Here is a 40,418-nt window from a genome sequence, read left to right as displayed (position 1 = left end):
AAAGCCGGCATACGAGATTTGTTCCGTGGTCTGTTGGGCTCGGAGATGTGTATAAGAACCAGAAGTCGACCTCCCGCCGCCGGTCGCCCGCCGCCGGTCGCCCGCCGCCGGTCGCCCGCCGCCGGTCGCCCGCCGCCGGTCGCCCAAAGCCGGTTCCACGGCCTTGCGCGGTTACTGGACGGGGCGGTTCAACGGATGCGCGATGCCTCCGTCGCCATAGCTTGTGATGACTTCAGCGATGACCACCTGATAACCGCGTAGCCACTTGGCCTGCTGTCGTTTGGCCTTGAGGTGGTCCTTGTGGTCGATCAGCTGCTGCAGGGCTTCGCGGTTGCTCCAGTAATACACGTTGGATACCAGGCCCGTCGCCGGATTTTCCCAGGCTTCCTCGCCCAGATAGCCGGGAATGGACCGCGCGATGGCCGCGATGGCATCGTCCATTTCGTGGAAGGCGCTGTCGTACTCGCCGGGCATGAATGTGAAGGTTGCGGTGTACATAAAGGAAAAAGGCAGGGGAAAAAACCAAGCAGAAGCCAAGCGGAAATCAAGCGCAAAGCCGCGCAGACACGGATAAGAAAAAACGAGACTATGACGCACCTCTGGCACAATGAAAACGTCCAGTCCGATTGATTTTTTTCAAGCCAGTTAAGCCGCTCATGCCTACGTCCCCGGCCAAGCCCCCAGCCGACACCAGCCGCCGCATCTATGAACGCATCAGGGCGCAGATCCTTGATGGCACCTTGCGCGCGGGCATGCCCTTGCCTTCGACGCGGGCGATGGCGCTGGACCTGGCGGTGTCCCGCACCACGATCACGACGGTCTACGAACAGCTGGCCGCCGAAGGCTACGTTGAGACCAGCCTGGGCCGCCGCGCGCGCGTGGCGGCCGGCGCCGCCCACGCCGATGTGAATCCACGGCCGGCCATGGCAGCGCCGGATGCGGTGCTGCGCTTGTCGGCGTACGGCAAGAAAGTGCGCGGCTTTCTCGACAAAGATGGGCCGCAGGTTTTTGGCGCCGATCCGCGCGTTATTGACTTTCTATATGGCGCCTTGGCCTTTGACGACTTCCCGGTGCTGGCGTGGCGCAAAGCCTATAACCGAGCCTTGGTACAACGCCAGCCTAGTCTTTATTACCAGGCTCCCCAGGGTGAACTTGCGCTGCGTGTGGCGCTGCAAGGCTATTTGCGCCGGGCACGGGGGCTGGCCTGTCACGCCGACCAGATCCTTATCGTGCATGGCTCGCAACAGGCAATCGATCTATGCGCGCGCGTACTGGTGGACGCTGACGATACGGTGCTGGTCGAAGACCCTTGCTACGTGATGGCCCGCCGCCTGTTCGAGGCCGTGGGGGCGGATGTGCGCGAAGTGCCTGTGGACGAACAAGGGCTGCTGTCCGAGGCCCTGCCCGAAGAACGCACGCGCCTGGTCTACGTGACGCCGTCGCACCAGTTTCCCTTGGGCGGCGTGATGCCCATCGCCCGCCGCAGGGCGCTGCTGGCGTGGGCGGCCAGGCAGCGGGCATGGATCGTCGAAGACGACTACGACGGTGAATTCCGCTATGGAATGCGTCCCGTCGATACGCTGCAATCCATCGACGATTCAGGCGCCGTCATCTATGTCGGCACGTTTTCCAAAGCCCTGTCCCCGCAGATGCGAATGGGCTATCTGGTGCTGCCACCCAGCCTGGTCAGCGTGTTTCGAGAGGCCAAGCGGCTGATGGACCGGCACGCACCCCGGCTGGAACAGGCGGCGCTGGCTTCGTTAATTGAAGACGGGTCGTATGAACGCCACGTGCGACGTTGCCGGCGGCAAAACGAAGCGCGCCGCGTCGCCCTGCTGCGCGCCCTGGAACGCCACCTGCCCGACGCCGTCCAGGTGGCGGGTTCGGCCTCCGGCTTGCACGTGGTGGTGTGGGTGCCCGGGGTGGCAGAGGCTGACGAGCCTGAGCTGGTCAGCCTGGCCCGGCAGCACGGCGTGGGCGTTCGACCCATCTCACCCCTGTATTTCAAGGGCGAGGCGCACCGCTCGCATTGCTGCGCCGGCCTTGTTCTGGGCTACGCCAGTCTGGCGCCCGCGGCCATTGACGAGGGCGTGCTGCGGCTGGCTCGCGCCATCCAGACATTACGCGCGGGCAGCACCGCTGCCGGCATCAGCATCGACTCCTCGGAAACGCGCCGTGCCTAAATTGAACCTTCCGCCTGTCGATGCCGACGTTGACAAGGGCACCGGCGATTCCGATCGCCGGCTGCGGTATTTTCTGACGATTGCCGCGTGCGGGTCCATGTCCCGCGCCGCCGACGAACTGGGCATTTCGCAACCCAGTCTTAGCCGGCAGATATCCGCCTTGGAAGCCTATTTGGGCCGCCCGGTTTTTGATCGCAACGGGCGGGGCATGGTGCTTAGCGACGTTGGGCGCACGTTGCACCGCGCGGTGGCACCCGCGTTTCAATTGATCGATGACACCGTTGCCAAGACGCGGGATTCCAGTTCGGCCGGTTCTTCGTCGCTGCGCATCGCGGCGGTGCACACGCTGACTTATTACTTCCTGGGCGATCTGGTGTCGGCGGTGGCTCACGAAGGGGGTGATGCCAATCTGCACTTGATGGCGCGCAGTTCGCCGGAAGTGGTCGACCTGGTGGCCTCGGGCAAGGCGGAATTGGGTTTCGTGTACGACTCGGCCGTCGCCAGCCCCGGCCTGGTGTCCGTCCCATTGTTTGAAGACCAGATGTGCCTGATCGCCCGGATCGACGATGACGCCTACGACGAGACGACCGATATCTGGTCGCGGCCGTTGCGGCTGGTGGCCTTTCCCGAGCACTACGCACTGCGAAAAATGCTGCACCATTCGCGGCTGAACTATGTGGTGTCGGCCGAGACCGACACGGTGGATTCTGCGCTGGAACTCGTGTCGGCGGGCATCGGCAACTGCCTGTTGCCGACCCGCATGCCCGACCGCCTGTTGCAGGACCACCGGCTGAAGAAAATTACCATCACCGGGGGACGGCTGGCGCGTAAGGTAGTGGCGATCCACCGCGACGGCTACGCACTGTTTCCGCTGGCGGCGCTGACGTTGCAGATCGCGCAGCGTCTTTGCAAGCGTATGACCGAATAACTGAATGACTGAATGACTGAATAGCTGATATAGCCTCAGACGCATCGACGTCGCTTTGCGCACTTCTCATACTCGGCCCACCGACTCCGTGTCGACTTCACAAAGGGTAAGAGATGAGCGACGAGCTCCGCAGCAAAGCGTATTTCGACGAGCGCGCCACGCAAGAGATGGCGCAACACCTCAAAGGCCAGGATCGGTCCTTGAATGAAACCCTGGCCTACGCCTGTCGCATCCTGGCGATGACGGGGCAAGAAGCGGGCTTGGCGGGGCAGATCAGCGCGCGATCGGACACGCCAAATGCCTATTGGACACTACGCTTCGGCCTGGGCTTTGACGAAGCCACGCCTGACGACTTTATCGAGGTCGACCAGGACCTGAATACGATTTCCGGCACCGGCATGGCCAACCCGGCCACCCGTTTTCACCTGTGGGTGTACCGCAATCGGCCCGACGTCCAATCGATCATCCACACGCATTCGCCTTGGGCGACCACGCTGGCCACCGCGCGCCAGCCTTTGGTGGTGGCGCAGATGGACATGGCGCCTCTGTTCGACGATTGCGCCTTTCTTGGCGAATGGCCGGGCGTGCCGATTGCAGACGAAGAGGGCGTGATCATTTCGGCGGCATTGGGCCAAAAGAAGTCTATTTTGTTGGCCCATCACGGCTATCTGACCGCCGGCGTTTCGGTCGAGGAAGCCACCTATCTGTCCGTTTACCTGGAACGCGCCGCGCGCTTGCAGGTGCGCGCCCAGGCGTTCGGCCCATTGACGCCGGTGGACGCGAGGCTGGCGAAGGAAGCGCACGACTACCTGCTCAAGCGCTCCATTGTCCAAGCCACTTTCAATTACTGGTCCCGTCAGACGGACCGGCTTGCCGGCCCGAAATAAGCCGCGCCTACCTCCGCAAGGAACACCAAATGAACGACAAGAACACCCAATCCAATCAGGGTGGCAAGGGGAAGTCGCGCCAGCACGTTACGGCGGGCATTGCCAGCTTCATGGGCACCACGATCGAGTGGTATGACTACTTTTTGTACGGCACCGCCGCGGCGCTGATTTTCAACAAGATTTTCTTTCCCGCTTTCGATCCCATCACCGGGACGCTGGCCGCCTTCGCCACTTATTCGGTGGGCTTTTTTGCCCGGCCACTGGGCGGCGTCATCTTCGGGCATTTCGGCGACCGGGTCGGTCGCAAGTCCATGCTGTTGATTACGCTGTTTTTGATGGGCATACCGACCATCCTCATCGGGCTGATCCCGTCTTACGACAGCATCGGCTATTGGGCGGCCGTGTTGCTGGTCTGCATGCGATTTTTGCAGGGCATTGCCGTGGGCGGCGAATGGGGTGGGGCCGTGTTGATGGCCGTGGAACATGCGCCCGAAGGCAAGAAAGGGTTCTTTGGCAGCTTGCCGCAAGTGGGTGTGGCGCCGGGCCTGATCCTGTCGTCGCTGGCGATGGCGGCGGTAGCGCAGCTGCCCGAAGAAGACATGTTGTCCTGGGGATGGCGCGTGCCCTTCGTGGCCAGCGTCGTGCTGTTGTTGGTCGGCTGGTTCATCCGGGTCAAGGTGGTGGAATCGCCCGACTTTCAGAACATGGAAAACAAGGGAGAAAAAGTCGATGTGCCCGCCAAGGTCGTGCTGAAGAAGTATCCCCGTGAAGTGTTGGCCGTTATCGGCGGGCGCCTGGCCGAAGTGACCTGGTTCTATACGGTGGTGACCTTTGCCTTGGCGTATGCGACGGGAAGCCTGGGCGTGCCCCGTGCCGTGATGCTGGACGCGACCATCTGGGGTGCGGCAGCGGCGCTGTTCACCATGCCGTTGTTCGGCATTCTTGGCGACCGCGTCGGCTATCGCTCGGTGTTCATCCTGGGGTCACTGGCCATCATCTTCTATGCGCCCACCTTTTTCACGCTGCTGCAGACCGGCCAGCCTGGCAGCATCAATTGGGCGATGATCATTGCGGTGGGCTTGATCTATGGTTGCTTGTATGGGCCGCAGGGCAGCTTGTTTTCATCGCAGTTCCCGCCGGAAGTGCGCTACAGCGGAATATCGCTTGCCGTGCAGGTGTCGGGCGCCATCGGCGGCGGCCTGGCGCCGTTGATCGCTACGTCGCTGCTGGCTTACGCCGACGGCAATCCCAAGTACATCGTCTGGTACCTGAGCATTCTTGGCGTTATCGCAGCGGCCAGCGCGCTGTTCATGCACGGACCCGAACGGTTCAACGCCCGTCAACCCATCACGACGCGCTAAGCCATGGACAAGAACATCGACTATTACTTCTGGATCAACTCCGACTGGGCCTATCTAGGCGCGCAGCGGCTGGACGCGCTGGCCGCGCGGCATGGCGTCGGCATCAACTATCGGCTTGTCGATCTGCCCGACGTCTATCGACGTACCGGCGGCGTGCTACTCGGCCAGCGGTCGCCCGAGCGGCAGGCCTATCGCATTGCCGAACTGAAGCGCTGGTGCCGGCTGTTGGAGACGCCGGTCAACCCGCAGCCGGCGTTCATGTGTCCCAACGGGGACCTGGCGTCGCGACTGGTGATCGCGGCCCTGGAAGTGCCCCAGCCCATCACACCGCTGTACACGCGGATACTGCAAGCCGAGTGGTGTGACGACGAGGACATTTCCGACCCCACGGTGTTGCGCCGCATTCTGGCCGAGCAGGGATACGCGGCGCAGGCGATCTTTGACCGGGCGGCGCAGCCGGACATCGAAGCCCGTTATAGAAAGAACACCGACGACGCGGTCGCGGCGGGCGTGTTCGGGTCGCCCAGTTATGTCTATGACGGTGAGGTCTTCTGGGGGCAGGATCGCCTGGATATGCTGGACCGCGCGATCACGCTTGAACGCGCGGGCTGACCCCGACACCGGGGCGGTCGCCTGGCAGGCCGCCGGGGGCCGCCCGCGGCCCCGGCGCGTTGCTGGCGAAGGATCAAGCCAGCGCTTGTCTCAGATCGTCCAGCAGATCGTCGATGTCTTCCAGGCCAACCGACAGCCGAACCAGCCCAGGGCTCACGCCCGGGCTCAGGCGCAGATTCGGATTGATCTTCTTGCGCGCGTCGACCATGCCCGCCGTGTGATAGATCAGCGAATCCGTGTCGCCCAGGCTGATGCCGCGCGCAATGATGTTGAGCTTGTCAATCATCGGCGCCACGCCGTCAAAGCCGGCTTTCAGTTCGAACGACACCATGCCGCTGCCGGCCGACATCTGCCGGCGGGCGATATCGCGGTCGGCAAAGTCGGGCAGGAAGGGGTAGATAACGCGGGCCACGGCCGGGTGCGCGGACAGCATCTGGGCCACCGCCAAGGCGTTTTTGCTATGGCGCTCCATGCGGATATCCAGCGTCTTCAGCCCGCGCAGCACCAGAAAGCAGGACATCGGTGACGGCGTGGCGCCGGTCAGGTACTTGGCCCCGGCCGCGCGTATGGCCTCAATGGTGTCGCGACGGCCGATCGCCACCCCGCCCAGAATATCGCCATGCCCGTTGAGGTACTTGGTCAAGGAATGGATAACCAAGTCGGCCCCGTGTTCGATGGGGCGTTGAAGCGCGGGCGATGCAAACGTTGAATCCACGATCACCATGGCGCCAACGCGCTTTGCCGCCCGAGCAATACGCTGGATGTCCAGCACTTCGCAAGACGGATTGATGGGCGTCTCGAAATAGACCAGCTTGGTGGCCGGCGTGATCGCTGCCTGGGTGCCGGCCGCTGTGCTCAGATCGGCGCGCACCACTTTTACGCCGAACTTGGGCAGCCCCTCATCCATCAAGGCGCCGGCGGTGTTGTAGATGGTGTGGTGCACGACGATTTCATCACCGGCCGCAAGCAAGGTCAGCAACGTGGAGGCAATGGCACCCATGCCCGAGGCCGTCACAATGGCGGCTTCGGCGCCCTCCAGCGCCGCCAGCCGATCTTCCAGCAGCTTTTGCGTGGGATTTTGTTGGCGACCGTATACGCAGCGGTCGCTGTCGCCCGAGAACACCGCCTGAAATTGCTCGGTGGATTCAAATGCGTAGGTCGATGTTAGGAAGATGGGGGGCGACACGGCGCCTTCAAAGGCCACAGGGTCGTAGCCGTGGTGGATCGCCTTGGTGGCAAAGCCCGGCGGGCGAGTGTCTTTGGCGTGGTCTTTCATCATTGCGTCCTTGGAGATGTCCTGTCGGTTCGGTGGTTTGGTTCGATTCGATTGGATTCGGGAGCCGCCAGGCCTACCGGATCGGCCAGCCATACATGATTCCGCCCTTGCTGTAGAGCGCGTTCATGCCACGCTCCAGTTTCAGGGCGCTTGTCATTCCCAGCGTACGCTCGTAGATCTCGCCGTAGTTGCCGACCCGTTTGACGATGTTGTAGGCCCATTTGTCCTCCAGTCCCAGGTTCTTGCCCATGCCGGGAACGACGCCAAGGATTCGTTGCACGTTGGGGTTTGCGCTTTTCAGCATGTCGTCCACATTGGCCTGCGTGATGCCGTATTCCTCTGCTTCCAGCAAGGCGTTCAACGTCCAGCGCACCGTGTTGAACCACTGCTCGTCGCCTTGGCGCACCATCGGCCCAAGCGGTTCCTTGGACAGCGATTCCGGAAAGATGATGTACTCGGCATCGCTGCCCAAGTTGCGGCGCGTGGCGGCAAGCATGGATTTGTCGGCAGTGATCGCATCGCATCGGCCTGCCGAGAAGGCACGCAGGATCTCATCGAACTTGTCCAGCACCACCGGTTTGAAGGTAATCGCATTGCCTCGGAACCAGTCGGCCAGGTTCAGCTCGGTTGTCGTGCCGGGCAGAACGCAGATCGTCGCGCCATCCAGCGCTTTCGCGCTCTTGATGCCGATCGCGGTCTTGGCCATCAGCCCCTGGCTGTCGTAGTAATTGACCCCGGCGCCAATTAGCCCCAACGACGTGTCTCGCGTCATGGTCTGCGTCGTGTTGCGGGTCAGCACATCAACCTCGCCCGACTGCAACGCGGTAAAGCGGGCTTGTGTGGTCAACGGAACGATCTTGGATTTTCCTGGGTCGGCAAACATTGCCGCTGCAATCGCGCGGCAGGTGTCCACATCGATGCCTTGCCACACGCCGCGGCTGTCGGTGTAGGCGAAGCCGGGCAGATCCGTCGTGACGCCACATTGGACAAAGCCGCGCTTCTTGATGTTCTCGAACGTGGCGCCGGCGTGGGCGGCTTGCGTGCAGAGCGCGGCAAGGCTCAAGGCGCTAAGGATCGGCAGGATTCTCAAGGCAGGGCTCCCGGAGGGGGTAGGCGAGACGTCTGATCGGCGCTCCGCAGGACGCTTGTAATGTGTCGTTAATGACTCAAAGTGTCCATGCGGGTATACGCTAGCGGTTCCTCCACTGCCGAATCCGGGGCTATTCCCGGGCGCGGGAACAGCCGCTTTGCTCCTATGAAAAGCGATAGCGGCCGCGCGTCCCGGTAATTGTCGGGCGCATTCTGGTACGGAAGAATTCGCGCAAACTGGCCCAGTTCAAACGCCTACGCGTCAGGCGTTGACGTCCACTACGACGCGCCCCTGCACCTTGCCTGCCATCAGGTCGTGCGCGGTGGCGACGGCTTCGCGCAGGGGGATGTCGCGGCTGATGCGGTCGATGATGTCGGCGGGCAAGTCCGTGGCAAGCCGGCTCCATGCCTGGATGCGTTCGGCGCGCGGGCGCGTCACGCTATTGACCCCTAACAGGCTGACGCCGCGAAGAATGAACGGTGCGACCGACGCCGGAAAGTCCAGGCCTTGCGCCATGCCGCAGGCAGCCACGGCGCCGTCTGCCTTTACGCTGGCGCACAAGTTGGCCAGTGTGTGGCTGCCGACGGAATCGACCCCTGCGGCCCAACGCTCTTTTTGCAGCGGCTTGCCGGGCGCGGAAAGGGTCGACCGGTCGATGATGTCCGCCGCGCCCAAAGCGGTCAGGTAATCGCGTTCATTGGGTCGGCCGGTAGCGGCCACGACGCGGTATCCCAGCTTGTGCAGGATGGCAATGGCGTAGCCGCCGACACCGCCATTGGCGCCGGTCACGAGGATGTCGCCGGCGTCCGGCCGGATGCCGGCCTTTTCCAGCGCGATGACGCACAGCATCGCCGTATAACCGGCGGTGCCGATGGCCATTGCCTGCCGGCTCGATATGCTGTCGGGCGCCGGTATCAGCCACTGCGCATCCACCCGCGCGAACTGGGCCAGGCCGCCCCAGTGCTGCTCTCCCACGCCCCAACCATTCAGGATGACGCGTTGTCCGGGTTTGAAATCCGCGTGGTCGCTGTGTTCAACCACCCCGGCCAAGTCGATGCCCGGCACCATCGGGAAGCTGCGTACGATCGGGCCCTGTCCCGTGATGGCCAGCGCGTCCTTGTAGTTCAAGGTGCTGTAGTCCACTTTGACCAGCACGTCCGCCTGCGGCAGGCGGCTTTGTTCCATCTGTTGAATCGACGCGCGGTAACCGCTGTCGTCTTTCTCGATCAAGATGCCATTAAACATGGAAGCTCCGTAAGAGGGGCCGGGCCGGTCGGCCGGCGTAAGCGGGATCAGCCTGGCAGACCCGCAAGAAAACCATCAAGAAAGATGTCCATGGGCGCGGCGCTGCGCATCATCTTGGCGCGCAGAACCGCGCCTTCCCAGCCAATCCAGAAGAACCGGGCAAGCGACTCGCAATCCGCTTGCGCGCCGAGGGCGCCTTGCTCTTGGGCGGCTATCAGGCAGGCCGCCACGCGCGCTTCCCACTCCTGAAGAATCCCGTTCATGGCCTGGCGGTACGGCTCCGGCAGCGCGCCCACTTCCTGGCCGAAGTTTCCAATCAGGCAGCCGCGAGCGTAGTCATGCCGCGCCATCCCTTGCTTGGCGTCGTCAACGAAATTACGCAGGCGTTGCAAGGGCGGGGTGGATGCGTCAAGCAGCCAGCGGTCAAGCTTCCTGCCGAAGTAGTCGTCGTAAGCCTGCATCACTTGAAGGCCGAAGTCTTCCTTGTTCTTGAAGTAGTGATAGAAGGAGCCTTTCGGGACGGTGGCGCGCTTGAGGATGGCGTCCAGTCCCGTGGAGGTGAATCCCCGTTCGGTCAACAACTGCATGCCGACCCGGATTAGCAGGTCGCGGGTTTCGACCAGCGCCAAGGACGCCTGGGCACGCGTTCTGCGGCCGGTTCGTGCAGGGGGTGTCGTGTTCATTGGCGAAGTATAGACCGATCGTTTCTTATTTCAAGTGCGCCGTTTGCCGCGCTATGACTCCTTGCTTGGGGGCCTGAAAATTTGCATAAATCCCTGTTTTATCGGGGAATATAGGAATTTTTTCGTTATCGTTACCACGGTCTGTGGCGGCCTTTGGACCAAATATCTTCGACGCCCCGGTAGTTTCCCTAATGACACAAAGTGTACATACGTCGATACTTTCCCCACGGTCGGTGCGTTGACGCCAAGGCCAACAAAAGGGGAAGTTCATGAAATTTGGATTGTCACGACTGTTGGCGGCGAGCTTTTGTGTGGTGGCGATGGGCTCCAGTTCCCATGTGTTGGCCGACGCGTATCCCGGCAAGCCCATTCGCCTGCTTGTCGGTTTTCCGCCCGGCGGGCCGACGGACATCATCGCGCGGTTGATCGGCAAGGGCCTGTCGGAACAACTGGGCCAGCCCGTCGTGGTCGAGAATCGCGGCGGGGCCGGTGGGGTGATCGCTGCACGGGCAGTGGCCGCGGCCGCGCCTGATGGCTACACCTTGCTGGTCAGCGTGGAATCGTCGCAGACGCGTGGGGTAGCGTTGAACAAGACGTTGCCGTACGACGCCGCCAAGGACTTCACTTACATCGGAAAAATAGCCAAACAGCGCAACCTGGTCGTCATCGATCCCAAGCTGCCGATACCCGATGTCAAGGGCTTGATCGCCTACGCCAGGAAACACCCCGGCGAGCTGAATTACAGCGGAACCTACGGCGCAACGTCGCACATTGGCGGCGCCTTGTTCGATATGGACAACGGCGTAAAGATGACCTTCGTGAGCTATCCCGGGGGCGCGCAGCCAATCACTGACCTGATTGCGGGCGTCGTGCAGGTGGGTTTCTTCACCGAAGCCACGATTGCCGCGCACGTGAAGTCGGGAAGGCTGAAGGCGTTGGCCATCGCGGCGCCCGAGCGGTCGCCGGATTTCCCGGACGTGCCCACGTTGGCCGAGGCGGGCGCCCGCCCCATGGAACTGTCGCCCTGGTTCGGCCTGACCGGCCCGGCCGGCATGGACGCGGGCGTGGTTCAGCGCTTGAGCCAGGCCGTGTCGACGCTGGTGCGCAGCCCGACCTTTCAGGCGCAACTGGCAACGATCGGCGCGGTGCCGATCCCGGGCTCAACACCGCAGGCATTCCAGAAAGACGTGAACCAGGAAATCGCGTACTGGAAGACCTTCGTGGTCGACGCCAACATTCCCGTCAACTGAGCACCCTGAACGAGCACGATGATGACTGCCTCTTCCTCGACCGGCGCCAGTCTGGCCGGAAAATTAGGGTTCTTTGCCCCATTGGACGCATTGCTCAATGACGCCGAACAACGTGCCATTCAACAAGCCCGGGCCTTTTGCCACCAGCACGTAGCCGCAGCCGCCCATGCCGCCTTTACATTGGGCGAGCCGTATCCGATCACGATCCTGCATGACTGGGCCGCGCAACGCTTTCTGGCCTTGCAGGCGCCCGAATCGGCGGGGGGGCTCGGCGCGTCATTTCTGTGCAAGATCCGCTTGGCCCAAGAGGTCGCGCGACACAGCTTTGCCACGGCCTTTTCGCTGAACAACCTTCAGGGCTCCGTCACGCGGGTCGCGCGCGGGGGCAGCGCCAGGCAACAGCAGGCTTACCTTGCCGGGCTGGCAAGCGGGCAGTTGCTGGGCGCGCCGGCCTTGTCCGAACCCCAGGCGGGCAGCGATCTTTCCGCCTTGTCGATGCGCGCCGAGCGCTCTGGCCAGCGTTGGCTGCTGTCGGGCACCAAGCGTTGGGTGACCAATGGGCAGATCGTGAACCTGCCGCTGGTGATGGCCAAAGCAGTGCCGCCTGGGCAGGACGAGGGGCCGATCGCAAGCTTCCTCGTGGACCTTGGCGCGCCCGCGCCGACGTGGTCGCGCCGGGAAATCAGCACGGTGGGCGGAGCGTCGTTTCGGCTTGCGGAGATCGAACTGCGGGAACACCCCGTGCCCGACTGGGCCATGCTGGGCGCGCCTGGCGATGCGTTCAAGGCGTCGATGGCCACGATCAACGCCGCGCGCGTCCATGTGGCGGCGATGTGCACCGCAACGCTGTACTCGGCGCTGGCCGAAACCGTTGCCTATTGCGCCGACCGAACCACCTTCGGCCAGCCGCTGATCGGCCACCAGGGCTTGCGCTGGGAATTGGCCGAGGTCGCCACGCGTCTGGAAGCGGCCAACGCGCTAATGGTGCAGGCGGCCCGCCATCTCAACGACGGCAACGACGCCGTGACGGTGGCGGCCCAGGCCAAGAAGTTTGCCGTGGATACCGCCATCTGGGGAGTGGACCAGTGCCTGCGCTGCGTGGGCGCGATCGGCACCACGCCCGCGTTGCGCTTGTCGATGCATCAGGCGGAACTGCGCTTTGCCGCCTACACGGACGGCACTGGCCAGCTGTTGCTGGACCGGGTCGGAAAGAACCTGACCAAAGATTATTGCGTGACGACGGAAGGGGAATAGACGTGAGAAACATCGTTGTGGACGGGGCCGGCGCGGCCCTATCTGGATTGCAGGACGGACACACTGTGATGGTGGGCGGCTTTGGCGGGGCGGGCCTGCCCCGGCGCCTGATCGAAGCCGTCTTGGCCGCTGGCGTGCGCGACCTGACGGTGATTTCAAACAATGCCGGCTCCGGCGCGGGCGACCTGTCGGCGTGGTTCGAGGCGAAGATCGTTCGCAAGATCATCTGCTCTTACCCCAGAAGCGCCGCGGCGTTTGCTGAGCAGTATCGAGCAGGCACGGTTGAACTGGAGTTGGTGCCGCAAGGCACGCTGGTTGAGCGGATTCGCGCGGCCGGGGCCGGGCTGGGCGGATTCCTGAGCCCCGTCGGCGTGGGTACGCTGTTCGAGCATGGCAAGCAACAGCTGGAAGTCGGCGGCAAGACCTACTTGCTGGAGCTGCCGCTGAAAGCGGATTTTGCGCTGCTGCGAGGCCGCGCCGCCGACACCATGGGCAATGTGGTCTACAACAAGACGGGCCGCAATCACCAGGCGGTCATGGCCACCGCTGCCGACACCGTCGTGGTGGAGGTGGCTGAAATTTTGGCTCCCGGCAACCTGGACCCCGAAGCCATCATCACGCCCTGCATCTTTGTAGACAGGGTTTTTCTAGCGGAGCGCGCATGAACCCCTTGACCCGAGACAGCATGGCCAGAATGGTCGCGCACAGCCTGCCGCGCAATGCCTTCGTGAATCTGGGCATCGGCGCGCCGACCCTGATTGCCGATCATCTGCCCGACGAACTGGGTGTGATTCTGCATAGCGAGAACGGCATGCTCAACCTGGGCCCCAAACCGGCCCCGGGTGAGGAAGACTTCGACCTGATCAATGCGGGAAAAAGCCCCGTCACGATCAAGACCGGCGGAGCCTTCTTTGACTCCAGCATGGCATTCGCGATGATGCGGGGCGGGCACATCGACGTGGCGGTGCTGGGCGCCTTTCAGGTGTCCGCATCTGGCGACCTGGCCAATTGGAATACCGGGAATGTTGACGGCGCGCCGCCCGCGATCGGCGGCGCCGTTGACCTGGCCGTGGGCGCCAAGCAGATCTGGGTCATGATGGATCACGTGACCAAGGACAACGTGCCCCGCCTGGTAAGGCGCTGCACCTTGCCATTGACGGCGGTGGGCGTGGTCAAGCGCGTATTCACCAACTATTGCGTCATGGCCGTGGAGCCAGATGGCCTGCGCGTCGAGGCGGTACGGCAAGGGCTGACGCCGGAGGCACTGCAAGCCATGACTGAGGCGCCGCTTCAGTTTGGCTGCCGCCTTGGGGTTATCCGCGAAGACGGCACTATGGAGCCGGCGGGCGCGTGATGCAACACAGCGCCCTTTGAGGAAGCCGGCGGCCGTTCGCCTGGAACGAATGAGCGCCTGAACGCATGAACGCAGGCGGGCGCGATCGGCCGCACGAATCTGCATACAATCCCCAGGATATCAACCCGGCCGCCCACCGCGCGGTGCCGATACCCATCCTGAAGGATTTCTACGTGGCGCTAAAACTGAAGCTTCTTCGCGTGCAGGCAGGCCTGACCTTGGAGCAGTTGGCACAGTCCTGTGGGCTGACGCGTAGCTACATATCCAAAGTCGAGCGGGGAATTTCCACGCCGTCGATCGAAACCGCGTTCAAGCTCGCCCATGCATTGGGCGTGAACGTGGATCGCTTGTTCGGCAAGTCGGAACAGCGCGACGAATTTTCCATCGTGCGCGCCAAGGATGCCGGACCCGACGAAGCCAGCGAATACCTGTCGCTGGTGGCCGGTGCCAACGGCAACCGGCTGATGCGTGCCTTTGTCATCCGGCCTGGCCAGTTCAACGGCGGGCGGGCCAAAAAGCGGATTCTGAGCCATCACGACGGCGAGGAGATCCTGTACGTGCTGGCGGGCAAGCTGGAACTGACGGTGGGCGACAGAAAGGAAATCCTGGATGTGGGCGATTGCGTCCAGTTCAATTCATCAATGCCGCACAAGCTGGTTTCCGTAGGAAAAAAAGAAGGGGTGGGGCTGATCGTGGTGACCAGCCGCGACCCCATGCTGCTTTAGCGGCACCCCTTCTGTATCAATGCATCTGCCCGTAGCGCCCGGCGTTGAAGTCCTGGATGGCTTCGACGATCTGTGCTTGCGTGTTCATCACGAAGGGGCCATAGCCCACCACGGGTTCATCGATGGGCTCGCCGCTCAGGACCAGGAACACCGCGTCGTTGTTGGCTTCAACGGTGATGTCTTCGCCGTCTTGTGAAAACAACGCCAGCTGCGCGTCGCGCGCCACGGATTCGCCGTTGATGAGCAGCGTGCCGCGCAGCACCACCAGCATGCTGTTGCGGCCCGCGGCGACCGGGAAGGTCGCGGACTTGCCCGCCTTCAGGCGCACGTCCCACACGTCCATCGGCGTGAAGGTGCGGGCCGGGCCGGCGTGGCCGTCGAAGTTGCCCGCGATGACGCGGACGCTGCCCGCCTCGTCCGGCAATGCCGCCACCGGAATGTCCGCGTTCAAGATGCCTTGATAGCCCGCCGCCGCGCCCTTGTCCTTGGCCGGCAGGTTGACCCACAGCTGCACCATTTCCAGCTCGCCACCGGTGCGCGTGAACGCCGGGGAATGGAATTCCTCATGCAGGATGCCCGAGGCGGCCGTCATCCATTGCACGTCGCCCGGGCCGATGACGCCGCCGTTGCCGGTGGAGTCCCGATGCTCGACCTCGCCGCTGTAGACGATGGTGACGGTTTCAAAACCGCGATGGGGATGCTGGCCCACGCCGCGCGGGTGGTCGGCCGGCTCGAACTTCGCCGGGCCGGCGTAATCCAGCAGCAAGAAGGGGCTGACATTCTTGCCCTTGTCGTTGTACGAGAACATCGAGCGCACGGGGAACCCGTCGCCGACCCAGTGGGGGCGGGGGGCGGCGTGCAGGCCGAGGATCTTTTTCATGGCGTCTATTCCTATTGCGCGGCCCCTTTGGAGCCGTTCGTCATGGGGATAAAGGTTAGGGCGGAACAGGGCTTTCAGTAGTTCGGATTTTGATAAGGACTGTTCCATGAATCGGACGACCCTCGGCCTTGTCTTGTGCGGATCCTGAAGAACGGCGGCTCATTCTTAGGGCTATCAGCCAGAAGGACGAGGCGCCATTTTTTAAGAATAATCCGATTTTTCGCACGGGCTTGTCTCCCTATCGTGAAGCCCTTGCCGCCGGACGCACGACGTTGCCCGGCCCGGCTTTTCTTCTTGCCACCCGATATCCGACACCCAATACCTGGCGCCCAGATCCATGACCACCCCTCTGCTTTCCCGCCTCCGTTCCCACGCCGCGCACCTGTCCGTGGCCGCCGTCGCCCTGGCCGTCGGGTTGCTGACCGGCAAGATCTGGATGCTGTGGCAGGCGCTGTCCTGAAGCGGCATTGCGCCCGCCTGCGGTATCCCGCCTTGAGCCCGCCGGCGGTATCCCGCTTTCATCCGGCCGGCGTATCGCCGCTTCGGCCAGCTGGCGTATCCTGCCGCCATGAAACCTGACGAGACTCTCGCGCCCGACGGCCCCACCGACCATGTCCGGGGCTTTGCGCCGGTTGCCGCGCCCGATGCGCGGGTGTTGGTGCTGGGGTCCATGCCGGGGGTGGCTTCGTTACGCCAGGCGCGCTATTACGGCCACCCACGCAACGCGTTCTGGCCCATTGCGGCCCAGGTGCTGGGCTTTGATGCGGCGCTGGAATACCCGCAGCGGCTGCAAGCGCTGCGCGCTGCGGGGGTCGCGCTGTGGGACGTGCTGGATGCCTGCGAGCGGCCGGGCAGCCTGGATGCCGACATCCGCCACGACACCCTGGTGCCCAATGATTTCGCGGCCTTTTTCAACGCCCACCCGGCCGTCGCGCGCGTGTGTTTCAACGGGGCCAAGGCCGGGGCGCTGTATCGCCGGTACGTGCTGCCGACGTTGCCGCCGCAGGCACGCGCGCTGGACTACGTGGATCTGCCATCGACCAGCCCGGCCCATGCCGCCGCGTCCTTCGACATGAAGCTGGCAGCCTGGCGCGCCGCGCTGACTTTGTAATGCCGGCCATCGGTTACGGGGGAAAGGGCGCATGGATCTCTGTCCCCGATTTGATTCAGATCAACGGCCTATATAACTTCCGGTGATAAGGTAATAACAACAAGAAGTTACCTGTCCGGAGTTATCCGCAATGCCCCCATCCCCCGTCTCTTCCGACCCCCCTTTGCGGGGTAAACGCGGCTTCCTCAAAGGGCTGCTCGGCCTTGGCGCCGCTGCCACCGTCATCCCCATCCACGCCGAAGCCACGGGCCTGAACGGCCAGCCGCCGCGCCGCCCCGGCATGGCGGGCAAGCGCTACGGCATGGTTGTCGACATGCGCAAGTGCATTGGCTGCCAGTCCTGCACGGTCAGCTGTTCACTGGAAAATCTGCCGCCCATCGGCCAGTTCCGCACCACCGTCCTGCAATACGAAGTGACTCCCGACGATGGCGGCCCCTGCGCCATGGTGATGCTGCCGCGCCTGTGCAACCACTGCGACAACCCGCCCTGTGTGCCGGTCTGCCCGGTGCAGGCCACGTTTCAGCGCGAAGACGGCATCGTCTTGGTGGACAACGAACGCTGCGTGGGCTGTGCCTATTGCGTGCAGGCCTGTCCGTACGACGCCCGCTTTATCAACCACGACACGCAAACCGCCGACAAGTGCACGTTCTGCGAACACCGGCTGGAAGCCGGGCTGCTGCCGGCCTGCGTGGAAAGCTGCGTGGGCGGCGCGCGCGTCATCGGCGACATGAACGACCCGGACAGCGCCATCTCGAAGCTGCTGGTGGAGCACAAGGCCGACATCAAGGTGCTGAAACCTGAAATGAAGACCGACCCCCACGTCTACTACATCGGCTTGCCCGATGCGTTCGTCCACCAGGTCGACGGCCAGGCCGGCGTGCGCCTGGCCGGCGGACATTGAGCCATCAAAGGGGACTTTCATGCAGATCTCGGAATTGCTCACGCCGGTTTACGACGCCGCCTGGCTGCCTTGGGCCGTGCAGTATTTCTTTCTAATCGGCATCGCGGCCACCACGGCGCTGACCGCCGCCTTCGCCGCTTTCGGCCAGGCGGGTTCGCCGTTGCGCCGCCTGTTGCCAGCCGCCGTGGCCGTGCTGCTGGTCAGCGCCATCGCCGCGCCAGTTTCTTTACTGGCCGACTTGCATCAGCCCGGTCGATTCTGGCACTTCTATGCGCACCTGACGCCCTGGTCGTGGATGTGGCTGGGCGCCTTGTTGCTGCCTGTATTCGTCGGCCTGTCGGTGCTGTTTTGCGCGGCGTGGTGGTGGGGGCGCATCGGTTGGCTGCGCGTGTTGGCGGTCGGACTGGCGCTGTCTGCCGCGTCCATCCTGGTCTACACCGGCGCCGAAGTCATGGTGCTGCGGTCGCGGCCCCTGTGGCACACGGCGTTCCTGCCCGTGAACTTCGCGTTGACGGCCTGGCTGGGCGCGTTGGGCGCCATGTTCCTGGTGGGCCGCTGGTTGCCCGGCGGCATGAAGGCCTTGCCGGTGGAGACGTTGCGCGGGCTGAGCTTGTCCGCCGTGATTTTGATGGCGGTGGGCGCGGGCGCCTGGGCGGGCTTGGGCCTGTTGGGCGCGGACCCGTCGTTTGACGCGGCGTTGCGGCTGTTCGCCGACTTTCCCATCTGGCGCATCAGCCTGGCGGGCGCGGTCATCACGGGCCTTTGCATGATTGCGTTGTTGCAACGGCCAGCCCAAGCGCTTGCCGCACCGCTGCCCTCGGCCACGTTGGCGCTGATGATGCTGGGCGCCGCCTGGATCTTCCGCTGGGTGGTCTTCATGAGCGTGCAGGGCGTGCCCAAGTATGGCGCGGGCCTGTATCTGTACGACATGCCGTGGGGCAGCGATGGGCTGCTGGGCATGGTTGGGGTTCTGGGGCTGTGCGTGGCGCTGATCACGGCGGTGACCTGGGCCCTGGAAAGCTACCCGGCGCGCAAGCGCGGCTTGGCGGGCTGACCGCAATGGAACACGAAGCAATGAGCAAACAACACGAAGACGACAAGCCCGGCGTGGACACGCCGGATGACGCCGCCCGGCGCAAGCTGATGGTGCGCGGCGGCATGGTCGCCGGTGGCATGGCGGCCTTTGCGGCCGGCTACGGCGAAACGGTGGCGCGGGCCGTCAAGGGCCTGGCGCAGGGCACGGCCGGCGTGCCGACCGCGCACGCGGTGCGCGGCAACTCGTTGACGCCCGAATTTCGCATCGACCCGCTGACCGGCGTCTTGAGCGCCCAGCCGGGCCAGACAGTCAGCCCGTCGAGCTGCCTGGGCTGCTGGACGCAGTGCGGCGTGCGCCTGCGCGTGGACACCGCGCAAAACCGCATTCTGCGTGTGGCCGGCAACCCATACCACCCCTTGGCCACGACGCGGCCGGCGGCCATGGAAGCGCCCGTGCGCGAGGTCTACGCGCAGCTGGGCGGCGACAACGGCCTGGAAGGGCGCGCCACATCCTGCGCGCGCGGCTCGGCCATGCTTGAACAGATGCACAGCCCGTACCGCGTGCTGCAACCGCTAAAGCGCGTGGGTGCGCGCGGGGAAGGAAAGTGGCAAAGCATTTCGTTCGAGCAGCTGGTGCAGGAAGTGTGCGAAGGCGGCGACCTGTTCGGCGAAGGCCACGTTGACGGGCTGCGCGCCATCTATGACCGCGACACGCTGCTGGACCCGGAAAACCCCGAGTACGGCGCGCGCGTCAACCAATTCCTGTTCACGGATGCGTCCAACGAAGGCCGCACGCCGCTGATCCAGCGCTTTGCCGCGCAGTCTTTCGGCACCGTCAATTTCAGTAATCACGGGTCGTATTGCGGACAGAGCTTTCGGGTGGGCGCGGGCGCCGCATTGGGCGACCTGAAGGGCATGCCGCACGGCAAGCCGGACTGGGACAACGCGCGTTTCGGCCTCTTCATCGGGGCGGCGCCCGCGCAGGCCGGCAATCCGTTCCAGCGCCAGGCCCGGCAGTTGGCCGAGGCGCGCGTGCGCCCTCAGGCCGACAGCTTCACCTACGTGGTCGTGTCGCCGGTATTGCCGGCCTCGTCCAGCTTGTCGGCCGGTTCCGGCAACGAATGGGTGCCCGTGAATCCCGCCAGCGACCTGGCGTTGGCCATGGGCCTGATCCGCTGGATTCTGGACAACGAACGCTTTGACGCCAAGGCGCTGGCGCAGCCCGGGCCGCAGGCCATGAAGGCGGCGGGCGAGGCCGCCTGGACCAACGCCACGCATCTGGTCGTGGCCGAACCCGGCCACCCGCGCCTGGGCACTTTTTTGCGAGGCGCGGACATGGGCTGGCCGCGCCCCACGGACGCCGGCGACAAGTGGGAAGACGTGTACGTGGTGCGCCGTGATGATGGCACGCTGGCCCCGCACACGGACGCATCGCCCGCGACGCTGTTCGTGGACGAACGCATCGCTGCACCGGGCCTGGCGGGCGCGCCGGATGCGCTGCGCGTCTGTTCGTCGCTGACCCTGCTGCGCGAGGAATCGCATCGCAAATCGCTGGATGAATACGCCGACCTGTGCGGCGTGCCGGCGGAAAAGATCGCCCAGCTGGCGCAGCGCTTCACCAGCTACGGCAAGCGCGCCGTGGCCGACGCGCATGGCGGCACGATGAGCGGCGCCGGCTTCTACACCGCCTACGCCATCGCCATGCTCAACACGCTGGTGGGCAACCTGAACGTGGACGGTGGCCTGGTGCTGGACGCCGGCCCGTTCCCGCCTTACGGCCCGGGCCCGCGCTACAACATCGCCGGCTTTGCCAACCGCGCCACGCCCAAGGGCGTTGCCTTGTCGCGCAACCGTTTTCCCTACGAGAAATCCAGCGAATTCTCGCGCAAGAAGGCGGCGGGCCAGCCTGCCTATCCCGCATCGGCGCCGTGGTATCCGGCCACCGGCGGGCTAAGTTCCGAGATGCTGGCCTCCGCGCTGGCGGGGTACCCGTATCGCGCCAAGGTGTGGTTCAACCACATGAGCAACCCGGTCTACGGCATCGCGGGCTTCAAGTCCCTGCTGGCCGACAAGATGAAGGACCCCCGCATTCTGCCGCTGTCGGTGTCGATCAACCCGTTCATCAACGAGACCAACGCGCTGGCCGACTACATCGTGCCCGACACCGTTACCTATGAAAGCTGGGGCGTGTCGGCGCCGTGGGCCGACGTGGTAGCCAAGGCGTCCACCGTGCGCTGGCCGGCCGTGCAGCCGTTGGTGGCGCGCACCGCTACCAATGAACCGGTCTGCCTGGAAACGTTCCTGATCGCCTGCGCCAAACGCCTGGGCATGCCGGGCTTTGGCGCCAACGCCATCACGGACAAGGACGGCGGCAAGCATGCGCTGGACACGCCCGAGGACTTCTTTTTGCGCGGCATGGCCAACATCGCGTTCGCGGGCGGACGCGCCGTGCCCGAGGCCACCGACGAAGACATGGCCTTGACCGGGGTGGAACGCTATCGCGACCTGCTGCAACGCAAGCTGAAACCGGGCGAGTGGCGGCAGGTGGCGATGCTGATGAGCCGGGGCGGGCGTTTCGACAAGATGGACGACGCCTGGGTGCAAAGCGGTTCGGGCCGGCAGACGCGCGCCGCGTACGCCAAGCCGCTGCACGTATGGAGCGAAGACCTTGCCGGGTTCCGCCACGCCATGACGGGCGAGCGCTATAGCGGCTGTCCCACGTGGTATCCGCCGCGCCTGGCGGATGGCCGCGACGTGCGCGCCGAGTATCCCGCGCAGGATTGGCCGTTCTTGCTGACTTCGTTCAAGTCGAATCTGATGAGCTCGATGTCGATCGGCGTGAACCGGCTTCGGCAGGTGCATCCGCATAACCCCGTGTCGATCAACCGCCAGGACGGCGAACGGCTGGGCATCCGCAACGGCGATGCGGTGCGCATCGTGACGCCGGGCGGCGCGGTGAGCGGGCTGGCGCTGTTGCGTGATGGCATCCAGCCGGGCGCCGTCGGCATCGAACACGGATACGGCCATACCGAGCTGGGCGCGCGGGCGCACCTCATTGACGGCAAACCCATGCCGCACGACGCGACGCTGGCGGCGGGGGTGAACCTGAACGACCTGGGCTTTGGCGACGCCACGCGTGGCGCGCACGCCAACGTGTGGATCGACTGGGTATCCGGCGCCGCCGTGCGCCAAGGCTTGCCGGCGCGGATCGAGCGGGTCTGAGGCGCGCGTTAGCGCACCACGGTGTCTGCCACCAGCTCCAGGTCGCTGGCCCGGATGTCCACGTCGGGCAGCACGCCCGACAGGTCGCCGGGTTGGGCCGCCGCCGTGCCCGAGCGGCTGACGCGGATCTCGACGCGGACGCGGCTGGCCTTGGACAGCGTTGCGTCCGGCGACATGGCGCTGCCGTCATCCAGCACAAAGACGCGCGGCAGATCAGAGACGCGCCACTGCGTGATGGCCAGCGGCATGCGCGAGCCCGTGACGGGGCGCGCCAGGATGAAGACGGTATCGCCAGGCTGCACCTGATCGCGAAGCGCGTCGGCGATGCGCGCCGTGCCGGATAGACGGGCGGGGGTAGCCGTGGCGTTGCCAATAGCGCTTGCGTTGTTGGCCGACGGTGCGCCGGCCTGAAGGCCGCTGGCCGGCATGACGGGTTCGCCGCCTGGGGCGCCACGGGTCGGCATGCTCGGTTCGTTGTCTTTGGCGTCAGTTGCCGGCATGACCGGTGCTCCGTCTTTGACGCCAGTCGTCGGCAAGACCGATGCGCCGGCCGTCATGGCGCGTGCCTGCGCGATGTTCGACTGGATCTGGCGCGCGGCGTCGGAGTCCGCCGGCAGCAACGCTTGCAGCCGCTGCCAATGGCCCTTCGCCTCGGCGGCGTCGCCCCGACGCAACGCCATCATGCCGGCCAGCGCCAGCGCCTTGGGCTGGTCCGGGTCATTGGCCAGCGCCTCGGCCACCGCCGCGATGGCGTTGGCGTCGGGCTTGCCCTGGTTGGCGGACAACAACGCGTCGGCCAGGTCCGCCAAGACGACGGGTTGGCCCGGCACCAGGCGCAACACCTGCCGATACGCGGCCACGGCGTCCGTATAGCGCCCCAGCGTTTCGTAGGACCGCGCCAGCATGTACCAGCCGTCGGCATCGTCCGGGGCGGCGCGCAGCCGCCGGGCCAAGGCGTTGATGGCCATGGCCATGTCGTTGGCGCTGTCACTGTCGTTGTCATTGGCTGCCGGATTATTCGGCGCCGCACCGATTGCCGGGTCGCTCGCAGCACCGTTCTGCAAACCAATCGACGGGTCGATCCCCACACCGTTCTGTACACCGTTCGCCGCGTTGCCGCGCGCCATGTTGGCATGCGCGGGCGCTGCGCGCGTGGCCGTCATGTCCGCCACCGCGCGCGGATTGCCCAGCTTGCCGTATAGCAACACGGCAGCCACGGGCACCAGCACGCTCAACAGGCAGGCGGCGGCCAAGGCGGCGCGCTGGCCGCCCGCCGGTCCCACGCGGGGCTGCCTGGCCGCCAGGTCTTGCAGCAGTTCTCGCTGCAATTCTTCTTCCGCGCGCAGCCTGGCCTGGGGCGTCAGGCTGCCGCTGCGCACGTCGCGCTGCAATTGCTCGCGCTGCGCCAGATAGAAAGCGCGCAGGCTTTCGTCAGCGGCGGGCGCGGTGGACGGCGCGCGGCGCAGCAGAGGTGGGATGAGGCATAGCAAGGTCGCCAGCAACAGCAGCACGACGACGATCCAGAGCGTGGTCATGGGCCGGTGTCCAGAAAGTTCGCGGCGCGTGCGCGCTCGTCGGCCGTCAGCGGCGCGCGCGCCACGGCGCGCCGCTTCAGGGTGCGCAGCAACACCCAGAAGCCCAACGCCAGCAGGGCGAACGGCCCCAGCCACAGCAACCACGTTATGGGTTTGAAGGGCGGGTCGTAGCGCACGAAGTCGCCATAGCGGTCTTCAAAGAAACGCATGATTTGCGCGTCGCTGCGGCCGTCGGCCAGTTGTGCGTGGATCAGCTTGCGCATGTCATGCGCCAGCGGCGCGTTGGAGTCAGCCAGGCTCTGGTTCTGGCAGACCAGGCAGCGCAACCCGTGCGCCAGCTTGTCGGCGCGTTGCTGGTCGGCGGGCGATAGCGCGGGCAGGGCGGCAGGGGCGGGCGGCGAAGCGGCCTGCACAGCTGATGCGCCGAATGACAACGCGAATGACATCACGAGCGACATCAAGACTGGCATCACGAGTGACATCACGAGTGGCATCACGAACGACACCAAGAACGGCGGCAAGAACGGCGGCAAGAAGGCCAAGACGGCCGTCGATGTTCGCGCCGGTTCCGACGGCAGCGTTGGCCTTAGCTCCGTCAATCCTGCTATCCCGGGTTTATGCCGCCGTCTCATTTCAGCGCCTCGATGATCGGCAATATCCGCGACCGAAAGATGTCGGGTGTGATCAAGCCCAGATGCTTGTGGCGGATGCGGCCCGCGCCGTCGATCACGAAGGTCTCCGGCACGCCGTACACGCCATATTCAATGCCCACGCGCCCGTCCGTGTCGCTGGCCGACGCGACGTACGGGTTGCCGTTGCGTGCCAGCCAGGCGGCGGCGTCGTCCGGCTGATCTTTGTAGTTCAGCCCGTACAGCGGAATGGCATATTGCCGGGCGGCCTCGCGCAGCACGGGCACTTCTTCCTGGCACGGCGCGCACCAGGATGCCCACACGTTCAGCAGCCACACCTGCCCGCGCAGCGCTTGCACGTCCAGCCGTTCGCCGGGCGATTGCAGCACGGGCAGGTTGATGGCGGGGGCGGGCTTGTCGATCATCGCCGATGGCACGGCGCGCGGGTCTCGCGACAGCCCCATCGCCAGGAACACGGCCATTGCCATGAAGACAGCCAGCGGCAGCGCGTAGCGCATCAATAGCCCTCCCGGGCTTGACGCCGGGCCGGTGCCACGGCGGGCGGGTTCTGGCGTGCGACGGCTTCCTGCTGCCGGCGATAGCGCTTGTCGCCCGCCGCCAGCAAGCCGCCCAGCGCCATCAACAGGCACCCGGCCCAGATCCACGTCATGAAGGGCTTGACCTGGATGCGCACCGTCCAGGCCGTGTTGCCGCCGGCATCGTCCACCGGTTCGCCCAGCGCCACGAACAGGTCGCGCGTGGGGCCGGTGTCGATGTCGGCCTGGCTTAGCGCCATGTCCTGCACGGTGTACAGGCGTTTTTCGGGATACAGCGTCACCACGGGTTTGCCATCGCGCGTGACGATGAATTCGGCGCGCTGGGCGGTGTAGTTGGGGCCGGTGGCGGGCGCGATGCCGGCAAACTTGAATGCGTAGCCGCCCGCTTCCTGGGTGGCGCCGACGTCCATGCGGATCTCGTGTTTGACTTCATAGCCGTTGGCCAACGTGACGCCCGCGATGAAGACGCCGATGCCCGCGTGCGCCAGCAGCATGCCGTACCAGGATCGCGGCTGCCGAGCCAGGCGGCGCAGCCATTGTCCGTGGGCGCCGTCGTTCAAGCGTTGCCACGCGTGCGCGCCGCAGGAGGCTACTGACCAGGCGGCCAGCCACAGCCCAAGCATGACCAGCGGCGAGCCCAGCCGCGCCGGCCCGGGCATGGCCAGCGGCAGAACCACGGCGGTTGCGACGCTGACGGCGAAGGCCGCTCGCAGGCGGCGCGCCAGGTCGGGCACTTCGGCCTGTTTCCAGCGCGCGACCGGGCCCACGCCCATCAAGAAGATCGCCGGCGTCATCAGCGGCACGAACACCGCTTCGAAGTAGGGCGGGCCGATGGATATCTTGCCCCAGTCCAATACGTCCAGCACCACGGGGTACAGCGTGCCCAACAGCACCGCGCCCGCCGCCACCGTCAGCACCACATTGTTGGACAGCAACAGGGATTCGCGCGAGAGCAACGAAAACCCGCCGCCCAGGCCCACCGACGGCGCGCGCCACGCGTACAGCGCCAGCGAGCCGCCGACGATCACCGTCATGAAGGCCAGGATGTACAGGCCGCGTCCCGGGTCCACGGCAAACGCATGCACGGATGTCAGCACGCCCGACCGGACCAGGAACGTGCCCAGGATGCTGAGTGAAAACGTGCAGATGGCCAGCAGCACCGTCCAGCTGCGAAATGCGCCCCGGCGCTCGGTGACGATCAGCGAATGGATCAGCGCAGTGCCAGCCAGCCAGGGCATGAACGACGCGTTTTCGACGGGGTCCCAGAACCACCAGCCCCCCCAGCCCAGCACGTAGTAGGCCCATGCGCTGCCCAGCAGGATGCCCACGGTCAGGAACGTCCACGCGGCCAAGGTCCATGGCCGCACCCAGCGCGCCCATAGCGCGTCCAGCTCACCGGACAATAGCGCCGCGATGGCAAAGGCGAAGGCCACGGAAAAACCCACGTAGCCCATGTACAGCATCGGCGGGTGCACGATCATGCCGGGGTCTTGCAGCAGCGGGTTCAGGTCGCGGCCGGCCATGGCGGGCGGCATTAACCGTTCGAACGGGTTGGACAGGAACAGCATGAACAGCAGAAAGCCCACGCTGATCCAGCCCATGACCGCCAGCACGCGGCCGGTAAAGGGCAGGGGCAGGCGGTGGCTGAAGACGGCAACCGCCAGCGTCCAGGCAGACAACAGATACAGCCACAGCAGGAGCGAGCCCTCGTGCCCGCCCCACACGGCGGCAAAGCGATAGGCCGCGGGCAGGTCGGCATGCGAATTGCCCGCCACATACAACACCGAAAAATCGTTATCGACGAACGACCACGCCAGGCTGCCGAAGGCCAGCGTTGTCAGGCAGAACTGGCCCACGGCGGCGGGGCGTGCCACGCGCAACCCCGCCTGCCAGCCGGTGGCCGCGCCGATCAGTGGCAGCGTCGCCTGCGCCAACGCCACCAGCAGGGCAAGGATCAGGCTGAACAGGCCGATCTCGGGAATCATCGGGCCTCCGGGCGCAAGGGGCCGGCAGCGGCAAGGTTGTTGGCCGCGCTGCCCGGCGTGCCGCCGGCCTTGCCATCGGCGCCATCGACGCCACTGGGGGCGTTGCGCGCGCGCTTGAGCGCGTCGGCGGCTTCCGGCGGCATGTAGTTTTCGTCGTGCTTGGCCAGTACCTGCGTGGCGCGGAACACGCCGTCGGCATCCAGCTTGCCGGCAACCACCACGCCTTTGCCTTCGCGGAACAAGTCGGGTAGCAGGCCCTGGTAGGTGACGGGCACGGTGTGTGCGGTGTCGGTCACGATGAAGCGTAAGGTGACGCCGTCCGGTTCCCGCCGCACCGAGCCTTGTTCGACTAAACCCCCCACGCGAAAGCTGCCGCTGCGTGGCGCCTCGTTGGCCACGACCTGGCTGGGGCTGAAGAAGAACACCAGGTTCGATTGCAGCGCGTTCAACACTAGCGCCGTGGCCATCGCCAACAACGCCAGGCCGCCCGCGATGGCCCATGCGCGGCGCTTACGCGGGGTCATGGACGGGCTTCATGGACGGCCTCATGGACGGGCGCATGTGCGGGACTCATGGACCGGGGCTTCGACGGACTCATGGGCGCCCCGACGAAGCGGGTGGGTCGGACAAACCGCGCGATGGGGGCGGGCTGAACTGTTGGCGCGGCGTGCGCATGCCGGACCGCTTGCGCGCGCGGCGCCATAGCGAAAATACCTCCAGCGCCATCAACGCCGCCGTCACGCCGTAGGCGCCCAGCAGATAAGGGCCATGGCCTTGCAGCGAGAACAACGCGTCCCAGCTCATGGCGCCTCCGGTCGGCTGGGGCGCACGGCGCCCGGTTCGCGTTGCGCGATCAGGCCACGCACGCGTGCCAGCGCCACCGCCGCGCTGTACAGCCAGAACGCCGCCACCATCAGCAGCATGGCGGCCACCATGATGCGCGCCATGCTGGGCGCGGTGGTCAGGCTGATAGATGCGCCCTGATGCAAGGTGCTCCACCATTGCACCGAAAAATAGATGATCGGCACGTTGACCACGCCGGCCAGCAGCAGGATGGCGCCGCCGCGGTCGGCCCGGCGCACATCGTCGGTGGCCGCTTGCAGCGCGATGAAGCCCAGGTACAGAAATAGCAGAATCAGCTCGGAGGTCAGCCGCGCGTCCCAGACCCACCACGCGCCCCAGGTGGGCTTGCCCCAGAGCGCGCCGGTCCACAAGGTCAGGAACGTGAACAGCGCGCCGGTGGGCGCCAGCGCGCGCATCATCATGAAGGACAGGCGCGTGTTGTAGACCAGGCCCAGCGTGGCATATGCCGCCATCACCAGGTACAGGAACATCGACATCCAGGCGGCCGCCACGTGTATGAACAGAATGCGGTAGACCTCGCCCTGTTGGCTGTCCGGCGGCGCGATGACCAGCCCCACGACCAAGCCCGCCGCGCCGAACAATGCGGCGGCCAGCGCCAGCCAGGGAATCAGCCGACCGGCCAGTGGGTAAAACAGCGCGGCAGAGGCATAGCGCATCCAGCCATAGCCGGCGCTTGCGTCCGCCCTTGCAATGGAACCGGAATCGAAGACAGGTGGCTTCTGCATGGGGTCCCTCATTCCAACGCCACGCGCAGCGCGGCGGACGCGCTCCAGGGGCAAAGCAGAATCGCCAGGCACAGGCATGCGCCCAGCAGCGATAGCTGCGGCCCCGCGCCCAACCCGGCATGCGTGGCAGACACCGCGCCCGCGCCGAATATCAGCACCGGCACATACAGCGGCAACACCAGCAGGGGCAACAGCGCAGCGCCGCGCAGGCCCAGCGTCAGCGCCGCGCCCAGGCCGCCCACCAACGCCAGCGTGGGCGTGCCCAGCAGCAGGGACAACACCAGCACGCCGATGGCTTGCGGCGGCAGATCGAATTGCAATGCCAGGATGGGGCTGGCCAGTATCAACGGCACGCAGCCGCTAAACCAGTGCGCCGCCAGCTTCACGCCCACCAGCAGCGGCAACGGATGCGGCGAGACCAGCAGCTGCTCCAGCGCGCCGGTGTCGTGGTCTTGCGAAAACGGGCGATGCAGGCTTAGCAGGATGCCTAGCAGCGCGCACACCCACAGCACCCCCGGCCCGATGGCGCGCAGCAGCGCCGGGTCGGGGCCGACCGCCAGCGGAAACAGCGATCCGGCAACCACGAAAAACAACGTCGCGCCCAGCGTGTCGGCGGGTCGCCGCCAGGCCAGCTGGATGTCACGCAACACCAACTGAGACAGCGTAGCCAGCATCCGCGTAGTCATCCATGTTCAGGGTTTGCAAGCGATTGGAAGCGGTGGTGGGCTGCCGATGGCAGGCCACCACCGCCGCGCCGCCATCGTCCAGGTGCGCATTCAGTTCGGTCCACAGTTGTTCGAGGCTGGCCGCGTCCAGCCCCGCATCGGGCTCGTCCAGCAGCCACAACGGCTTGCCGCCCAGCATGACGCCGGCCAGCGCCACCCGGCGCGCCTGGCCTTGCGACAAACGGGCCGCCAGTGTGTGCAGGCAGGCGTTCAGGCGCCAGGCCGTCAGCCCTGCCGCGATGGCGTCATCGCTTTGCGGCACGCCCGCCACATGCAGGCAGTAGCGCAGATTTTCCAGTGCGGTCAGGTCGCCGCACAGCGCGTTGGCGTGGCCCAGATACGCCACGCGCGCGTGGTACGACGACGGGTCGCGGAACACATCCCGCCCCAGCGCCTGCAACGAGCCGGCCATGGGCCGCAGCAAACCGGCCAGCATGCGCAGCACGCTGCTTTTGCCGCTGCCGTTGGCGCCGCGCAGATGCAGTAACTGCCCGGCATGCACATCAAAGTGCAACGGGCCCACGCCTTGCCCCGGCACACCGCCGCGCGGGCAGCATAGGCCGTTGGCGGCCAGCAGGGGCGCGGGCGCGTCAGCGGGCCGCATTGGCGGGCTCCACCTTGGCTGGCCCGGCCTTGGCGATTTCCTTCGTTGCGCCGGCCGCCGGCGCTGCGTTCGATGTTTGTGCCGGCGGGATATGCGGCAACGTGTGCGCGATGCCCTTGTGGCAGTCGATACAGGTCTTGGACTTGTCCGCCAGATACGTGGAATGCATATTCTGCGCACGTACGCTCTGGCGCGTGAAGTCCATGTATTCGTAGTTGTGGCAGTTGCGGCATTCCAGCGAATCGTTCGCCTTGAAGCGTGCCCATTCGTGCTGCGCCAGTTCCAGCCGCTTGTCCACGAATTTTTCGCGCGTGTCGATGGTGCCGAAGATCTTGCCCCACACTTCCTTGGACGCCTGCATCTTGCGCGCGATCTTGTCCGTCCAGTTGTGCGGCACGTGGCAATCGGAACACAGCGCGCGCACGCCGGAGCGGTTGGTGAAGTGGATGGTGCCCTTCAATTCCGCGTAGACGTTGTCGCGCATTTCATGGCAGCCGGTGCAGAATTTTTCGGTGTTGGTCAGCTCCATCGCGGTGTTGAAGGCGCCCCAGAACAGGATGCCGCCGATGAAACCGCCTATCGTCAGAAAGCCCAGGCTGAAATGCACGCTGGGGCGGCGGATGATGTTCCAGTAGCGCTTCAGAAGCTTGACCATGGCGGCATCCTGTCCGTTACTTCTTGCCTGTGGCGGGGGCGGTCAGGCGCTTGAGGATCACGTCGATGTCCTCATAGGTGTTGGACACCAGCGGCTTGGCCTCGGCCTGCGGCACGTGGCATTGCACACAGAAATACCGGCGCGGCGACACCTCGGCCAGCACGTTGCTGTCGCGGTCCATGTAATGCGTGACGCTGAGCGGCGGCGCCTGGGTTTCCTCGGTGTTCACGCGAGCATGGCAGGACAGGCAGCGGTTGTAGTTTTTGTCGATCTGATAGCCATCGATCTTGTGCGGAATGGTGGGCGGCTGCATCGAATACGTCCGCATCCGCTTGATGTCCTTGTTCTCGATGGGGCTGATCAAGGGCGGGTCGGTCTCGTCGGCAATGGGCGTGGGGCCCCGCATGGGGTCTTCGACCTCCAGCGGCGGGGCAGCGCGGGCGGCGCAAGTCAACAGCACACCCGCAACTAGGGCGATGGCGATGGCGATGGCGGCGGCGCGGTGGTTCATGGCTGTCTCCCCGTGGCCGTCAAACCTTGACGATCCGGACCGCGCACTTCTTGAAGTCGGTCTGGAACGAGATCGGGTCGGTGGCGTCCAGCGTCACCTTGTTGATCAGCTGGCCGGCGTCGAACCAGGGCACGAACACCAGGCCGCGCGGCGGCTTGTTGCGTCCGCGCGTTTCCAGCCGGGTGCGCATCTTGCCGCGGCGCGATTCGATTTCGACTTCCACGCCCCGCCGTAATCCCATGGCCTGCGCGTCGTCCGGGTGCATGAAACAGACCGCGTTTGGAAAGGCACGGTACAGCTCGGGCACGCGCCGCGTCATGGACCCCGAATGCCAGTGTTCCAGGATGCGGCCGGTAGACAGCCAGAACGGGTATTCCTTGTCCGGCGATTCAGGCGGCGGCTCGTAAGGCAGGGCATAGATGATGGCGCGGCCGTCCGGGTGGCCGTAGAACTCAAAGCCCGCGCCCGCCTTCACGTAGGGGTCGCTGCCTTCGCGGTAGCGCCACAGCGTCTCTTTGCCGTTGACCACCGGCCAGCGCAAACCGCGCACCTCGTGGTAGGTGTCGAAGGGTGCCAGGTCGTGGCCATGGCCACGGCCGAACTCGGCATATTCCTCGAACAAGCCCTTTTGCGTATAGAAGCCGAATGCCCGGGCTTCCTGGTTTTCATATTCCGCATTCAATTCGCTATTGGGAAATTTGTTGACTTTGCCGTTGGCGTACAGCACGTCAAACAGCGTCTTGCCGCGATACTCCGGCTTCTTGGCCAGCAGGTCAGCCGGCCAGACTTCTTCCACCTTGAAGCGCTTGGAAAACTCCATCAGCTGCCACAGGTCGGAACGCGCATCGCCGGGCGCGTTCACCAGTTGATGCCAGAACTGCGTGCGCCGTTCGGCGTTGCCGTAGGCGCCTTCTTTTTCCACCCACATGGCGGTGGGCAGGATCAGGTCGGCCGAAATGGTCGTGACCGTGGGGTAGGCGTCCGACACCACGATGAAGTTGGCCGGGTTGCGGTAGCCGGGCAGCCCTTCGTTCATCAGGTTGGCGGCGGCCTGCATGTTGTTGTTCACCATCACCCAGTAGGCGTTGATGGTGCCGTCCTTCAGCATGCGGTTCTGCAACACCGCGTGCGCGCCGACCTTGTCGGGGATGGTGCCGTCCGGCAACTGCCAGATTTCTTCCGCGTGGGCGCGATGCTTGGGGTTGGTCACCACCAGGTCGGCCGGCAGCCGATGCGAAAACGTGCCCACTTCGCGCGCCGTGCCACAGGCCGACGGCTGGCCCGTCAGCGAGAACGGGCTGTTGCCGGGCGTCGAGATCTTACCCGTCAACAGGTGGATGTTGTAGGCCATGTTGTTGGCCCAGACGCCGCGCGTGTGCTGGTTGAAACCCATCGTCCAGAACGAGGTCACGCGGATTTTCGGGTCGGCGTACAGTTCGGCCAGATCCTGCAATTGCTTTTGCGGGACGCCGGTCAGCTTGGACGTATATTCCAAGTCGTATTTCGAGACGAACTTGGCGAATTCATCGAAGGTGATGGGCTTGGATCCCCCCGCCTTGTCCGCGTTCTTGGCCGCCTTTTGCAAGGGATGGTCGGGGCGCAGGCCATAGCCGATGTCGGTATTGCCTTCGTGAAATACGGTGTGCTTGTCGACGAAATCGCGGTTCACCCGCTTGGTCTGGATGATGTAGTTGGCGATGTAATTCAGGATGGCCAGGTCGGTCTGCGGCGTGAAGGTCAGCGTCAGGTCGGCCAGTTCGTACGAGCGATGCTCGAAGGTGGACAGCACCACCACGCGCGTCTTGGGCGCGGACAGCCGGCGGTCGGTCACGCGGGTCCACAAGATGGGGTGCATCTCGGCCATGTTCGAGCCCCACAGCACGAAGGCGTCGGCGTTCTCGATGTCGTCATAACAGCCCATGGGTTCGTCGGCGCCGAAGGTGCGCATGAAACCCACCGCCGCCGACGCCATGCAGTGGCGCGCGTTCGGGTCCAGGTTGTTGGACCGGAACCCCGCCTTCATGAGCTTGAGTGCCGCATAGCCTTCCCAGATGGTCCATTGGCCCGAGCCGAACATGCCAACCGCAGTCGGTCCCTTGTCTTTCAGGACGCGCTTGAACTGTTCGGCCATCACGTCAAAGGCCTGGTCCCAGGACACGGGGGCAAACTCGCCGTCCTTGGCGTACTTGCCGTCTTTCATGCGCAACAGCGGCGTGGTCAGCCGGTCGTTGCCGTACATGATCTTCGACAGAAAATAGCCCTTGACGCAATTCAGCCCCTTGTTCACGTCGGCATTGAAATCGCCGTGCGTGGCCACGACCTGGTTGTCCTTGACCGCGACGTTCACGCCGCAGCCGGTCCCGCAGAACCTACAGGGCGCCTTCGACCATTTCAGCTTGGCCGCTTCGGATTCGGTCACGATGTTTTGCGTCATGCCGACGATGGGAATGCCCGCCACGGTGGCCGCGGCTGCGGCGGCGGATTGCTTGATGAAATCTCTACGAGCCATGGACATCGCCAATCTCCTCGTTCATCGCGGCCAGCGTGTCGGCATGCTGGTAGACCAGCGCCGAAGCCAGTACGCCATCCAGGCGCTGGATCTCGGAGATCCGCGCCATCATGTCGTCGGTGGTGGGCGCTTCCAGCGTGACGACCAGCTTGCCGGTGTCGGACGCGCCGTGGATGTCCGAGCCCGCTATCGCCAGGATGGCGGCGCGCACGTCGGGCAAGCGGTGGGGCAGGGCATGCACAACCAGACTGGCGATGTGCAGCTCGGGCGGCGCCGGGGGCGGCGCATTGGGGGGGAACGCGGACATGGAGGGGTTTCCGTCGCGTGGCATCAGCTGCCCGGGGGGCCGGCGATCAGCTGATAGAACCAGACGATGAACCCGTAGCCCGCCACGATGATGACCGTAAGGACGGGGGCCATGACAGCCGTCAGGAACAGAAAACTTCGCAGCTCCTGAGGCTTGGTGTAGCCATAAGACTCGTTTTGCACACACCACCTCACTTGAAAAGTTGGGGTATTGCATTGAACGTGCGGATGTCGAAGTTTTTAGCAGTGCTTTTACATTGCGTCAATGTTGCATGACGGCGAAACACTTTTGCGGCGCTGCAATAAGCAAGCCCGGCGCGGCGCTATCGCGGCGGGGGCAGGCGAGAACGCGGCAATGGCGCGGCGACGCACGCGCGATTGCCGGGCGATAAAAAAAGCGTGCCGGACGCGCTGGCCGGATTGATCCGGCGAGGCATCAGGCACGCGATCCGCCATCCACAATCCGGCAGCGGCGGGGATACGTCTACGGGTTCAGGCAATGGCCCCGTAGATGCGGCGCGCGTCGGCGGCGGTGGCGATCGGGCGGCCCAGCGCGCGTGCGCCGTCTGCTGCCTGACGCACCAGCGCGGCGTTGTCCGGCGCGATGCCGCCGTCGCGCAGCTTCAAATTGTTTTCAAAGCCCACGCGCATGTGGCCGCCAAACGCCGCCGCCGTTGTGACGCAGGCATTTTCCTCGGGGCCAAACGCGCACACCGCCCAGGGCAAGGACTGATCGTACGTGCCCAGAAATGGCAGCAGGTCATACGCCGACGAGGTCTGCCCGGCGCTGTAGCGGCCCAGCACAAACAGCACCGACCACGCGCCGGGCGGCACCAACCCGCGCGCGCGCAACGACAACCAGCGCCGCACGTCGCCTTCGTCGTACAGGATGATCTGCGTCATGATGCGGCGCTCGGCCAGCCACGCCAGAAACGCCGCAAGCTCGGCTTCGGGAATGTCCGGCACGGCGATTTCGCGCAGCCCGATCGATACGGCTTCGGGTTGCAGTTCGCGCACCAACGCAATCTGCTCGGCCGCCTTGTACACGCCGGCGGCTTCACTGGTGACCTGCACCAGCAACTCGCGACCCACCGCGCGTTCCACGGCGGCCAGGGCGTCGCGATAGGCGGTGGCGTCCAGCAGATGGCTGCCGTCCGGCTTGCGGACGTGCATGTGCATCATGCCCGCGCCGGCATCCAGGCAGGCGCGTGCTTCGCGCGCCAGGTCGTCGGCGGTCAGCGGCACGGCCGGATGGTCGGCGGCTTTCTTGTAGGCGCCGTTGGGCGCCACGGTGATGATGACGGGGGATTCGGCCAGCGCGGCGCGCGGCAAGGCAGGGGTGTTCAAGGCTGGATCTCCGGCAGTTCCGGGTTGATGAGGTCTAGGCCGGCGCGCAGCAAACGGTCGTAGCGGGCACGCTCGGCGGCAATGGTTTCGGGCGTCCAGGCGTAGAAGCCTTCGCCCGCCTTCATGCCGTGGCGGCCATCGGCGGCGCGTTCGGTCAGGCAGCGCGCGGGGTGGTCGGCGTTGCAGAACGTGGGGTACATCGTGGCGCCGGCGGCTGCGTGTACGTCGATGCCGGCGTGATCGCGCTGCATGACGGGGCCGGCCGCCAGGAAGCGAAAGCCGAAACCGAAGCGCACGGCGGCGTCCACATCTTCCGGCGACGCGATGCCGCGGTCGATCAGGTCAAACGCCTCGCGCGACAGCGCGTGCTGCAAGCGGTTGGCCAGAAAGCCGGGCAGGTCTTGCTTGACCTTGACCGGCACGCTGCCGCAACGGCGCATGAACGCAATCAACGAATCGGCGCAGGCGTTATCGCTGGCCTCGCCCAGCACCACTTCCACCAGCGGCACCAGGTGCGCGGGCATGAAGAAATGCAGGCCCAACATGCGGCCACGCGTGTCCAGGCCTTGGCTGATGGCGCTGATCGGAAAGCTGGAGCTGTTGCTGGCCAGGATGGCGTCCGGGCGCGCGCGCCGCGCCAGGTCGGCAAACAGCGCCTGCTTGATGTCCAGCCGTTCGGGTATGCACTCGATCACCAGGTCCACGGTGGACCAGTCCACGTCATCCAGGCTGGCAGCCGTGGCCAGCAGCGGGGCGTTGGCCTCGCGCCCGATCGTTTTCAGGTTTTCGGCCACGCGCGCGGGCAGGCCCGCCGCGCGTTCGGCGTTCGATTCGATCACGGTGGTGCGGCAGGCGGCGCGCGTCAGCACCACCGCCACGTCCGCGCCCATCGTGCCGCCACCCACCACCACTGCATGCGCCGCGCCCGGGTTGGGCAGCGCAGTTGCGTCCGTCTGCATGGTTTGCTCCTGTTATTGCATCGTCGTTGGGGGCGAGTGTAGAGAAGCCGGTTTGATAGATGAATCAGATTTTTTGGATAGAATGATCGATAAACCAGATCAATACAAACCGAGGTTTTGGGGACATGCAGATCAATCTTTCGATGCGCGACATCGATACCACGCTAGTGCTGGGCCGCACGCTGAACTTCCGGCAGGCGGCGGCGCAACTGCATCTGTCGCAGTCGGCGCTGTCCACGCAGATACAACGCATTGAAGAAGCGCTGGGCGTAAGGCTGTTCGACCGCACGACGCGCACGGTGCGGCTGACGGCGGCGGGCGAGGTCTTCATGCAGCAGGCCGCCACCTTGCAGGTTGCGTTCCGCGACGCCATTGCCGCCGTCAGCGGCGTCACCAGCGCCGAGCAGGGCCAGGTGTCGGTCGCCGCCTTGCCGTCGCTGGCCGCGCGCCTGCTGCCGCGCGTGCTGATGGCGTATCGACAGGAACACCCCAACGTCGCCCTGAAGGTGCGCGACACCTTGTCCGGCCCCGCGTTCGACCTTGTGCGCGCAGGCGAGGTGGACTTCGCGCTGACCGCCGCCGACCCCCAGCACGCCGACCTGCACTACGTGCCGCTGATGTCCGACAGCTTTTTGCTGCTGATTCCCGAGTCGCACGCCTTGGCAAGATCAAGTGGCCCGCTGCGCTGGGCCGACACCGCCATCGCCGCGCACGTATCGATGGTGCAGCCCAGCAGCGTGCGGCAATACACGGAATGGGCCTTCCTGCAAAACCGCATCCGCTTCACGCCGGCGTTCGAAGCCGAACACCTGACGACCATCGTGGCGATGGTGGAATGCGGTTTCGGCGTGGCGGCCCTGCCCGAGATCGCCGCCGGCGCGGTGTCGCAGACAGGGATCGTGCAACGCCCGCTGATCGGGCCGGTGGCGGAAAGGTCGATTGGCCTGGTCACGTCACGCAACCGCAGTCTGTCGCCAGCGGCGGCGGCGTTGGTGGGGACGTTGAAGGAATATTTGGCGTTGCAGGGGAGGTGATGGGGCGTTGCTCAGTCGTTGCTCAGTCGTTGCTCAGTCGTTGCTCAGTCGTTGATCTGGCGTTGATGGGGCGTTGACGGGGCGTTGATAGGGGCGTTTATGGGCACTCATGGGGCCGCGTCAACGTCGGCTGCTGGTCGTTAGCGGCAAGCGACTGGCAGTCAGCGCTTGCGGTTCTCCCAGCTTCCCTTGAAGGAAAATCGCTTGGGTCGTGGTGGCGGCGAACCCGGTCGCACGACCCATCGATGTGCGTTTTCCAGCAGCGCCGCACGAACCTTCGGCGGGTAGTCGTCGATGGTGGTCAACGGCGGGGTCGGCTTGCCGGGCAAGCCGGCTTCCCGAATGATCTTTGGCCAACGCGGACGCCAGCACAATATGAGCGACACCCAATGCCCGAGGCCGATAACCAGCAGGGCCGGAGATATCAATAGCATTCCAAGCCACGTCAGTGGGCCGCTGTGACGCAGGTACGGACCCAACGCCTCAAACTGCGCCGCGAAGGCGGGCCAAGGCAAAGGCAGGTGCGAACTCAGGCGCGGCGGGGATACCGCATCCAGACCGCCTTCATCCATGTAGCGGCGGATGTACTCCCATTCGGCTTTCATATCGAATTCGCTGACGCTTTTCTTGCCGACGAAAACCATGTTGGGAAAAGGCAGCGGGGAATAGGGCGGGTACCAGCCAACGACAAGGTTCACGCCGGGGACTGCATCGTGATGGATGTCGTCCCAAGGCAGTACGGCGATACCGCCGCAACTGGGTGGGCGGTGCAGGTAGACCTGGCGGGTGATGCGGTTGAATCGGATGAGCAGGTGGCGGGACGTAAGGGATTCCAGGCGGGTGAAGCGGAAGAGGTATTTGAAGTAGACGTAGGGTGCACCGAGGCTACCGATCAATAAAATGATCAGAAGAATCGTGTCGTCGAAATCCCAGGTTTCCCATGTCGATAGCGAAAATGACAAGCACATGAGGTCGATGCCCGCGATCGTCGGCAGCGAGAAGAATGCTGATATTAATGTGATGAATCCCCGCTTTTCTTCCATAGCGCCGCAACGCATCTCGAGGATGGTATTGTCGCAGGCATATACCGGGCTTCTGGATTCGGCGTGGTCAGATCGCGCGGCACGCAATCGTGCATATTCCGCGACGAGTAGATCCTCATAAACCGGTTCCAAAGGCCTGCTGGCAAGGTCGTTCGGATTCTCATCCGCCTGTTCCTGCAGCCAGGCATCGGATTTGATGACGGAAAGCCACAAAATCCATTCCATCAGGTACATCAGATTATCTCCAGCAAGGCGCTGTACAAATCGGCTAACTCATTCTCTAGTGCGTTGTGCGGGCTGTTGCCTTGGTACTCGACGCCGCGATAGGTAGAGCGCTTGCACCATTTTTCTAGCGCGTCGTCATCAAAAACGGCTATAGCCAAGGTGGCGGCAATCCCAATCAGCGTGCTGCGCAGAAGCAGACTACGCAATAGTGCGAGCATGGCGGGCCTTCCCAGGAATGAGGAAGCCCTTGCCGCCACGAGAAGGAGCGAGGTCAACGCGTATGATTTTCCTCCTCGCTCTGCCAGGGTCTTCAGCATCGGACCGGCGGCGGCGAAGGCAATGCTGGATTGGCTGCCCACCATCGCAAAGGCCGCGGCAAATCTGAGGTAGTACGCAGACGTCAACCTTTTTTTTGCTTCTTGCCGTGATTTGTCTGCGTCCTTCCAGTCATACCCCATCAACACCACCCCACCCACCGCCGCCAACGCGCCACCGACCAGCTTCAGCTGCCCCAAAAAGACCGTCGCTCCCGTTCCGGTGACGCTGGCGGCGCTGTAATGCTGCAATACCAACTCCGTTCCGGCCGCCAGTATTTCCGTACCCGCAGCACCCGCAAGCAGCCCATGGGCGATCAACTCCCCCGCGCCGCGTTCATCGTCCGGCATATCCCGCACCCGCATTGCAATCAACGCCGCTTCAAAGAACAGCAACCAACTGCTGGCGCGCAGCTTGTAAAAGTCGCTGCGATGGGCGTCCACAAGTTCGGTGGCAAATGCGAATCTGGTGTTCCGGCCAATCTGTGCGCGCAACTGCTTGGGATCCGCGCTACGCCCTAGTTTGGTCAGTTCGTCGATACGCAAGTTCGTGGCCCGCTTGCTGACGCTGGCCGCCAGCCAGCTTCGGGTGATGCCATGGAAGGCCCATTCCTTGCCGGTCGAGCCGTAGCGCAGGGATTGGCGGCCCAGGCTGGAGTACCAGGCCAGGGCGCCACCCGCCAGGTTTGTTTCGCCAGCCGCCGACAAGGCTTCGAACAATCCGTTCGCCTTGTCGAATAGATCAGCCAGATGTTGAACGGCGACGAACCCGGCCTGAACCTGCTGGATCATCCTGTCGTTAGACAGAATAGGATCACGCGCCTGGGTTTGCGCTTGAAGGCGTGCTGCGTCCAGCGTGCGTTGCAATTCCGCCTGAATCTCTGTTTGGTTCAGCGCAAAGCCGCGCATCGCCAGGTTGGCGCGGTCGGTCGGGTTTCCCGTCCACCATTGTTCGATCAGATCCGCCGTGCTCGCGCACCCGTCCGCGCCCAGCACGCACAAGCCCGTCTGGCCCGCGAAGCGCCAGCCGCTTGTCAGATCCCGGTCGTCGTAGACGTCCAGCGCGCTCAGCAGTTGTTCGCTGGTGAGCCAGCGTTCGTGATCCTTGGCGCGCTTGGCACCGACGTTTTCGGCGGCCGCCGACACGGCGTCGAACGTCGTTAACTCCACGTCCATGTCTGCCACGCGCACCGCCTGCCCCGGTTTTGCCGGAGACAGATATTTGCTGTCGAACCTGCGCCGGTACTCACCGCTGTCCAGCTTCGCCTGGACCTTGGCGCGCATCGTGTCTTCGAACTGGGTGATGTATTGGTCTGCCTCGCTGTCCCAGCGTTCACGCTCGTCGTCGTTCAAGACCCAGTTGCGGCCCACCGCCATGCCGGGGTCGTAAACCCTGGCTCGCTCAATGTCGATGAAATGTTGGGCTTCCAGCGCCGCCGAGCGGGTTTCGAACTGCTGCTTGACGTCGAGAAATGCCTGGGCCACCAAGACCTTGCGCTGGTTCTCGACGCCTTTGCCGTCCTTCTTGTCCAAGTGCCGCTGCACGGCTTCATAGGCGTCGTTGCGCCAGCTATTGAGCTGCTGCGTGATCCCGATGGCGTCGTGCAGCACGATGCCAAAGCCGCGAGCACGGCGTGCGCTTTCCTTCAGATCCATGGCGACGATTTGGCGCGCGTAGCGGTTCTCGGGATCGGAATAAAGCTGGCCTGCCAGGACGGACGCGGTGTCAGGCTGATCTTGCGCGATGGCGTCCGCCAGCGTGTCGTCGATGATGCTGGGGTCCAGCACGTCCGGCGTACGCGAGCACGACATCAGCAGCTTGCGGATATCGAAGTTCTGTAGTTGATTGCGTAGCGGGCTGCTGGATATCAAGTCCAGCATGCGCTTGGTCAAG

40 protein-coding genes (1 of these 40 only partly in view) are annotated in these 40,418 nt (G+C 64.7%); 16 read left to right on the top strand and 24 right to left on the bottom strand.

Features of this window, described 5'->3' with window-relative positions; genetic code table 11:
* Positions 1–171 precede the first annotated feature (171 nt).
* Entirely contained in the window at positions 172–498 is a 327-nt protein-coding gene (locus AC6LJY_RS16975) for an antibiotic biosynthesis monooxygenase family protein (RefSeq protein WP_104145351.1), read from the bottom strand.
* A 158-nt stretch (positions 499–656) separates the two neighbouring features.
* On the opposite strand from AC6LJY_RS16975, the gene pdxR reads away from it, so the two are divergent.
* From pdxR to AC6LJY_RS16950, 5 genes are all read left to right on the top strand, one after another.
* On the top strand, positions 657–2,183 hold the full coding sequence (gene pdxR, locus AC6LJY_RS16970) for a MocR-like pyridoxine biosynthesis transcription factor PdxR (RefSeq protein ID WP_219992181.1): 1,527 nt from the start codon (positions 657–659) through the stop codon (positions 2,181–2,183).
* Positions 2,176–3,111 (top strand): LysR family transcriptional regulator, encoded by a 936-nt coding sequence (locus AC6LJY_RS16965; protein WP_219992182.1) that lies wholly within the window; start codon positions 2,176–2,178, stop codon positions 3,109–3,111. The genes pdxR and AC6LJY_RS16965 overlap by 8 nt, the downstream gene beginning before the upstream one ends.
* A 113-nt stretch (positions 3,112–3,224) precedes the next feature.
* Positions 3,225–3,998, top strand: a complete 774-nt coding sequence (locus AC6LJY_RS16960) for an aldolase (RefSeq protein WP_046804558.1) — start codon at positions 3,225–3,227, stop codon at positions 3,996–3,998.
* A 29-nt stretch (positions 3,999–4,027) separates the two neighbouring features.
* On the top strand, positions 4,028–5,359 hold the full coding sequence (locus AC6LJY_RS16955; RefSeq protein ID WP_498136399.1) for an MFS transporter: 1,332 nt from the start codon (positions 4,028–4,030) through the stop codon (positions 5,357–5,359).
* Positions 5,360–5,362: 3 nt separating this feature from the next.
* Entirely contained in the window at positions 5,363–5,971 is a 609-nt protein-coding gene (locus AC6LJY_RS16950) for a 2-hydroxychromene-2-carboxylate isomerase (RefSeq protein ID WP_046804560.1), read from the top strand.
* 73 nt (positions 5,972–6,044) lie between these two features.
* Here AC6LJY_RS16950 and AC6LJY_RS16945 read toward each other — a convergent pair whose 3' ends face one another.
* The 4 genes from AC6LJY_RS16945 to acuR all read right to left on the bottom strand — a co-directional run bounded on the left by AC6LJY_RS16945 (position 6,045) and on the right by acuR (position 10,265).
* A complete protein-coding gene (locus AC6LJY_RS16945) occupies positions 6,045–7,250 on the bottom strand; it encodes a trans-sulfuration enzyme family protein (protein WP_498136398.1) in 1,206 nt (401 codons plus the stop codon).
* A gap of 70 nt (positions 7,251–7,320) precedes the next feature.
* Positions 7,321–8,328: an amino acid ABC transporter substrate-binding protein gene (locus AC6LJY_RS16940; RefSeq protein WP_370512741.1), complete on the bottom strand. Its 1,008-nt coding sequence runs from the start codon at positions 8,326–8,328 to the stop codon at positions 7,321–7,323.
* Between the two features lie 270 nt (positions 8,329–8,598).
* Positions 8,599–9,522 (bottom strand): acrylyl-CoA reductase (NADPH), encoded by a 924-nt coding sequence (gene acuI, locus AC6LJY_RS16935; protein WP_370512742.1) that lies wholly within the window; start codon positions 9,520–9,522, stop codon positions 8,599–8,601.
* A gap of 107 nt (positions 9,523–9,629) precedes the next feature.
* Positions 9,630–10,265 (bottom strand): acrylate utilization transcriptional regulator AcuR, encoded by a 636-nt coding sequence (acuR, locus tag AC6LJY_RS16930; protein ID WP_082134455.1) that lies wholly within the window; start codon positions 10,263–10,265, stop codon positions 9,630–9,632.
* 269 nt (positions 10,266–10,534) lie between these two features.
* Between acuR and AC6LJY_RS16925 the strand changes: the two genes are divergently transcribed.
* From AC6LJY_RS16925 to AC6LJY_RS16905, 5 genes are all read left to right on the top strand, one after another.
* Positions 10,535–11,515 (top strand): Bug family tripartite tricarboxylate transporter substrate binding protein, encoded by a 981-nt coding sequence (locus AC6LJY_RS16925; RefSeq protein WP_219992186.1) that lies wholly within the window; start codon positions 10,535–10,537, stop codon positions 11,513–11,515.
* Positions 11,516–11,536: 21 nt separating this feature from the next.
* Complete coding sequence (locus AC6LJY_RS16920; RefSeq protein ID WP_498136397.1) at positions 11,537–12,769, top strand: acyl-CoA dehydrogenase family protein; 1,233 nt, start codon at positions 11,537–11,539, stop codon at positions 12,767–12,769.
* A 2-nt stretch (positions 12,770–12,771) separates the two neighbouring features.
* Positions 12,772–13,434, top strand: coding sequence for a CoA transferase subunit A (locus AC6LJY_RS16915; protein WP_219992188.1), 663 nt, complete (start codon positions 12,772–12,774; stop codon positions 13,432–13,434).
* Complete coding sequence (locus tag AC6LJY_RS16910) at positions 13,431–14,123, top strand: 3-oxoacid CoA-transferase subunit B (RefSeq protein WP_046804565.1); 693 nt, start codon at positions 13,431–13,433, stop codon at positions 14,121–14,123. Before AC6LJY_RS16915 ends, AC6LJY_RS16910 begins: the two co-directional genes overlap by 4 nt.
* 173 nt (positions 14,124–14,296) lie before the next feature.
* The gene (locus AC6LJY_RS16905) at positions 14,297–14,848 is read left to right on the top strand and encodes a helix-turn-helix domain-containing protein (protein WP_046804642.1); all 552 of its coding nucleotides are present in this window, start codon (positions 14,297–14,299) and stop codon (positions 14,846–14,848) included.
* Positions 14,849–14,864: 16 nt separating this feature from the next.
* Here the strand turns inward: AC6LJY_RS16905 and AC6LJY_RS16900 are convergent, their stop codons facing one another.
* Entirely contained in the window at positions 14,865–15,728 is an 864-nt protein-coding gene (locus AC6LJY_RS16900) for a pirin family protein (RefSeq protein WP_046804566.1), read from the bottom strand.
* A 337-nt stretch (positions 15,729–16,065) separates the two neighbouring features.
* On the opposite strand from AC6LJY_RS16900, the gene AC6LJY_RS16895 reads away from it, so the two are divergent.
* From AC6LJY_RS16895 to AC6LJY_RS16875, 5 genes are all read left to right on the top strand, one after another.
* Complete coding sequence (locus AC6LJY_RS16895; protein ID WP_262984235.1) at positions 16,066–16,188, top strand: hypothetical protein; 123 nt, start codon at positions 16,066–16,068, stop codon at positions 16,186–16,188.
* 108 nt (positions 16,189–16,296) lie between these two features.
* Positions 16,297–16,839 carry a DNA-deoxyinosine glycosylase gene (locus tag AC6LJY_RS16890; protein WP_498136396.1) on the top strand — a complete coding sequence of 181 codons (543 nt, stop codon included), beginning with the start codon at positions 16,297–16,299 and terminating at the stop codon, positions 16,837–16,839.
* Positions 16,840–16,969: 130 nt separating this feature from the next.
* On the top strand, positions 16,970–17,740 hold the full coding sequence (dsrO, locus tag AC6LJY_RS16885; RefSeq protein WP_046804567.1) for a sulfate reduction electron transfer complex DsrMKJOP subunit DsrO: 771 nt from the start codon (positions 16,970–16,972) through the stop codon (positions 17,738–17,740).
* 19 nt (positions 17,741–17,759) lie between these two features.
* Positions 17,760–18,794, top strand: a complete 1,035-nt coding sequence (gene nrfD, locus AC6LJY_RS16880; protein ID WP_046804568.1) for an NrfD/PsrC family molybdoenzyme membrane anchor subunit — start codon at positions 17,760–17,762, stop codon at positions 18,792–18,794.
* A gap of 20 nt (positions 18,795–18,814) precedes the next feature.
* Positions 18,815–21,997 carry a tetrathionate reductase subunit A gene (locus AC6LJY_RS16875; RefSeq protein WP_498136395.1) on the top strand — a complete coding sequence of 1,061 codons (3,183 nt, stop codon included), beginning with the start codon at positions 18,815–18,817 and terminating at the stop codon, positions 21,995–21,997.
* Positions 21,998–22,005: 8 nt separating this feature from the next.
* Here the strand turns inward: AC6LJY_RS16875 and ccmI are convergent, their stop codons facing one another.
* The 16 genes from ccmI to AC6LJY_RS16795 form a co-directional block, all read right to left on the bottom strand.
* The gene (ccmI, locus tag AC6LJY_RS16870; protein ID WP_498136394.1) at positions 22,006–23,532 is read right to left on the bottom strand and encodes a c-type cytochrome biogenesis protein CcmI; all 1,527 of its coding nucleotides are present in this window, start codon (positions 23,530–23,532) and stop codon (positions 22,006–22,008) included.
* Positions 23,529–23,978 carry a cytochrome c-type biogenesis protein gene (locus AC6LJY_RS16865; protein ID WP_370512743.1) on the bottom strand — a complete coding sequence of 150 codons (450 nt, stop codon included), beginning with the start codon at positions 23,976–23,978 and terminating at the stop codon, positions 23,529–23,531. Before AC6LJY_RS16865 ends, ccmI begins: the two co-directional genes overlap by 4 nt.
* A gap of 182 nt (positions 23,979–24,160) precedes the next feature.
* Positions 24,161–24,682, bottom strand: a complete 522-nt coding sequence (locus AC6LJY_RS16860) for a DsbE family thiol:disulfide interchange protein (protein ID WP_082134458.1) — start codon at positions 24,680–24,682, stop codon at positions 24,161–24,163.
* Entirely contained in the window at positions 24,679–26,703 is a 2,025-nt protein-coding gene (locus AC6LJY_RS16855; protein ID WP_104145346.1) for a heme lyase CcmF/NrfE family subunit, read from the bottom strand. The genes AC6LJY_RS16860 and AC6LJY_RS16855 overlap by 4 nt, the downstream gene beginning before the upstream one ends.
* Positions 26,700–27,227: a cytochrome c maturation protein CcmE gene (gene ccmE, locus AC6LJY_RS16850; RefSeq protein WP_314357080.1), complete on the bottom strand. Its 528-nt coding sequence runs from the start codon at positions 27,225–27,227 to the stop codon at positions 26,700–26,702. Before ccmE ends, AC6LJY_RS16855 begins: the two co-directional genes overlap by 4 nt.
* 70 nt (positions 27,228–27,297) lie before the next feature.
* A complete protein-coding gene (gene ccmD, locus AC6LJY_RS16845) occupies positions 27,298–27,507 on the bottom strand; it encodes a heme exporter protein CcmD (protein WP_120154830.1) in 210 nt (69 codons plus the stop codon).
* Entirely contained in the window at positions 27,504–28,292 is a 789-nt protein-coding gene (gene ccmC, locus AC6LJY_RS16840; RefSeq protein ID WP_413815386.1) for a heme ABC transporter permease CcmC, read from the bottom strand. The genes ccmD and ccmC overlap by 4 nt, the downstream gene beginning before the upstream one ends.
* An 8-nt stretch (positions 28,293–28,300) precedes the next feature.
* Positions 28,301–28,966 carry a heme exporter protein CcmB gene (gene ccmB, locus AC6LJY_RS16835; RefSeq protein WP_104145344.1) on the bottom strand — a complete coding sequence of 222 codons (666 nt, stop codon included), beginning with the start codon at positions 28,964–28,966 and terminating at the stop codon, positions 28,301–28,303.
* Positions 28,932–29,621: a heme ABC exporter ATP-binding protein CcmA gene (gene ccmA / locus AC6LJY_RS16830; RefSeq protein WP_314357083.1), complete on the bottom strand. Its 690-nt coding sequence runs from the start codon at positions 29,619–29,621 to the stop codon at positions 28,932–28,934. The genes ccmB and ccmA overlap by 35 nt, the downstream gene beginning before the upstream one ends.
* Positions 29,608–30,276 (bottom strand): cytochrome c3 family protein, encoded by a 669-nt coding sequence (locus AC6LJY_RS16825; RefSeq protein ID WP_104145342.1) that lies wholly within the window; start codon positions 30,274–30,276, stop codon positions 29,608–29,610. Before AC6LJY_RS16825 ends, ccmA begins: the two co-directional genes overlap by 14 nt.
* 16 nt (positions 30,277–30,292) lie before the next feature.
* Positions 30,293–30,787 (bottom strand): nitrate reductase cytochrome c-type subunit, encoded by a 495-nt coding sequence (locus AC6LJY_RS16820; RefSeq protein ID WP_104145341.1) that lies wholly within the window; start codon positions 30,785–30,787, stop codon positions 30,293–30,295.
* 19 nt (positions 30,788–30,806) lie between these two features.
* Complete coding sequence (gene napA / locus AC6LJY_RS16815; protein ID WP_314357088.1) at positions 30,807–33,302, bottom strand: periplasmic nitrate reductase subunit alpha; 2,496 nt, start codon at positions 33,300–33,302, stop codon at positions 30,807–30,809.
* A complete protein-coding gene (locus AC6LJY_RS16810) occupies positions 33,286–33,603 on the bottom strand; it encodes a chaperone NapD (protein WP_046804581.1) in 318 nt (105 codons plus the stop codon). The genes napA and AC6LJY_RS16810 overlap by 17 nt, the downstream gene beginning before the upstream one ends.
* 23 nt (positions 33,604–33,626) lie before the next feature.
* Positions 33,627–33,785, bottom strand: coding sequence for a periplasmic nitrate reductase, NapE protein (gene napE / locus AC6LJY_RS16805; RefSeq protein WP_498136393.1), 159 nt, complete (start codon positions 33,783–33,785; stop codon positions 33,627–33,629).
* Positions 33,786–34,094: 309 nt separating this feature from the next.
* A complete protein-coding gene (locus AC6LJY_RS16800; protein ID WP_498136392.1) occupies positions 34,095–34,949 on the bottom strand; it encodes a beta-keto acid cleavage family enzyme in 855 nt (284 codons plus the stop codon).
* Complete coding sequence (locus AC6LJY_RS16795; RefSeq protein ID WP_314357095.1) at positions 34,946–35,908, bottom strand: 3-hydroxyacyl-CoA dehydrogenase family protein; 963 nt, start codon at positions 35,906–35,908, stop codon at positions 34,946–34,948. The genes AC6LJY_RS16800 and AC6LJY_RS16795 overlap by 4 nt, the downstream gene beginning before the upstream one ends.
* 125 nt (positions 35,909–36,033) lie before the next feature.
* On the opposite strand from AC6LJY_RS16795, the gene AC6LJY_RS16790 reads away from it, so the two are divergent.
* Positions 36,034–36,942: a LysR family transcriptional regulator gene (locus AC6LJY_RS16790; protein ID WP_498136391.1), complete on the top strand. Its 909-nt coding sequence runs from the start codon at positions 36,034–36,036 to the stop codon at positions 36,940–36,942.
* Between the two features lie 161 nt (positions 36,943–37,103).
* Here the strand turns inward: AC6LJY_RS16790 and AC6LJY_RS16785 are convergent, their stop codons facing one another.
* Positions 37,104–38,219: a hypothetical protein gene (locus AC6LJY_RS16785; RefSeq protein WP_498136390.1), complete on the bottom strand. Its 1,116-nt coding sequence runs from the start codon at positions 38,217–38,219 to the stop codon at positions 37,104–37,106.
* On the bottom strand, positions 38,219–40,418 hold the 3' portion of the coding sequence (locus tag AC6LJY_RS16780) for a T6SS effector BTH_I2691 family protein (RefSeq protein ID WP_498136389.1). 512 nt of this gene lie beyond the right edge of the window; only the last 2,200 of its 2,712 coding nucleotides appear in the window; the start codon falls outside the window, past its right edge; the stop codon is at positions 38,219–38,221. The genes AC6LJY_RS16785 and AC6LJY_RS16780 overlap by 1 nt, the downstream gene beginning before the upstream one ends.

This window comes from Achromobacter sp. RT286_PF (assembly GCF_059760425.1).
The sequence above is the reverse complement of the archived record's forward strand: the minus strand, read 5'-3'. Positions and strand labels throughout refer to the sequence as shown.

Bases quoted from the DNA above. Each gene is read 5' to 3' on its own strand.
- AC6LJY_RS16900 (WP_046804566.1), bottom strand. From the start codon at position 15,728: ATGAAAAAGATCCTCGGCCTGCACGCCGCCCCCCGCCCCCACTGGGTC.
- AC6LJY_RS16855 (WP_104145346.1), bottom strand. From the start codon at position 26,703: ATGATTCCCGAGATCGGCCTGTTCAGCCTGATCCTTGCCCTGCTGGTG.
- AC6LJY_RS16910 (WP_046804565.1), top strand. From the start codon at position 13,431: ATGAACCCCTTGACCCGAGACAGCATGGCCAGAATGGTCGCGCACAGC.
- AC6LJY_RS16950 (WP_046804560.1), top strand. From the start codon at position 5,363: ATGGACAAGAACATCGACTATTACTTCTGGATCAACTCCGACTGGGCC.
- ccmB (WP_104145344.1), bottom strand. From the start codon at position 28,966: ATGCTGGCTACGCTGTCTCAGTTGGTGTTGCGTGACATCCAGCTGGCC.
- AC6LJY_RS16920 (WP_498136397.1), top strand. From the start codon at position 11,537: ATGACTGCCTCTTCCTCGACCGGCGCCAGTCTGGCCGGAAAATTAGGG.
- napA (WP_314357088.1), bottom strand. From the start codon at position 33,302: ATGTCCATGGCTCGTAGAGATTTCATCAAGCAATCCGCCGCCGCAGCC.
- AC6LJY_RS16925 (WP_219992186.1), top strand. From the start codon at position 10,535: ATGAAATTTGGATTGTCACGACTGTTGGCGGCGAGCTTTTGTGTGGTG.
- AC6LJY_RS16890 (WP_498136396.1), top strand. From the start codon at position 16,297: ATGAAACCTGACGAGACTCTCGCGCCCGACGGCCCCACCGACCATGTC.
- AC6LJY_RS16825 (WP_104145342.1), bottom strand. From the start codon at position 30,276: ATGGTCAAGCTTCTGAAGCGCTACTGGAACATCATCCGCCGCCCCAGC.
- acuR (WP_082134455.1), bottom strand. From the start codon at position 10,265: ATGAACACGACACCCCCTGCACGAACCGGCCGCAGAACGCGTGCCCAG.
- ccmI (WP_498136394.1), bottom strand. From the start codon at position 23,532: ATGACCACGCTCTGGATCGTCGTCGTGCTGCTGTTGCTGGCGACCTTG.
- AC6LJY_RS16795 (WP_314357095.1), bottom strand. From the start codon at position 35,908: ATGCAGACGGACGCAACTGCGCTGCCCAACCCGGGCGCGGCGCATGCA.
- AC6LJY_RS16895 (WP_262984235.1), top strand. From the start codon at position 16,066: ATGACCACCCCTCTGCTTTCCCGCCTCCGTTCCCACGCCGCGCACCTG.
- AC6LJY_RS16975 (WP_104145351.1), bottom strand. From the start codon at position 498: ATGTACACCGCAACCTTCACATTCATGCCCGGCGAGTACGACAGCGCC.
- ccmA (WP_314357083.1), bottom strand. From the start codon at position 29,621: ATGCGGCCCGCTGACGCGCCCGCGCCCCTGCTGGCCGCCAACGGCCTA.
- acuI (WP_370512742.1), bottom strand. From the start codon at position 9,522: ATGGAACAAAGCCGCCTGCCGCAGGCGGACGTGCTGGTCAAAGTGGAC.
- AC6LJY_RS16945 (WP_498136398.1), bottom strand. From the start codon at position 7,250: ATGATGAAAGACCACGCCAAAGACACTCGCCCGCCGGGCTTTGCCACC.
- pdxR (WP_219992181.1), top strand. From the start codon at position 657: ATGCCTACGTCCCCGGCCAAGCCCCCAGCCGACACCAGCCGCCGCATC.
- AC6LJY_RS16865 (WP_370512743.1), bottom strand. From the start codon at position 23,978: ATGTCATTCGCGTTGTCATTCGGCGCATCAGCTGTGCAGGCCGCTTCG.
- ccmE (WP_314357080.1), bottom strand. From the start codon at position 27,227: ATGACCCCGCGTAAGCGCCGCGCATGGGCCATCGCGGGCGGCCTGGCG.
- AC6LJY_RS16790 (WP_498136391.1), top strand. From the start codon at position 36,034: ATGCAGATCAATCTTTCGATGCGCGACATCGATACCACGCTAGTGCTG.
- AC6LJY_RS16820 (WP_104145341.1), bottom strand. From the start codon at position 30,787: ATGAACCACCGCGCCGCCGCCATCGCCATCGCCATCGCCCTAGTTGCG.
- dsrO (WP_046804567.1), top strand. From the start codon at position 16,970: ATGCCCCCATCCCCCGTCTCTTCCGACCCCCCTTTGCGGGGTAAACGC.
- nrfD (WP_046804568.1), top strand. From the start codon at position 17,760: ATGCAGATCTCGGAATTGCTCACGCCGGTTTACGACGCCGCCTGGCTG.
- AC6LJY_RS16955 (WP_498136399.1), top strand. From the start codon at position 4,028: ATGAACGACAAGAACACCCAATCCAATCAGGGTGGCAAGGGGAAGTCG.
- ccmC (WP_413815386.1), bottom strand. From the start codon at position 28,292: ATGCAGAAGCCACCTGTCTTCGATTCCGGTTCCATTGCAAGGGCGGAC.
- AC6LJY_RS16875 (WP_498136395.1), top strand. From the start codon at position 18,815: ATGAGCAAACAACACGAAGACGACAAGCCCGGCGTGGACACGCCGGAT.
- AC6LJY_RS16810 (WP_046804581.1), bottom strand. From the start codon at position 33,603: ATGTCCGCGTTCCCCCCCAATGCGCCGCCCCCGGCGCCGCCCGAGCTG.
- AC6LJY_RS16960 (WP_046804558.1), top strand. From the start codon at position 3,225: ATGAGCGACGAGCTCCGCAGCAAAGCGTATTTCGACGAGCGCGCCACG.
- ccmD (WP_120154830.1), bottom strand. From the start codon at position 27,507: ATGAGCTGGGACGCGTTGTTCTCGCTGCAAGGCCATGGCCCTTATCTG.
- AC6LJY_RS16785 (WP_498136390.1), bottom strand. From the start codon at position 38,219: ATGTACCTGATGGAATGGATTTTGTGGCTTTCCGTCATCAAATCCGAT.